Annotated in this window: 47 protein-coding genes and 2 pseudogenes; 25 read left to right on the top strand and 24 right to left on the bottom strand. The window is 60.9% G+C overall.

Annotated elements, in window-relative coordinates; translation table 11 throughout:
* Positions 1 to 114: 114 nt before the first annotated feature.
* The 8 genes from pdxJ to lptF all read right to left on the bottom strand — a co-directional run bounded on the left by pdxJ (position 115) and on the right by lptF (position 8,573).
* Positions 115 to 900 (bottom strand): pyridoxine 5'-phosphate synthase, encoded by a 786-nt coding sequence (gene pdxJ, locus J7E36_RS15060; RefSeq protein WP_251030637.1) that lies wholly within the window; start codon positions 898 to 900, stop codon positions 115 to 117.
* Positions 901 to 909: 9 nt separating this feature from the next.
* A complete protein-coding gene (recO, locus tag J7E36_RS15055) occupies positions 910 to 1,599 on the bottom strand; it encodes a DNA repair protein RecO (protein WP_215004209.1) in 690 nt (229 codons plus the stop codon).
* Between the two features lie 171 nt (positions 1,600 to 1,770).
* Positions 1,771 to 2,673 carry a GTPase Era gene (era, locus tag J7E36_RS15050; protein WP_215004208.1) on the bottom strand — a complete coding sequence of 301 codons (903 nt, stop codon included), beginning with the start codon at positions 2,671 to 2,673 and terminating at the stop codon, positions 1,771 to 1,773.
* A complete protein-coding gene (gene rnc / locus J7E36_RS15045; protein WP_186705175.1) occupies positions 2,666 to 3,355 on the bottom strand; it encodes a ribonuclease III in 690 nt (229 codons plus the stop codon). The genes era and rnc overlap by 8 nt, the downstream gene beginning before the upstream one ends.
* Positions 3,356 to 3,539: 184 nt before the next feature.
* Positions 3,540 to 4,394 (bottom strand): signal peptidase I, encoded by an 855-nt coding sequence (gene lepB / locus J7E36_RS15040; RefSeq protein ID WP_215004207.1) that lies wholly within the window; start codon positions 4,392 to 4,394, stop codon positions 3,540 to 3,542.
* A 5-nt stretch (positions 4,395 to 4,399) separates the two neighbouring features.
* Positions 4,400 to 6,199 (bottom strand): translation elongation factor 4, encoded by a 1,800-nt coding sequence (gene lepA, locus J7E36_RS15035; RefSeq protein WP_215004206.1) that lies wholly within the window; start codon positions 6,197 to 6,199, stop codon positions 4,400 to 4,402.
* 198 nt (positions 6,200 to 6,397) lie between these two features.
* Positions 6,398 to 7,459 carry an LPS export ABC transporter permease LptG gene (gene lptG, locus J7E36_RS15030; RefSeq protein WP_215004205.1) on the bottom strand — a complete coding sequence of 354 codons (1,062 nt, stop codon included), beginning with the start codon at positions 7,457 to 7,459 and terminating at the stop codon, positions 6,398 to 6,400.
* Positions 7,452 to 8,573, bottom strand: coding sequence for an LPS export ABC transporter permease LptF (gene lptF, locus J7E36_RS15025; protein ID WP_215004204.1), 1,122 nt, complete (start codon positions 8,571 to 8,573; stop codon positions 7,452 to 7,454). Before lptF ends, lptG begins: the two co-directional genes overlap by 8 nt.
* Positions 8,574 to 8,866: 293 nt before the next feature.
* On the opposite strand from lptF, the gene J7E36_RS15020 reads away from it, so the two are divergent.
* The 5 genes from J7E36_RS15020 (at position 8,867) to rlmF (ending at position 15,584) form a co-directional block, all read left to right on the top strand.
* Positions 8,867 to 10,357, top strand: a complete 1,491-nt coding sequence (locus tag J7E36_RS15020; RefSeq protein ID WP_215004202.1) for a leucyl aminopeptidase — start codon at positions 8,867 to 8,869, stop codon at positions 10,355 to 10,357.
* Between the two features lie 60 nt (positions 10,358 to 10,417).
* Positions 10,418 to 10,846 (top strand): DNA polymerase III subunit chi, encoded by a 429-nt coding sequence (locus J7E36_RS15015; RefSeq protein WP_215004200.1) that lies wholly within the window; start codon positions 10,418 to 10,420, stop codon positions 10,844 to 10,846.
* Positions 10,847 to 10,853: 7 nt separating this feature from the next.
* Positions 10,854 to 11,219: a DNA polymerase III subunit chi gene (locus J7E36_RS15010; RefSeq protein WP_215004198.1), complete on the top strand. Its 366-nt coding sequence runs from the start codon at positions 10,854 to 10,856 to the stop codon at positions 11,217 to 11,219.
* Positions 11,220 to 11,450: 231 nt separating this feature from the next.
* Entirely contained in the window at positions 11,451 to 14,297 is a 2,847-nt protein-coding gene (locus tag J7E36_RS15005; protein WP_215004196.1) for a valine--tRNA ligase, read from the top strand.
* A gap of 261 nt (positions 14,298 to 14,558) precedes the next feature.
* A complete protein-coding gene (rlmF, locus tag J7E36_RS15000; RefSeq protein ID WP_215004194.1) occupies positions 14,559 to 15,584 on the top strand; it encodes a 23S rRNA (adenine(1618)-N(6))-methyltransferase RlmF in 1,026 nt (341 codons plus the stop codon).
* Between the two features lie 201 nt (positions 15,585 to 15,785).
* Here rlmF and J7E36_RS14995 read toward each other — a convergent pair whose 3' ends face one another.
* Positions 15,786 to 16,067 (bottom strand): HU family DNA-binding protein, encoded by a 282-nt coding sequence (locus tag J7E36_RS14995; RefSeq protein WP_215004192.1) that lies wholly within the window; start codon positions 16,065 to 16,067, stop codon positions 15,786 to 15,788.
* 394 nt (positions 16,068 to 16,461) lie between these two features.
* Here J7E36_RS14995 and yejK point away from each other — a divergent pair, with 394 nt between their 5' ends.
* Positions 16,462 to 17,466 carry a nucleoid-associated protein YejK gene (yejK, locus tag J7E36_RS14990; RefSeq protein ID WP_215004190.1) on the top strand — a complete coding sequence of 335 codons (1,005 nt, stop codon included), beginning with the start codon at positions 16,462 to 16,464 and terminating at the stop codon, positions 17,464 to 17,466.
* Between the two features lie 168 nt (positions 17,467 to 17,634).
* A complete protein-coding gene (locus tag J7E36_RS14985; protein ID WP_215004187.1) occupies positions 17,635 to 17,928 on the top strand; it encodes an Ig-like domain-containing protein in 294 nt (97 codons plus the stop codon).
* A gap of 47 nt (positions 17,929 to 17,975) precedes the next feature.
* Here J7E36_RS14985 and J7E36_RS14980 read toward each other — a convergent pair whose 3' ends face one another.
* The 4 genes from J7E36_RS14980 to J7E36_RS14965 all read right to left on the bottom strand — a co-directional run bounded on the left by J7E36_RS14980 (position 17,976) and on the right by J7E36_RS14965 (position 21,256).
* Positions 17,976 to 18,926, bottom strand: coding sequence for a glutathione S-transferase family protein (locus tag J7E36_RS14980; RefSeq protein ID WP_215004185.1), 951 nt, complete (start codon positions 18,924 to 18,926; stop codon positions 17,976 to 17,978).
* A 79-nt stretch (positions 18,927 to 19,005) separates the two neighbouring features.
* Complete coding sequence (locus J7E36_RS14975; protein WP_215004183.1) at positions 19,006 to 19,329, bottom strand: GIY-YIG nuclease family protein; 324 nt, start codon at positions 19,327 to 19,329, stop codon at positions 19,006 to 19,008.
* A 40-nt stretch (positions 19,330 to 19,369) separates the two neighbouring features.
* On the bottom strand, positions 19,370 to 19,840 hold the full coding sequence (locus tag J7E36_RS14970; RefSeq protein WP_053124854.1) for a nuclear transport factor 2 family protein: 471 nt from the start codon (positions 19,838 to 19,840) through the stop codon (positions 19,370 to 19,372).
* Between the two features lie 87 nt (positions 19,841 to 19,927).
* Complete coding sequence (locus tag J7E36_RS14965; RefSeq protein ID WP_215004181.1) at positions 19,928 to 21,256, bottom strand: CynX/NimT family MFS transporter; 1,329 nt, start codon at positions 21,254 to 21,256, stop codon at positions 19,928 to 19,930.
* A gap of 298 nt (positions 21,257 to 21,554) precedes the next feature.
* On the opposite strand from J7E36_RS14965, the pseudogene J7E36_RS14960 reads away from it, so the two are divergent.
* Positions 21,555 to 21,865: pseudogene (locus J7E36_RS14960) on the top strand (type II toxin-antitoxin system MqsR family toxin).
* Entirely contained in the window at positions 21,862 to 22,344 is a 483-nt protein-coding gene (locus J7E36_RS14955; RefSeq protein ID WP_215004179.1) for a type II TA system antitoxin MqsA family protein, read from the top strand. The pseudogene J7E36_RS14960 and the gene J7E36_RS14955 overlap by 4 nt, the downstream one beginning before the upstream one ends.
* Before the next feature lie 64 nt (positions 22,345 to 22,408).
* Here the strand turns inward: J7E36_RS14955 and J7E36_RS14950 are convergent, their stop codons facing one another.
* From J7E36_RS14950 to J7E36_RS14935, 4 genes are all read right to left on the bottom strand, one after another.
* Complete coding sequence (locus J7E36_RS14950) at positions 22,409 to 23,173, bottom strand: amino acid ABC transporter ATP-binding protein (protein ID WP_003178331.1); 765 nt, start codon at positions 23,171 to 23,173, stop codon at positions 22,409 to 22,411.
* A gap of 10 nt (positions 23,174 to 23,183) precedes the next feature.
* On the bottom strand, positions 23,184 to 24,281 hold the full coding sequence (locus tag J7E36_RS14945; protein WP_215004177.1) for an amino acid ABC transporter permease: 1,098 nt from the start codon (positions 24,279 to 24,281) through the stop codon (positions 23,184 to 23,186).
* A 10-nt stretch (positions 24,282 to 24,291) separates the two neighbouring features.
* Positions 24,292 to 25,473 carry an amino acid ABC transporter permease gene (locus tag J7E36_RS14940; RefSeq protein ID WP_215004175.1) on the bottom strand — a complete coding sequence of 394 codons (1,182 nt, stop codon included), beginning with the start codon at positions 25,471 to 25,473 and terminating at the stop codon, positions 24,292 to 24,294.
* Between the two features lie 65 nt (positions 25,474 to 25,538).
* A complete protein-coding gene (locus tag J7E36_RS14935; protein ID WP_215004173.1) occupies positions 25,539 to 26,570 on the bottom strand; it encodes an amino acid ABC transporter substrate-binding protein in 1,032 nt (343 codons plus the stop codon).
* A 474-nt stretch (positions 26,571 to 27,044) separates the two neighbouring features.
* On the opposite strand from J7E36_RS14935, the gene J7E36_RS14930 reads away from it, so the two are divergent.
* Together J7E36_RS14930 and rhlB are read left to right on the top strand one after the other, a co-directional pair.
* Positions 27,045 to 27,701, top strand: coding sequence for an alpha/beta hydrolase (locus J7E36_RS14930; RefSeq protein ID WP_215004171.1), 657 nt, complete (start codon positions 27,045 to 27,047; stop codon positions 27,699 to 27,701).
* 98 nt (positions 27,702 to 27,799) lie between these two features.
* On the top strand, positions 27,800 to 29,272 hold the full coding sequence (gene rhlB, locus J7E36_RS14925) for an ATP-dependent RNA helicase RhlB (RefSeq protein ID WP_215004169.1): 1,473 nt from the start codon (positions 27,800 to 27,802) through the stop codon (positions 29,270 to 29,272).
* Between the two features lie 188 nt (positions 29,273 to 29,460).
* Here the strand turns inward: rhlB and moaE are convergent, their stop codons facing one another.
* From moaE to J7E36_RS14900, 5 genes are all read right to left on the bottom strand, one after another.
* Complete coding sequence (gene moaE, locus J7E36_RS14920) at positions 29,461 to 29,913, bottom strand: molybdopterin synthase catalytic subunit MoaE (RefSeq protein WP_215004167.1); 453 nt, start codon at positions 29,911 to 29,913, stop codon at positions 29,461 to 29,463.
* A 3-nt stretch (positions 29,914 to 29,916) separates the two neighbouring features.
* Complete coding sequence (gene moaD / locus J7E36_RS14915) at positions 29,917 to 30,159, bottom strand: molybdopterin converting factor subunit 1 (RefSeq protein ID WP_215004165.1); 243 nt, start codon at positions 30,157 to 30,159, stop codon at positions 29,917 to 29,919.
* On the bottom strand, positions 30,156 to 30,629 hold the full coding sequence (moaC, locus tag J7E36_RS14910; protein WP_215004163.1) for a cyclic pyranopterin monophosphate synthase MoaC: 474 nt from the start codon (positions 30,627 to 30,629) through the stop codon (positions 30,156 to 30,158). Before moaC ends, moaD begins: the two co-directional genes overlap by 4 nt.
* Before the next feature lie 188 nt (positions 30,630 to 30,817).
* A complete protein-coding gene (locus tag J7E36_RS14905; protein WP_215004161.1) occupies positions 30,818 to 32,212 on the bottom strand; it encodes a PhoH family protein in 1,395 nt (464 codons plus the stop codon).
* Positions 32,213 to 32,547: 335 nt separating this feature from the next.
* Positions 32,548 to 33,672 carry a polysaccharide deacetylase family protein gene (locus tag J7E36_RS14900; RefSeq protein ID WP_215004159.1) on the bottom strand — a complete coding sequence of 375 codons (1,125 nt, stop codon included), beginning with the start codon at positions 33,670 to 33,672 and terminating at the stop codon, positions 32,548 to 32,550.
* Between the two features lie 177 nt (positions 33,673 to 33,849).
* Between J7E36_RS14900 and yaaA the strand changes: the two genes are divergently transcribed.
* Positions 33,850 to 34,629, top strand: coding sequence for a peroxide stress protein YaaA (gene yaaA / locus J7E36_RS14895; protein WP_215004157.1), 780 nt, complete (start codon positions 33,850 to 33,852; stop codon positions 34,627 to 34,629).
* A gap of 84 nt (positions 34,630 to 34,713) precedes the next feature.
* Here yaaA and J7E36_RS14890 read toward each other — a convergent pair whose 3' ends face one another.
* Complete coding sequence (locus J7E36_RS14890) at positions 34,714 to 34,968, bottom strand: hypothetical protein (RefSeq protein ID WP_215004155.1); 255 nt, start codon at positions 34,966 to 34,968, stop codon at positions 34,714 to 34,716.
* 471 nt (positions 34,969 to 35,439) lie between these two features.
* On the opposite strand from J7E36_RS14890, the gene J7E36_RS14885 reads away from it, so the two are divergent.
* The 13 genes and pseudogenes from J7E36_RS14885 to J7E36_RS14825 all read left to right on the top strand — a co-directional run.
* Positions 35,440 to 36,756: a nucleotide sugar dehydrogenase gene (locus J7E36_RS14885; RefSeq protein ID WP_215004153.1), complete on the top strand. Its 1,317-nt coding sequence runs from the start codon at positions 35,440 to 35,442 to the stop codon at positions 36,754 to 36,756.
* Between the two features lie 93 nt (positions 36,757 to 36,849).
* Positions 36,850 to 38,331, top strand: coding sequence for a mannuronan synthase (alg8, locus tag J7E36_RS14880; protein WP_435304177.1), 1,482 nt, complete (start codon positions 36,850 to 36,852; stop codon positions 38,329 to 38,331).
* A 35-nt stretch (positions 38,332 to 38,366) separates the two neighbouring features.
* Positions 38,367 to 39,536, top strand: a complete 1,170-nt coding sequence (locus J7E36_RS14875) for an alginate biosynthesis protein Alg44 (RefSeq protein ID WP_215004151.1) — start codon at positions 38,367 to 38,369, stop codon at positions 39,534 to 39,536.
* A 9-nt stretch (positions 39,537 to 39,545) separates the two neighbouring features.
* A complete protein-coding gene (gene algK, locus J7E36_RS14870) occupies positions 39,546 to 41,054 on the top strand; it encodes an alginate biosynthesis TPR repeat lipoprotein AlgK (protein WP_215004149.1) in 1,509 nt (502 codons plus the stop codon).
* Positions 41,055 to 41,059: 5 nt separating this feature from the next.
* Positions 41,060 to 42,544, top strand: a complete 1,485-nt coding sequence (locus J7E36_RS14865) for an alginate export family protein (RefSeq protein ID WP_215004212.1) — start codon at positions 41,060 to 41,062, stop codon at positions 42,542 to 42,544.
* A gap of 26 nt (positions 42,545 to 42,570) precedes the next feature.
* On the top strand, positions 42,571 to 44,160 hold the full coding sequence (algG, locus tag J7E36_RS14860; protein ID WP_215004147.1) for a mannuronan 5-epimerase AlgG: 1,590 nt from the start codon (positions 42,571 to 42,573) through the stop codon (positions 44,158 to 44,160).
* Between the two features lie 11 nt (positions 44,161 to 44,171).
* Positions 44,172 to 45,620, top strand: a complete 1,449-nt coding sequence (locus J7E36_RS14855) for an alginate O-acetyltransferase (RefSeq protein WP_215004145.1) — start codon at positions 44,172 to 44,174, stop codon at positions 45,618 to 45,620.
* A gap of 23 nt (positions 45,621 to 45,643) precedes the next feature.
* Positions 45,644 to 46,768: a mannuronate-specific alginate lyase gene (locus J7E36_RS14850; protein WP_215004211.1), complete on the top strand. Its 1,125-nt coding sequence runs from the start codon at positions 45,644 to 45,646 to the stop codon at positions 46,766 to 46,768.
* A gap of 194 nt (positions 46,769 to 46,962) precedes the next feature.
* Complete coding sequence (locus J7E36_RS14845) at positions 46,963 to 48,528, top strand: MBOAT family O-acyltransferase (protein ID WP_215004143.1); 1,566 nt, start codon at positions 46,963 to 46,965, stop codon at positions 48,526 to 48,528.
* A gap of 11 nt (positions 48,529 to 48,539) precedes the next feature.
* On the top strand, positions 48,540 to 49,715 hold the full coding sequence (locus tag J7E36_RS14840; protein WP_215004141.1) for an alginate O-acetyltransferase: 1,176 nt from the start codon (positions 48,540 to 48,542) through the stop codon (positions 49,713 to 49,715).
* Positions 49,716 to 49,729: 14 nt separating this feature from the next.
* Positions 49,730 to 50,395 (top strand): alginate O-acetyltransferase AlgF, encoded by a 666-nt coding sequence (locus tag J7E36_RS14835; protein ID WP_215004139.1) that lies wholly within the window; start codon positions 49,730 to 49,732, stop codon positions 50,393 to 50,395.
* Positions 50,396 to 50,607: 212 nt separating this feature from the next.
* Positions 50,608 to 52,059: a mannose-1-phosphate guanylyltransferase/mannose-6-phosphate isomerase gene (locus J7E36_RS14830; RefSeq protein ID WP_215004137.1), complete on the top strand. Its 1,452-nt coding sequence runs from the start codon at positions 50,608 to 50,610 to the stop codon at positions 52,057 to 52,059.
* Positions 52,060 to 52,201: 142 nt separating this feature from the next.
* A pseudogene (locus tag J7E36_RS14825) lies at positions 52,202 to 53,020 on the top strand (SDR family oxidoreductase); the annotation flags it as partial.
* A 101-nt stretch (positions 53,021 to 53,121) separates the two neighbouring features.
* Here J7E36_RS14825 and J7E36_RS14820 read toward each other — a convergent pair.
* A partial coding sequence (locus tag J7E36_RS14820; RefSeq protein WP_215004135.1) for an RsmE family RNA methyltransferase occupies positions 53,122 to 53,313 on the bottom strand: 192 nt, incomplete at its 5' end.

The raw sequence follows: 53,313 nt of genomic DNA, 5'->3' as shown, positions 1-53,313 counted from the left end.
CAAGCCAATGTGGGAGCGAGCCTGCTCGCGATAGCGGCGGTACAGTCAACATCATCGTTGACTGTACCGCCGCTATCGCGAGCAGGCTCGCTCCCACAAGGGATAGTGTCTGGATCAGGGTTTCGCGGCCGCCAGGATCAACGCTTTCATCTCCGCCACCGCCGACTTGAACCCGACGAACAACGCATGGGCCACCAGTGCATGACCGATGTTCAGTTCGTTGATGCCCTTGATGGCCGCGATGGCCGCGACGTTGTGATAGTGCAGGCCGTGGCCGGCGTTGACGATCAGACCCTGGGCCAGGCCGAAGGCGACGCCATCGGCGACCCGCTGCAACTCGTCAGCCACGTCAGTAGGCGTCTCGGCATCGGCATAACGGCCGGTGTGCAGCTCGATGGCCGGGGCACCGACCCGCTTGGAGGCTTCGATCTGCCGTTCGTCGGCATCAATGAACAGCGATATCTCGGCACCGGTCTTCGACAGGCGCTCCACCGCCAGGCTGATCCGCGACTCTTGCCCCGCTACGTCCAGGCCGCCCTCGGTGGTCAGTTCCTGGCGCGTTTCCGGCACCAGGCAGATGTGCGCAGGGCGGATGCGCTCGGCGAACGCCATCATTTCTTCGGTCAGGCCCATCTCGAAATTCATGCGGGTTTGCAGCACATCCTTGAGCAGCAGCACGTCGCGCTCCTGGATGTGGCGACGGTCTTCACGCAGGTGCACGGTGATGCCGTCGGCGCCCGCCTCTTCGGCGTCCAGTGCGGCCTTGACCGGATCCGGGTAGCGCGTACCCCGGGCCTGGCGGAGGGTGGCGACGTGGTCGATGTTCACGCCGAGAAGAATGCGTTGGCTGGTGCTCACGAAAAAGCGCTCCTGAATGGGCAAATAGTCGGCCCACAGCATACGGGTTGCTCAGGGCTTGCGAAACAGCTCGCGACTGACCAGCGGCCTGCCGCCCAGGTGAACCGCCAGGGCTTGGCGCATCAGGCGCTTGGCCGCCGACAGCGCGCCCGGCGCACTCCAGTCGGCCTCGGCCATGGCCAACAGCTCGGCGCCGTTGAACAGACCCGGTTGCAGCAGGTAGACCTGCTCCAGGCCAGCATCCACTTGCAAGCGGTACAGACCGTCCGCCGCGATGGGCGCACCGTGCAGGTCGGTGTCCAGGGCAAAACCATAGCCGAGGTCGTCCAGCAGCCGCCATTCGAACGAGCGCAACAACGGCTCCAGCGGACGGACTTCGGCCAAGGCCAGCAGTGTCGCGGCGTAGTGATCGAAGACGGCGGGATGGGGATCTTCGGCGGGCAGCAGGCGGATCAGCAGTTCATTGAGGTACAAGCCGCTGAACAACGCCTCACCGTTGAGCCAGGCCGCGACGCCCGAGCTTTCCATGCGCCCGACATTCTTCAGCTCGCCTCGGCCGCGGAACTCGACTTCCAACGGCACGAATGGCCGCGCCAGCGTCCCGGCCTTGCCCCGCGCCCCACGCAACACCGCCCGCAAACGCCCCTGAGGCGTGAGGAAGTCCACCAGGGCGCTGCTTTCGCGGTAGGCGCGCGAATGCAGGACGTAGGCGGCTTGGGCGATGGGTTGGGTGGGGGACATGTGGGTGCGTTTCTCAATGACTGGACACAGTACGACTGGACACCAAAAAACCACTGTGGGAGCGAGCCTGCTCGCGATGAGGGACTGATATTCAACACAGATGTTGACTGACAGACCGCTATCGCGAGCAGGCTCGCTCCCACAGTAGTGGAACTCATGTATGCAGAAAGATCAGAGGTCGCCGTAACCCAACGAACGCAACGCCCGCTCGTCGTCCGACCAGCCGCCTTTCACCTTGACCCACAGGTTGAGCATGATCTTGGAGTCGAACAGCAGCTCCATGTCCTTGCGTGCCTCGGTGCCGATGCGCTTGATGCGCTCGCCCTTGTCGCCAATGATGATCTTCTTCTGGCCGTCACGTTCGACGAGGATCAAGGCGTGGATGTGCAGGGTCTTGCCCTGCTGCTTGAATTCTTCGATCTCGACGGTGATCTGGTACGGCAGCTCGGCGCCCAGTTGACGCATGATTTTCTCGCGCACCAGCTCCGCGGCGAGGAAACGGCTGCTGCGGTCGGTGATCTGGTCTTCAGGGAAGAAATGATCGTTTTCCGGCAGGTGGTCGGCAATCACCCGCTCCAGCGCGTCGAGGTTATGGCCATGCTGGGCAGAGATCGGGATGATCTGGGCGTTGGGCAGCTGTTCCTGCAACCAGGTCAGGTGCGGCATCAGCTCGGCCTTGTCCTCGATGCGGTCGGTCTTGTTCAGCGCCACGATCAACGGGCCGGTCACGTACTGGACGCGCTCGAGGACCATCTGGTCTTCCTCGGTCCATTTGGTGCGGTCGACCACGAAGATCACCACGTCGACGTCTTTCAACGCCGCCGAGGCAGTCTTGTTCATGTAGCGGTTCAAGGCCTTCTCGCCACCCTTGTGCATGCCCGGGGTGTCGACGTAGATCGCCTGGACGGCGCCTTCGGTCTTGATGCCCAGCATGTTGTGGCGGGTGGTCTGGGGTTTGCGCGAGGTGATCGCCAGTTTCTGCCCGAGGATGTGGTTGAGCAATGTGGACTTGCCCACGTTCGGCCGGCCAACGATGGCGACATAGCCGCAGCGGGTAACGTTTGTATCAGTCATTGCCATTCTCCACGCCCAGGGCAATCAGTGCTGCGGCGGCCGCTACCTGTTCGGCAATACGACGGCTCACACCCTGACCCCGGCTTTTTTCATTCAGTAAGACGACTTCGCATTCGACGAAGAAGGTTCGACAATGCGGCTCACCCTGGATATCCACGACTTCGTAGCGCGGCAGCTCGCAGCTGCGTGATTGCAGGAATTCCTGCAAACGGGTCTTCGGGTCCTTGTTGGTGTCCACCAGCGTCAGGCTGTCGATCTCGGACGTCAGCCAGGCCAGCACACGCTCGCGGGCCATTTCCATGCCCGAATCCAGATAGATCGCGCCGATCAGCGCTTCCAGGGCGTCGGCCAGGATCGATTCGCGGCGAAAACCACCGCTTTTCAACTCGCCGGAGCCCAGGCGCAGGTAGTCGCCCAGGTCGAAACCACGGGCCAGTACGGCCAGGGTCTCACCTTTCACCAATCGCGCGCGCAAACGCGACAACTGGCCTTCGCGGGCCAGCGGGAAGCGCTCGAACAGCGCCTCACCGGCGACGAAGTTGAGAATCGCATCCCCGAGGAATTCCAGGCGCTCGTTGTTGCGCCCGGCAAAACTGCGGTGAGTAAGGGCCAGGAGCATCAGGTCCGGGTCCTTGAAGGTGTAGCCGAGCTGGCGCTCGAGACGGCTTAGAGAAACGCTCACGGTTTACCCACGTTGAGTTCGTGGCTGGGGTCCACTGCCACGCCGGCAAGGCGCGGTTGGCTTGGGACAATTAACGCTGTGTTCAAAAATAACGTCCTGAGTATCGGTGGCTTCATGCATTCGGGCGACCTTATGCGGGCTCCAGAAATGCATTCGGCGCTGTGTTCAACAGCGCCGTGTGTGATTACTTGATCAGGCCAACCCGCGAGAAATTCGGCAGGTGACTGAGTTTGGGTTCCGGCCAACTCATCCAGACTGCAAAGGCCTTGCCGACGATATTCCGGTCGGGGACCATGCCCAGCAGGTCCTTGGGAATGTTCGGATCATCCCAGTAGCGGCTGTCGTTCGAGTTGTCGCGATTATCGCCCATCATGAAATAGTGCCCCGCCGGCACGGTCCACGAATGGTCCGGCGTTGCGCGGTAGCGGCTCATTTCCTTGCGGATCAGGTGCTCGACCTCGCCGAGTTTTTCCTTGTAGAGCTCGGCGCTGCCCAGTGTACCCGGCTCGGAACCGAGCAACTGTTCAGCCACCGACTCGCCATTGACGAACAGGCGCTTGTCGGCGGTGTAGCGGATCGTGTCGCCCGGCAGGCCAACCACCCGCTTGATGTAGTTGACGTTCGGATCGCTCGGGAAGCGGAACACCATCACATCGCCGCGCTGCGGGTCACCCACCTCGATGACTTTCTTGTCGATCACCGGCAGGCGGATCCCGTAGGAGAATTTGTTCACCAGGATGAAATCGCCGACATCCAGGGTCGGCTTCATCGAGCCGGACGGGATCTGGAACGGTTCCACCAGGAACGAACGCAGCACCAGCACGATGAACAGCACCGGGAAGAACGACTTGCCGTATTCGACCAGCAGCGGTTCCTTGTTGAGTTTCTCGACCACTACGCCATCAGGCTGGCTGACGCTGCCCTGATAGGAGGCGATGGCCGCCCGGCGCCGCGGCGCCAGGAACAACAGATCAAGCAACGCCAACAAGCCGCAGACAAACACGGCGATCACCAGCAACAGCGGGAAATTTAGCGACATAGGACCTAACTATCCAACCTGAGCACCGCAAGGAAGGCTTCCTGTGGAATTTCCACATTACCGACCTGCTTCATGCGTTTTTTACCGGCCTTCTGCTTTTCCAACAGCTTGCGCTTACGGCTGACGTCGCCGCCATAGCACTTGGCCAATACGTTCTTTCTGAGCGCCTTGACGGTTGTACGCGCCACAATCTGCCCACCAATAGCGGCCTGGATTGCCACGTCGAACATCTGCCGAGGAATCAGTTCCTTCATCTTCTCGGTCAACGCACGACCTTTGTAGTGCGCGTTGTCACGGTGCACGATCAATGCCAGGGCATCGACCTTCTCACCGTTGATCAGCACATCCAGCTTGACCAGATTAGCCGATTGGTAACGATCGAAATGATAGTCCAGCGAAGCATAGCCGCGACTGGTGGATTTCAGGCGATCGAAGAAATCCAGTACCACTTCGTTCATCGGCAGGTCGTAGGTCACCTGGACCTGCGAGCCGAGGAACAGCATGTCGTGCTGTACGCCGCGCTTTTCGATGCACAGGGTAATAACGTTACCCAGGTGCTCCTGAGGCACAAGGATATTCGCCCGCACGATCGGTTCGCGCATGTCCTCGATGGCCGACAGGTCCGGAAGCTTGGACGGGTTGTCGACGTAGATGGTTTCACCATTCTTGAGCAACAGCTCGAAGATAACCGTCGGCGCCGTGGTGATCAGGTCCAGGTCGTACTCGCGCTCCAGGCGCTCCTGGATGATTTCCATGTGCAGCATGCCCAGGAACCCGCAACGGAAGCCGAAGCCCAGGGCGTCGGAGCTTTCCGGGGTATATTGCAGGGACGAGTCGTTCAGGGTCAGCTTTTGCAGGGCTTCGCGGAAATCCTCGAAGTCGTCGGAGCTGACCGGGAACAGGCCGGCGTAGACCTGGGGCTGGATACGCTTGAAACCAGGCAGCACATCGACGTCTGGGGTGGAGCTCAAGGTCAGGGTGTCGCCGACCGGCGCCCCATGAATGTCCTTGATGCCGGCGATGATGAAACCGACTTCACCGGCCTTGAGGTCGACGGTGGCGCTGTGTTTCGGATTGAACACACCGACGCTGTCCACCAGGTGGATCTTGCCGGTGGACTTGACCAGGATCTTGTCGCCCTTCTTCACGCGGCCATGGCGCACGCGAACCAGGGAGACCACGCCCAGGTAGTTGTCGAACCAGGAGTCGATGATCAACGCTTGCAGCGGATCTTCGATATTGCCGGTCGGCGCGGGAATGGTGGTCACCAGGCGCTCGAGCACTTCGTCCACGCCCAGGCCGGTCTTGGCGCTGCACGTGACCGCGTCGGTGGCGTCGATGCCGATGATTTTCTCGATTTCTTCTTTCACGCGGTCCGGATCGGCCTGGGGCAGGTCGATCTTGTTCAGCACCGGCATGACTTCCAGGCCCTGCTCGATGGCCGTGTAGCAGTTGGCTACCGACTGCGCCTCGACGCCCTGGCCGGCATCGACCACCAGCAACGCACCTTCACAGGCCGCCAGCGACCGGCTGACTTCGTAAGTGAAGTCAACGTGGCCTGGGGTATCAATGAAGTTCAATTGATAGGTGATGCCGTCGCGGGCCTTGTAATAGAGGGTGACGCTGTGGGCCTTGATGGTGATCCCGCGTTCACGCTCGAGATCCATGGAGTCCAGGACCTGGGCTTCCATCTCGCGCTCGGCCAGGCCGCCGCACATCTGGATGAAGCGATCGGCCAGCGTCGACTTGCCATGGTCAATGTGGGCGATGATGGAGAAATTGCGGATATGACTCAAATCACTCACGGATCAACACTCAAAAAGGCTGCAGGCATGGCCCGCCGAAAAATAGCCGGCAATTGTACCTGATAGACCGCGCAAGTGGGAGCAAAGCTTGCTCGCGAAACAGCCACCTCGATTTCCGAAGGACCGCATCGCCTGTGTCGCGAGCAAGCTTTGCTCCCACACCGCCTTGCTTCCACAACCCTCTCGCTACACGTGAGATCAACCCGCCCGGCGCAACAGCCAGAGCCCGGCCAACGCACAGACGCCCGCCGGCACCAGCACCGCAAGCAGCGGCGAGAACCCGAACACCAGGCTCGATGGCCCGAGCAGATCCTGAGCGATACGGAAGGTGAAGCCCACCAGCACACCGGTAAACACCCGCTGACCCAGGGTCACCGAGCGCAGCGGGCCGAAGATGAAGGAAATCGCCATCAACACCAGGGCGGCGGTCACCAGCGGCTGCAACACCTTGACCCAAAAAGCCAGCCAGTAGCGGCCGTTGTTCAGGCCCTGGTCGGCCAGGTAATGGATATAACCCCACAACCCGGTGATCGACAGGGACTCCGGTGCCATCACCACGGTGCTCAGCAACTGCGGGCTGATCGTCACTTCCCAACGCTCCTCGGGGGCAGCGACCACCTCGGTACCCTTGTCATGGAACAGGGTGGTGGTGACATCGGTCAGTTGCCAGTGGTCCTCGGCAAAATTGGCGCGCTTGGCGAAGCTCGACGAGAGCATGTGCCGCTGGTCGTCGAAGCGATACCGGGTCACACCATAGAGGACGCCGTTGGGCTGGACCGAGTTGATGTGGATGAACTCATCACCCTGGCGGTGCCACAGGCCATGCTTGGCGCTTTGCGCGTCGCCGCCGCCCTGGGCCAGGGAGCGATTGGCCTGGGCAGTATTCTCGGTGGCCGGGGCGATGTACTCGCCGATCAGCACGCCCACCAGCATCAGCACCAGCATCGGCTTCATGACCGCCCAGACGATCCGACCAATGGACACACCGGCGGCGCGCATGATGGTCAGTTCACTGTTGCTCGCCAGGCTGCCCAGACCGATCAGGCAGCCGATCAGCGCAGCCATCGGCAACATGTCGTAGAGCCGGCGCGGCGCGGTCAACAGCACATAGCTGGCCACGTCCGTCAGGGTATAGGTGTCGCTGACGTCGCTCATTTCATCGATGAAGGCAAACAGGGTCGCCAGGCCGAGAATGATCCCCAGCACCGCCAGGATCGCGACGAACACGCTGCTGCCGATGTAGCGATCGAGTTTAACCACGGGCCACCTCCAGCGCGCTGCGACGGCTGGCCAGCTTCAGGCGCAGCGGTTCCCAATAGAGCAGCCCCAGGCCGATGGCCAGGAAAATCCCATGCACCCACCACAGACCCAGCGCTGGCGGGATCTTGCCTTTTTCCAGGGCACTGCGGGCGGAAATCAGGATGGTCAGGTAAGCCATATACAGAAGAATCGCCGGTAGCAACTTGAGGAAACGACCCTGGCGTGGGTTGACCCGCGCCAGCGGGACCGCCATCAGGGTCACGATGAACACCAGCAGCGGCAACGACAGGCGCCATTGCAGTTCGGTGCGGGCACGGATGTCTTCACTGCCCAGCAGGCTGGCCGTGGGCATCGCGTCGCGATCGGTGACTTCTTCACTGACTTCAGGCTTAGGCAGCAACACGCCATAAGTGTCGTATTTGATGGCGCGATAATCAGCCTGCCCTGGATTGCCGTCGTAGCGGTAGCCGTTATTGAGGATAAGGTAGCGATTGCCTTCGGGACTGATTTCCTGCCGGCCTTTTTCAGCCACCAGCACGGAAATGCCGCGATCCTTGCCACCATCGGACGACAGGTTCTTTTGTGTGATGAAGACGCCGCCCAGGTTGATCCGGTCTTCCGAGAGCTGCTCGGTGTAGGTCACGCGCGTACCGTCGCGCAGGGCCTGGAAGCGACCCGGCACCAGGGTGTCGAACTCGGTCATCGCATCCTGCTGGTTGATCAGCAACTGAAACTGATTGGCGCCCTGGGGGGCCAGGCTCAGGCTCAGCCATGCCACCAGCAGCGCGACCAGCGTGGCCGGGAAGAGCGTCATGCGAAACAGGCGTTGCTGGCTCATGCCAGTGGCCGACAGCACGGTCATTTCGCTGTCCAGGTACAAACGGCCGTAGGCCAGCAGAATGCCGAGGAACAACCCCAGCGGCAGGATCAGTTGCAGGAAGCCCGGCAGGCGGAACCCCATTATCAGGAACAGGGAGCCCGGGTCCAGGGCACCGGAAGCCGCCTGGGCGAGGTATTTGATGAAGCGCCCGCTCATGATGATGACCAGCAGCACGGCACTGACCGCACTCAGGGTCAGCAGGACTTCGCGGGATAGATAACGGAAGACGATCAAACCAGACACTCCAGGGTTGTCAGGCTAAGGCGGCCAAACAAGCAAACAGATCGAGCCGGCCCGCCACAGCGCGCCGCCGAAAAAAGAGCCGCATTATCCTGTGATTGGAGGCGCCTGTCACTTCGCACGCTTTGACCCCGTGGCTAAACGCACAAAGTCGCGCTGACAGCGGGGTTGTCAGGCTCGGCCGCCGGGGTTCAAACTGCGGCCTTTGTCGCCGGCGCGATACCGTGATTGCTTCACTCGCCACAGTCAGCGCCTGGCATCTAGACCATTCATTCAGGGATCCGGACATGGAACTGGTTGTAAAAAGCGTCAGCCCAGAAACGTTGAAAACCGCCACGCTGGTGGTTGCCATTGGCGAAAACCGCATGCTCGGCGTCGTCGCCAGCCAACTCGATGCCCTGAGCGGCGGTGCGATCACGGCCGTGCTCAAGCGCGGCGACCTGGCCGGCAAGGTCGGCCAGAGCCTGTTGCTGCACAGCCTGCCCAACCTCAAGGCCGAGCGTGTGCTGCTGGTGGGCGTGGGCAAGGACACCGAACTGGGCGACCGGCCGTTCCGCAAAATCATCGCCGGCGTGCTGGGCACCCTCAAGGGACTGGGCGGCGCCGAGGCCACCCTGGCCCTGGATGAACTCGTGGTCAAGGGTCGCGACAGCTACGGCAAGAACCGCCTGTTGGCCGAAACCCTGGTGGACGGCGAATACCAGTTCGACCGCTTCAAGAGCCAGAAAGCCGAACCCCGGGCCCTGAAAAAAATCACCCTGCTGACCATCAAGGCCGCCCAGGCGGAAGTCCAGCGCGCCGTGACCCACGCCACCGCGATCGCCAACGGCATGGCGTTCACCCGCGACCTGGGCAACCTGCCGCCGAACATCTGCCACCCGACGTTCCTCGGCGAACAGGCCAAGGCGCTCGGCAAGGAGTTCAAGGGCCTGAAGGTCGAAGTCTTCGACGAGAAGAAAATCAAGGACCTGGGCATGGGTTCGTTCTACGCCGTCGGCCAGGGCAGCGCCCAGCCGCCGCGCCTGATCGTCATGCAGTACAACGGCGGCAAGAAATCCGAGAAACCGTATGCCCTGGTTGGCAAGGGCATCACCTTTGACACCGGTGGCATCAGCCTCAAACCGGGCGCCGGCATGGACGAGATGAAGTACGACATGGGCGGCGCCGCCAGCGTGTTCGGGACCCTGCGTGCCGTGCTCGAACTGAAATTGCCGATCAACCTGGTGTGTATCCTGGCCTGCGCCGAGAACATGCCGAGCGGCACGGCCTCGCGCCCTGGCGACATCGTCACCACGATGAGCGGCCAGACCGTGGAAATCCTCAACACCGACGCCGAAGGCCGCCTGGTGCTGTGTGACGCCCTCACCTACTCCGAGCGCTTCAAGCCGCAGGCGGTGATCGACATCGCGACCCTCACCGGCGCCTGCGTCGTCGCCCTCGGCGCCCACACCTCGGGCCTTCTGGGCAACAACGACGAACTGATCGGCCAATTGCTCAGCGCCGGCCAGCAAGCCGACGACCGCGCCTGGCAACTGCCGTTGTTCGATGAGTACCAGGAACAATTGGACAGCCCGTTCGCCGACATCGCCAACATCGGTGGCCCGAAAGCCGGGACCATCACGGCGGCGTGCTTCCTGTCGCGCTTCACCAAGAACCTGAACTGGGCGCACCTGGATATCGCCGGCACGGCCTGGACCAGCGGTGGCAAGGACAAGGGCGCCACCGGTCGTCCGGTTCCCCTGCTGACCCAATACCTGCTGGACCGCGCCAAGGCCTGACATCAATGACCGCCGCTGGCGTCGCCTGCGGGTGACGACAGCGGCGGCTCAGGAACCGCAATGACCAAAGTCGATTTCTACATCCTGCCCAGCGCCGATCCGTCGGCGCGGCTGGATTTCGCCTGCAAGCTCACGGAAAAGGCCTGGCGCATGGGCCACCGCATCTACCTGCATTGCAGCGATGCCGCCCAGCGCGAAGACCTGGATGCGCGCCTGTGGGCATTCAAGGGCGAAAGTTTCGTGCCCCATGGCCCGGCCGAGAGCGAACCCGACGGGCTGATCGTGCTGGGACTGGGGGATGATTGCGGCCTGCACCAGGACCTGCTGGTCAACCTCGACCTGAAAGTACCGGCCTTTGCCCAGCGTTTCGCCCGCGTGGCGGAAGTGGTGGTGGAAGACCCGGCCATCCGCCAAGCCGCGCGGGAGAGTTTCCGTTTCTACCGCGAACAGGGCTATCCTCTGCAAGACCACCGTTTACAGCGACTCTGAGCCTACGATGGACACGCCAAAACCGCCGCAAAAGCCCGCGCACCTGCTGGACGACCTCGAGTCGATCCGCCAATTGCTCGGCGACGACAACCTGCAACCACCGCTGCTGACCGACACGGTCGTGCATGAACCTGTGCACGAAGAACAGATTCCGCTGCTGTTCGATTCGATCAACGGCCACCCCGAACCCAAGCCCGCCGCCAAGGCCGAGCCGAAAGGACCCGACGCCCTGCTACACCTGGACGCGGAATTGCGCGCCGCCGCGCAGTTGATCATGCAGGACGTCATCGACGACTTCGCCCCGCACATCGAAACCGAGATCAAGCGCCGGCTGGATGCACGGATGGAACGGCTGCTGAGTCAGTACGAGTAACCCGTTACCTGAACTGACCTCCTGTGGGAGCGGCCTTGCTCGCGAAAGCGGTCTGATATTCAACATCGATGTCGACTGATACACCGCATTCGCGAGCAAGCCCGCTCCCACAAGGGTCCGGTTGTGTCCACAATCTCCGCGCCCGACGCTTGCCGCCTGTGGCTTGCATCTGCCCCGCCCGCTATACTTCCCGGCTTTTCCTGAATAAATGCCAATAGGGTCCCGCCGCGCATGGATAAGACCTACCAGCCGCACGCCATTGAAACTTCCTGGTACAACACCTGGGAGTCCGAGAATTATTTCGCTCCGCAAGGCGCGGGCGATTCCTACACCATCATGATCCCGCCGCCGAACGTCACCGGCAGCCTGCACATGGGCCACGGCTTCAACAACGCGATCATGGACGCCCTGATCCGTTTCCGCCGCATGCAGGGTCGTAACACCCTGTGGCAGCCAGGCACCGACCACGCCGGTATCGCCACGCAGATGCTGGTGGAGCGTCGCCTCGAAGCCCAGGGCCAGAACCGCCACGACCTGGGCCGGGAGAAATTCCTCGAGAAAGTCTGGGAATGGAAAGACGAGTCCGGTGGCAACATCAGCCGCCAAATCCGTCGCCTCGGCTCGTCCGTGGACTGGAGCCGCGAACGCTTCACCATGGACGACGGCCTCTCGGAAGCGGTGAAGGAAGCCTTCGTGCGCCTGCACGAAGACGGGCTGATCTACCGCGGCAAGCGCCTGGTCAACTGGGACACCAAGTTGCACACGGCTATTTCCGACCTCGAAGTGGAAAACCACGACGAGAAAGGTTTCCTCTGGAACCTCAAGTACCCGCTGGCCGACGGCGCCAAGACCGCTGAAGGCAAGGATTACCTGATCGTCGCCACCACCCGGCCGGAAACCATGCTCGGTGACTCCGCCGTGGCGGTGAACCCGAACGACGAACGCTACAAGGCCCTGATCGGCAAGTTCGTGGAACTGCCCCTGGTCGGCCGTCGTATCCCGATCATCGGTGACGACTACTGCGATCCGGAATTTGGCACCGGCTGCGTGAAGATCACCCCGGCCCACGATTTCAACGACTATGAAGTCGGCAAGCGCCACAACCTGCCGCTGCTGAACATCTTCGACAAGAACGCCAATGTCTTGCCGGCCGCCCAGGTGTTCAACCTCGACGGTACGCTGAACGAGAGCATCGACGGCCAGATCCCGGCCGAATACGCCGGCCTCGACCGCTTCGAAGCGCGCAAGCAGATCGTCGCGGCCTTCGATGCCGCCGGCCTGCTGGTGAGCGTCGACGATCACGGCCTGAAGGTCCCGAAAGGCGACCGCTCCGGCACCATCATCGAACCGTGGCTGACCGACCAATGGTACGTGTCCACCAAGCCGTTGGCCGAGCCGGCGATTGCCGCGGTGGAAGACGGTCGTATCCAGTTCGTGCCCAAGCAATACGAGAACATGTACTTCTCCTGGATGCGCGACATCCAGGATTGGTGCATCAGCCGTCAGCTCTGGTGGGGCCATCGCATTCCGGCTTGGTACGACGAGTCGGGCAAGGTCTATGTCGGCCGCGATGAAGCCGAAGTCCGCGCCAAGCACAACCTTGGCCCGGACGTTGCGCTGCAACAGGACAACGACGTCCTCGACACCTGGTTCAGCTCGGGCCTGTGGACGTTCTCGACCCTGGGCTGGCCGCAGCAGACCGAGTTCCTGAAGACCTTCCACTCCACCGACGTGCTGGTCACCGGTTTCGACATCATTTTCTTCTGGGTCGCCCGGATGATCATGATGACCATGCATTTGATGAAGAACGAAGACGGCACGCCGCAGGTGCCGTTCAAGACCGTCTACGTCCACGGCCTGGTGCGCGATGGCCAGGGCCAGAAGATGTCCAAGTCCAAGGGCAACGTCCTTGACCCGCTGGACATCATCGACGGCATCGACCTGGAAGCCCTGGTGCAGAAACGCACTTCCGGCCTGATGCAGCCAAAACTGGCGAAGAAGATCGAGAAGGCCACCCGCGAGGAATTCGCCGAGGGCATCGCCAGCTACGGCACCGACGCCCTGCGTTTCACCTTCTGCTCGCTGGCGTCCACCGGCCGTGACATCAAGTTCGACATGGGCCGCGTCGAAGGCTACCGCAACTTCTGCAACAAGATCTGGAACGCGGCGCGCTATGTGCTGGACAAAGGCGAAGACTGCGGCCAGAACGGCGAAGCCTTCGAACTGACCCTGGCCGATCGCTGGATCATTTCGCAGCTGCAACGCACCGAGGCCGAAGTCACTCGCCAACTGGACCAGTTCCGCTTCGACCTGGCCGCACAGGCCTTGTACGAGTTCATCTGGAACCAGTATTGCGACTGGTACCTGGAACTGTCCAAGCCGGTGCTGTGGGATGAGAACGCCCCGGTCGAACGCCAGCGCGGCACCCGCCGCACCCTGGTGCGCGTGCTCGAAGTGGCCCTGCGCCTGGCGCACCCGTTCATGCCGTTCATCACCGAGGAAATCTGGCAGCGCGTCGCACCGCTGGCAGGCGCCCAAGGCAAGACGATCATGCTGCAGCCTTGGCCGGTGGCCAATGAAACCCGCATCGATCCGGCCGCCGAAGACGACATCGAGTGGCTCAAGACCTTCATGCTGGGCCTGCGTAACATCCGCGCCGAAATGAACATCGGCCCGGGCAAGCCGCTGACCCTGTTCCTGAAGAACGCCAACGCCGAAGACTTGCGCCGCCTCGACGAAAACGACGCGTTGCTGAAGAAACTGGCGAAGCTCGAATCGGTGACCGTCCTGGCTGCGGGCGAAGAAGCACCGCTGTCGGCTACCGCGCTGGTCGGCGAGATGGAAGTGCTGGTGCCGATGGCCGGCCTGATCGACAAGGCCGCCGAACTGGCGCGCCTGGACAAGGAAATCCTGCGTCTCAAGGGTGAAGTGCAGCGGGTCGGCGGCAAGCTGTCCAACGCCGGCTTCGTCGACAAGGCCCCAGCCGACGTCATCGAGAAGGAACGGACCAAACTGGCCGAGGCTGAACAGGCCTTGGGCAAGCTGGCTGAGCAACATGCGCGGATTGCCAGTCTGTAACGGCTGTTCGTAACGGAAGAAGGAGGCCCTGGTGGCCTCCTTTTTTCTGCCCGCCCGTTTCTTGCAAGCACTGAGCCCCTGTGGGAGCGAGCCTGCTCGCGATGACGGCGGTAAATTCGCCAACGATGCAAGCTGACCCACCGCCATCGCGAGCAGGCTCGCTCCCACATTGGATCGCGCTGAAAGTGCAATTGGGTTCGCAAGGGCTGGATATGGGACAATACCCGCCACTTTCTGAGCCACCCCCGAATCGACCCGCCCATGACCGCCCCCCGCACGCCCAAACCTGCACGCCAAAAGCCCAAGCCTGCCGCCGATACCAAGGCCGCCGAGCCGCGGGAGAAGGCCAGCCTGCATCCTCGCAATCGCCATCAGGGCCGTTACGACTTCCCGGCACTGATCAAGTCCACGCCAGAACTGGCCAGGTTCGTGATCATCAACCCCTACGGCAAGGAAAGCATCGACTTTGCCAGCCCTGAAGCCGTGCGGGTGTTCAACCGGGCGCTGCTCAAATCCTTCTATGGGATTGCCCATTGGGACATTCCGGCCGATTACCTGTGCCCGCCGGTACCAGGCCGGGCGGACTATGTGCACTTCCTGGCCGACCTGCTCGCTCGCCATAACGAGGGGGAAATTCCTCGCGGTGCGGCGGTCAAGGTCCTGGACATCGGCACCGGCGCCAACTGCGTCTACCCATTGATTGGTTACAGCGACTACCGCTGGCACTTCCTGGGTTCGGAGATCGACCCGACGGCCATCGCCTCGGCCAAGGCCATCGTGCAATCCAACGGATTGAACAAAGCCATCCAATTGCGTCAGCAAGCCGACCGCAAGCAGATTTTACTCGGCCTGCTGGACGACGCCGAGCGGTTCGACCTGACGATGTGTAACCCGCCCTTCCACGCCTCCCTGGAGGAAGCCACCAAGGGCAGCCAGCGCAAGTGGCGGGCATTGGGCAAGGCCGATCCGAAACGCAAGCTGCCGGTGCTGAACTTCGGTGGCCAGGCCGCCGAGCTATGGTGCGAAGGTGGGGAAGCGCGGTTCGTGACCCAACTGATCAGCGAAAGCGTCCAGGTGGCCCGCCAGGTGCTGTGGTTCAGCACGCTGGTGTCGAAGGCCTCGAACCTGCCGGCGATTCAGGCTGCGTTGAAAAAGGCCGGTGCGCTGCACAGCCAGGTGGTGGAAATGTCCCAAGGGCAGAAGCAGAGCCGCTTTGTGGCCTGGACCTTTCAGACACAAGCGCAGCAGCAAGCCTGGCGCCACGCGCGCTGGGTCAGTAAGCAATGAAAGCCTCTGATGTAAAAACACCTCTGTGGGAGCGAGCCTGCTCGCGATAGCGGTGGATCAGCTTGTATCAATGGTGGATGTACCGCCGTCATCGCGAGCAGGCTCGCTCCCACAGCGGGCCATGCCAGGCTGACCCGCTTTCGCAGGGCAATAAAAAACCGTGCTCGGATCGCTCCGTAGCACGGTTTTCTTACAGCGGTCTTACTTGTTGACCGCGTCGGTCAGGCCTTTGGCCACAACCAGCTTGATCACTTTCTTGGCAGCGATTTCGATGGCAGCGCCAGTCGAAGGGTTGCGGCCAGTGCGGGCAGGACGCTCGGTGACTTTCAGCTTGCCAACACCTGGCAGGGTGAATTCGCTGCCGTTTTCCAGCTGATCGGCAACGATTTGGCCCAGTTGGTCCAGCAGTGCACGCACGGTGGTTTTCGGCGTGTCTACAGCTTCAGCCAAATCAGCGATCAGTTGGTCTTTAGTAAGAGCCATGTAGTGTTCCTTCCCTATCAAATTCATATGGATTGCAGAGTGCAGTGTCAGCCATCGAGCCCGATCCATCTTGGTCAGGCACCCTCGGCAATCACCGCGACGGATCGGGGTAATAGATGCCGAAAACCGGGTTTGGTTCGACCTGACAAATGCTGAATGCACGCTTAACGCAGTGAGTTAGCGTAAGACCGGGCAAAACTAGCACAACCCCTGTGAAATATCCGCTTCTAGCTACCCATTTGGTCAGCTTTCTTGCGCTAAAACGGTAAAAAAATGCATATAGGCTGTCGGACGGGTCTGAAAGGGGCTTTGCCGGGTTCCCAAACCAGTGATTGCGGTACACTGGGCCCTTTTCGGGGAGGCCGCCTCCTCTCTTTCATCAGCCGAGAAATCCATGCCGATCCGTCATTGCATCGTCCACCTGATCGACAAGAAACCCGACGGCACCCCCGCCGTGCTCCATGCCCGCGACTCCGAACTGAGCGAGTCCACGGCCATCGAGAACATGCTCGCCGACCTCAACGAGAGCTACAACGCCAAACAAGGCAAGGCCTGGGGCTTCTTCCATGCCGAGTCCGGGGCGCACCCGTTCAGCGGCTGGTTGAAGGAATACCTGGAGGGCGGCAAGGATTTCACCGCCTTCAGTCGCGTGGCGGTGGAACACCTGCAAAAACTGATGGAGGAATCCAACCTGTCGGTGGGCGGCCACGTGTTGTTTGCCCATTACCAACAGGGCATGACCGACTACCTGGCGATTGCCCTGCTGCACCACAGCGAAGGCGTGGCGGTGACCGACGAGCTGGACGTGACCCCGTCCCGTCACCTGGACCTGGGCCAGTTGCACCTGGCAGCGCGGATCAACGTGTCGGAGTGGCAAAACAACAAGCAATCCAAACAATACATTTCCTTCATCAAGGGCAAGAACGGCAAGAAGGTCTCGGAGTACTTCCGCGACTTCATCGGCTGCCAGGAAGGCGTCGACGGCCCCGGCGAGACCCGCACCCTGCTCAAGGCCTTCAGTGACTTCGTCGAAAGCGAAGACCTGCCGGAAGACGATGCCCGGAAAAAAACCAAGACCCTGGTGGACTACGCCAGCAGCCAGGCCAAGATCGGCGAGCCGATGGGCTTGGAGGAATTGTCCGGGCTGATCGACGAAGAGCGCCCGAAAGCCTTCTACGATCATATCCGCAACAAGGACTACGGCCTGTCGCCGGAGATCCCGGCGGATAAACGCACCCTCAACCAGTTCCGCCGCTTCACCGGCCGCGCCGAAGGGTTGTCCATCAGCTTCGAAGCGCACTTGCTCGGCTCCAAGATCGAGTATGACGAAGAAGCCGGCACGTTGATCATCAAGGGGCTGCCGACTTCACTGACGGATCAGCTCAAGCGGCGTAATTGAGCGTTTTTGCCAACGCAGTGCGAGGCACCTGAGAAATTTAATCGCGAACCATTATAAAAAACTGTCAGCTCTGACAGTCCTCATTCTCCAAGCGACTGCATAACCTAATATCAAGAGGACTTCCAGCCCTCTTGATATTTAAAATCCAGAGCAACCGGAGAAAAAATAATGACTCTTCAAGCCCCCGTTTTTACTAGCCCCGCGCCACACAGTACAGGAAATAACCCTCCTTACGTCACTGGTACGGCTCACCCGAACAGTGCAGTAACCATTTGGGAAACCAACCACCAAACCGCCATTCTTGGAACCGCTATTTGCGATGCCAATGGAAATTTTGCCACCACATTAAATCTCAGCCAAGCAAGTCACCAGAATTCTGGGGCGGTGTTAATAATAGGCGGTATTTGCTCGAATCCCACGGACTCATCTGGTTATGCCCAAGACCTGATGTTTTACCTTTGAACCGTAAAATATCCATGGGTGCCCTTAGAAACAAGGGCCCCCGTGATTTAACCAACATTTACGTTTTCGCAAAAAATTCGAAACCCGATCCTCGGAAAGTGCACATGCACCACCCCGCCGCGTGCGTCTTCGCGGCGCAGGATCAGTTCTTCACGTCCAGCAAACAGCAACTCTCCGGCCACCGGATCGACGCCATAGTCCGTCGCAGCGATGGTCACCTGCTGCCCTTTGGCAAACCCGTTCGGCTCCTCGAAGGCTTCTTCCGGCAACGCTGCCGGGGTGGCGTTTCGGGCGACTTCCAAGGCTTCTTCAGCACTCATCGCGCTCGACGTACCATGGCCGAAACCCAATACCCGCGCCAGCCAGGCGGACACCGCCGGGTACGCGTCCACCAGCGGCGAGGTCACCACAGTGCCCTTGAGGAACCACAACGGATGGGCCATGGCGAAGTCGGCAATCGAGGGATCGCCCAGCAAGAAGTCACCTTCCTCGCGCTGCAACTGTTGCTCCAGGCGCGCCATGATCGTTGGCCATTGGTGCTTGGCCTGCTCGGCGGACAAACGGGTTGCGCTGCCTCCACTGAACAACCCGGCGCGGTCGGTGATGAAGGCCTTGATCGCTTCGGGCGCTAGCTTGGCAAAACGCACGGCCACCGATTCGGGCTGGAACACCAGGCTTACCGCATGCTGGAACACCACCGAATCGGCCCAGGCAGCAAACGACGCCGCGATCATTTCCCGGCCTTCGGGGAACAGCGCCGGCGAAGCTTTCTCCTGCTCCAGCCGGCGCGCCATCAGCGAGGTGTCGCAATAGATGTCTGCTCCTATCTGCAAGACCGGCGTCTTGCGGTAACCGCCCGTCAGGGCCGTCAGGTCAGGCTTGGGCATCATCGGCGGGATGTGCACCGAACGCCAGGACAGGCCCTTGAACCCCAGTAACAACCGGGCTTTTTCCGCAAAAGGAGACGTCGGGTAATGATGAAGGATCAACTCGGACATGGTATTCGCCACTGCAGGAATGAAGGCTTGCAGCTTAGCGCGCCACGCGCAGCCAGCCTACCGGCCTGATGAAGCTGTATCAGTGCGGTTGATGAGGCGACGCTGCACTGGCCACCAGGCACTCCTTGGCGCTTTTCCTGAGCTTTTTGATCAGCCGCTCCTGGCGCAGGGCTTCGCCCTTGTCGCGACAGGCTTCGGTATACACCAGGGCCACGGCCGGGCTGGACAGGAAGAAACGCGCACCTTTGCCGCTTTGATGCTTGGCGAAGCGCCGTACCGGGTCATCGCTGATGCCGCAGTACAGCGAGCCGTTGGCAGCCCGCACCAGATAGACGAACCAGGGCTTGCCCGGTTCGGCTGGAGTGTGAGCAGGCAGATCGGAAGATTCGTGGGTGATCGTCACAAGCTGTTCAACAGGTGCGCAGAAACAAGCTGCGATCTTATCAGCGACTGGCCTGGAAGGCTCGCAGCCCTTTGAGCGCCTGGGCCCGCACGGCGTTGCGCACCAGCGGCGTCCAGCCCAGCAGCAGGCCCTTGGTGCCCAGCGCCTGACGGGACCAGCGCCACAGGTCGAAGCTGTCGTGGTGCTCGCAGATCTTGCCATCGCGAAAAACGAAGCGTGCCTGGATGTCGTTGATCACGATATTGCCGGTCTGGCTGAACAGGTAAGTCGCGACCCAATGGGCACCGCCGGTGCGCTCGTCACTGCGCACGTTATCGAAGGTCAGGGAGAAATCCTTGGCCCGGGTGGTGAGCATGCGCCACATGTCACCGGCATCACGGCCACGCAGTTCGCCAAAGGCCGGGTCGCTGAACACCACGTCGTCGGTGTAGCAGGCGCTCATGGCTTCGGCGTCCAGGCGCTGGAAGGCCTGGTAGAAGCGGGTGATCAGGGCGTTGTGGGCATCACTCATGGACAGGCTCCGAAAATCATTTCAGTAAGGCTGCACGATAATCTGCCGACGCGCGGAAGACTATCGTCATTCGCCATGAAAATGATATCAGCGAAGAGGACCGACCCTTTCGCTGCTGACCCCCACGTACCGCGCCCGACCGGCGCCGATGCCGGCGATGATCGCGCCCAGGCCAACCAGGCCAAAGATCCAACCCAAAGCATTCCAGCCGCCGGTCAAGTCATGGACCACGCCCACCGCGAACGGCCCCAGCGATGCCAGCGTATAGCCGAAGCCCTGGGCCATGCTCGACAGGTTCGCGGCCACATGGGCGTCCCGTGAGCGCAGCACGATCAGCGTCAGCGCCAGGCTGAAGGTCGCGCCCTGCCCCAGGCCCAGCAGGATCGCCCAGCCCCACAGGCCGTCGATCGGCGCATAGAGGCAACCGAACAACCCGCCAAGGGTCATGGTCATGACGATCACGATGGCCAGCCGCTGGTCCTTGCCGCGCGTCGCCAACCAAGGCGCGGCCAGGGAGCTGATCAATTGGACGATGACCGAACCGGACAACACCAGCCCGGCCTGGATCGGGCTCAAGCCGCGACCGATGAGGATCGACGGCAGCCAGCCGAACACGATGTAGGCCAGGGACGATTGCAACCCCATGTACAGCGTCACCTGCCAGGCCAGGGGATCACGCAACAGGCCGCGAACCCGATACGCCACCTGATGCGCCCCGTGTTTGCGGCCCACTTGCGGCAACCAGAACACTGCTGCCAACAGCGCCGGTACCACCCAAAAACCCAGGCCCAACGTCCAGGCGTGACCCAACTGCTCACTCAACGGTACCGTCGCCCCGGCCGCCATCGCTGCCCCCAGGCACAGGGCCATGGTGTAGACACCCGTCATGGCGCCGGCCTGTTTGGCAAAGTCACGCTTGACGATCCCTGGCAGCAGCACGCCGATCACGCCGATGCTGGCGCCCGCCAGGATGCTGCCGGCGAACAGCCCGACCTGGCCGAACGAGCTGCGCAGAACAATCCCGCCGGCCAGCGTCAGCAAAATCCCCAACACCACCCGCTCGGCCCCGAAGCGCCGCGCCAGCACCGGCGCCAGCGGCGCGAACAGGCCCAGGCAAAGCACGGGCAGTGTGGTCAGCAGACCGGCCTGGGCCGCCGAAAGACCGAGGCTCCTGGATACTTCGCTGAGCAGCGGCGCCATGCTCGACAGCGCCGGACGCAGGTTCAGCGCTACCAGGATCAACCCGAGCAGCAACAACCAGGGCCGGCGCACCAGCGGATGGCTCGACTGCGCCTGCTCGTCGTCGGCTTCGGCGTCGATCAGCAGTTCTTCAAGGTCGCCGGTGCGTTTGGGCATCGTCGAGGGGTTGGGGTCATGCGGGTGACGAGACATGGAAAGCTCTGCTTCAGGGTTCATTGATCAACTGCCGACAGGGACTTGGCCCGTTGCGGAACAAGTCGAACACAGATGGATGACGAGGAACGATATTGGGGCGCTGGCGCAATGCGCACTGATCACGCTGGAAATAGCGGTACGGCCCGCTGAGCGCCGACCAGGCGGCGGTGAAATCACAAACCGAATTTTCTGACATGTTAGTCAGCTTCACGTAGGACGGCAACCGCCTACGGTCAATGGGAGGCAAACGAAGCAACATTTTCGATTGGTCAAAACTACCCTATTAGGGTAGTTTCAATGGCAGGGTTAGAAGCTTCTTATGGACAAGAACACACCTCATTACGACCTGGCGGTGATCCAGGCAGATGTCCGGCGGCTCAAAGGAAACCCGTTCACCAGCACCGCCAAAATACCGCACGGGCGCTCGGCTTGACACTCGCCGACATGCAGGCGGTGGTGGCCGGGCTCCAGCGCAGCCAGTTCTACAAGTCGATGACCACCTATGACGATCATCGGGTCTGGCACGACGTCTATCACCTCCACTCACATGATTTGCAGCTTTACATCAAGGTGACGTATCGCCCGAGCGGCGGCCCACCGGTGGTTTCCTTCAAGGAGAAGAACCCATGAAAACCCAGCAGTGTTTCAGCTGTGGTGCCCCCCAGGGCATGTCGCATTTCGAAGGCCGTGGCGAAACCCTGGCCGTCAAGGGACTGGAACGTCGGGTCGACGATCTATCTGGCTGGGAGTGCCAGATGTGCGGGGAAGTCGAGTACGACGCCGACTGTTCGCAACGTCATGACCGCGTGGGCGATGAGCTGGTCAACGCCGCCAGGAAAATGATCGGCGAAGAATTGAAACGTGTTCGACGCAAACTGCATCTGTCGCAAAAGGAGGCGGTGGCGTTGTTGTCCGGCGGTGGTCACAACGCGTTTTCCCGCTATGAGCGCGGTGAGGTACTGCCACCCAAGGCATTGATGCTGCTGATGCGCCTGCTCGACCGCTACCCGCATCTGCTTGCCGATGCGAAGACATTGGCGGAAGACGCCGACTTGAGGCAATTCAAGACAACGGTGCACAAGGAGCACGAAACCCTCACGGTGCCCTGAGCATCCGCTGCACATAAAACAAACCCGGAACAACGTCCGGGTTTATTTCACTGCCCAAGGTCGATCAATGCAGGATCTGGCTCAGGAACAGTTTGGTACGGTCGTTCTGCGGGTTGTCGAAGAAGTCGTTCGGCGCGGCCTGTTCGACGATTTCACCCTTGTCCATGAAAATCACGCGGTTGGCCACGGTACGGGCGAAGCCCATTTCGTGGGTCACGCAGAGCATGGTCATGCCGTCTTCGGCCAGGCCGATCATGGTGTCGAGTACTTCCTTCACCATTTCCGGATCGAGTGCCGAAGTCGGCTCGTCGAACAGCATGATCTTCGGTTTCATGCACAGGGCACGGGCGATGGCGACACGCTGCTGCTGACCGCCGGAGAGCTGGCCCGGGTACTTGTGCGCCTGTTCTGGAATGCGCACGCGCTCCAGGTAGTGCATGGCGATTTCCTCGGCCTTGCGCTTGGGCATCTTGCGTACCCACATCGGCGCCAGGGTGCAGTTCTGCAGGATGGTCAGGTGCGGGAACAGGTTGAAGTGCTGGAACACCATGCCGACTTCACGGCGGATCGCTTCGATCTGCTTGAGGTCGTTGGTCAGTTCCACGCCGTCGACCACGATGCGGCCCTGCTGGTGCTCTTCCAGACGGTTGAGGCAGCGGATGGTGGTGGACTTGCCGGAGCCCGACGGGCCGCACAGCACGATGCGCTCGCCTTGCTTGACGTTCAGGTTGATGTCTTTCAACACGTGGAACTGGCCGTACCACTTGTTGACGCCCTGCATCTGAATAATGCCTTCAGGGCTCACAGGCTGTTTGATTGCTTCGCTCATTACAGAACTCCTAACGCTTGTGGCCAGTGTCGAGCTTGCGTTCCAGATGCATGGAATAGCGCGACATACCAAAACAGAAAATCCAGAACACCAGGGCGGCGAACACGTAGCCTTCAGTGGCCATGCCCAACCATTTCGGGTCGGCGGCAGCTTGTTTCACGCTGTTGAGCAAGTCGAACAAGCCGATGATGATCACCAGGCTCGTGTCCTTGAACAATGCGATGAAGGTATTGACGATGCCAGGGATCACCAGCTTCAGGGCTTGCGGCAGAATCACCAGGCCCATGCTGCGCCAGTAGCCCAGGCCCATCGCCGCGGCCGCTTCGTATTGCCCCTTGGGAATGGCTTGCAGGCCGCCACGCACCACCTCGGCCACATAGGCCGACTGGAACAGGATCACCCCGATCAGCGCCCGCAGCAGCTTGTCGAAGTTCATGCCTTCAGGCAGGAACAGTGGCAGCATCACCGACGACATGAACAGCACCGTAATCAACGGCACGCCACGCCAGAACTCGATGAAGGTCACGCAGACCACGCGGATCGCCGGCATGTTCGAACGCCGACCCAAGGCCAGGACGATACCCAGCGGCAGCGCACCGGCAATACCGACGGTGGCGATCACCAGGGTCAGCATCAGGCCGCCCCATTGGCTGGTCGCCACGGCGACCAGGCCGAACACGCCACCGTGCAGCAGGCACCAGGCAACGATTGGGTACACCACCAGGAAGCTCAGGCCGTAGATCGCCTTGCGCGGGAAGCGCGAGATGAACAACGGCGCCGCGCCGATCACTGCCAGCCATACGGTCAGGTCCACGCGCCAGCGCAGGTCCGCCGGGTAGTAGCCGTACATGAACTGACCAAAACGCTGTTGGATGAACACCCAGCAGGCGCCTTCCTTGGTGCAGTCGGCGCGGGTGGTGCCGACCCAGTTGGCGTCCAGGATCGCCCAGTGCAGCAGCGGCGGGATGATCAGGTAGATCAGGTAGAACGCAAACAGGGTCAGCAGCGTATTGATCCAGCTGGAGAACATGTTGGCGCGCATCCACGCCACCACGCCGATGCTACTGCTCGGTGGGGGCATGTCAGGTTTGAAAGTATGAGTCGTCATGCGCGTTTCCTCACCGCTCGATCAGCGCAATGCGCTTGTTGTACCAGTTCATCAGCAGGGAAATGCTGATACTGATCGCCAGGTACACACTCATGGTGATCGCGATCACCTCGATGGCCTGGCCGGTCTGGTTCAACACCGTACCGGCAAACAACGACACCATTTCCGGGTAACCGATACCGGCCGCCAGGGAAGAGTTCTTCGCCAGGTTCAGGTATTGGCTGGTCAACGGCGGAATGATCACGCGCAGGGCTTGCGGGATGATCACCTTGCTCAGGGTCGGAGCATTGCGCAGGCCCAGGGAACGAGCCGCTTCGGTCTGGCCGTGGCTGACCGACTTGATGCCCGAGCGCACAATCTCGGCGATGAACGCCGCGGTGTACACGGTCAAGGCCAGGGTCAAGGCCAGCAGCTCCGGGATCAACACCCAGCCGCCGACGAAGTTGAAGCCCTTGAGTTCCGGCATTTCCCAATGCACCGGCGCACCAAACAGCAGCGCGCTCAACGCCGGGATCACCAGGAACAGCGCCAGGCCGACCCAGAACTTGTGAAACGGCTCGCCGGTCGCTTCGAAGCGCTTGTTGGCCCAGCGGGTCATCAGCACGATGGCGACAATCGCCAGCACGACGCTGATCACGAATGGCCAGAACCCGTCCGCCACCAGCGCGGCCGGCATGTTCAAGCCTCGGCTGCTGACAAAGAAGGTGTCGCCGAAGTTATGGGCGGCACGCGGTCCCGGCATGCTCAGGAAAACCGCGAAGTACCAGAACAGGATTTGCAGCAGCGGCGGGATGTTACGGAAAACCTCCACATAAACGGTCGCCAGCTTGGAGATGATCCAGTTCTGCGACAAGCGCGCGACACCGACGATGAAGCCGAGGATGGTCGCCAGGATCACCCCGATAAAGGTCACCAGCAACGTGTTGAGCAGACCGATGACAAAGACACGGGCATAGCTGTCCGCTTCGGTGTAGTCGATCAGGTGTTGGGCAATACCGAACCCGGCACTGCGTTCCAGGAAGCCGAAACCGGACGTGATGCCCCGGTGCGCAAGGTTGGTCTGCGTGTTGTCGAACAGGAACCAACCCAGCGTGATAACCGCCACGACAGTGACGATCTGAAATACCCACGCACGCACTTTTGGATCGCTGAGGCTGAGCCTCTGCTTTGGTGCGCCGATTGAATTTTGCATGAAGTGCCCCGCAAAGAATGGAACAGAACATCACCCGGTGGTTGGCCCACCGGGTGATAGAACCATCAGCGCACTGGTGGTGCGTATTGGATGCCGCCAGCGTTCCACAGCGCGTTCAGGCCGCGGTCGATTTCAAGCGGAGTACCCTTGCCGAGGTTGCGCTCGAACATTTCACCGTAGTTGCCGACTTGCTTGACGATCTGCACGACCCAGTCTTTCGGCAGTTTCAGGTCCTTGCCGTATTCACCGTCAGCGCCCAGCATACGAGCGACGTCCGGGTTCTTGGTGGACTTGGCTTCGGCCTCGACGTTCTTCGAGGTCACGCCCGCTTCTTCAGCGTTGAGCAGTGCGTAGCCAGTCCAGCGCACGATTGCCAGCCACTCGTCATCGCCGTTACGCACGACCGGGCCCAGTGGTTCCTTGGAGATGGTTTCCGGCAGAACCACGTAGTCCTTCGGCGAAGCCAGCTTGCTGCGCTGGGCGAACAGCTGGGATTTGTCGGAGGTCAGCACGTCGCAACGACCGGACTCCAGCGACTTGGCGCTTTCATCGGAGGTGTCGAAAGTGATCGGGGTGTACTTCAGGCCGTTGGCGCGGAAGTAGTCGGACACGTTCAGCTCGGTGGTGGTACCGGCCTGGATGCAGATGGTTGCACCGTCCAGTTCCTTGGCGCTCTTGACGCCCAGCTTGTTGTTCGACAGGAAGCCGATGCCATCGTAGTAGGTGATGAAGCCTGGAAACTTGAGGCCCATGCCCGCGTCACGGGAGCTGGTCATGGTGGAGTTGCGCGAGAGCACATCGATTTCGCCGGACTGCAGCGCGGTGAAGCGCTCCTTGGCGTTCAACTGGCTGAACTTGACCTTGCTTGCATCGCCGAATACGGCAGCCGCAACGGCGCGGCAAAAGTCAGCGTCGATACCGACGATCTTGCCGGTCGAATCAGGCACCGAGAAACCCGGCAGGCCATCACTCACACCGCACTGTACAAAACCTTTCTTCTGCACTGCGTCCAGGGTTGCACCCGCCTGCGCGAACCCGCTGACACCGAGCACAGCTGCTGCGGTCACGACAGCCAGGGTGGATTTCAGTAACTTCATTCAAACCTCCAGTTTTGCTCTTGTTGTGTCGGAGCTTGAGTCCTGTCGCACCCTTTTGAGGCATTGCCGACCCTTGTTGGCTTTTTTTAGGGTCAACCGACGTCTGGACCTTCGCTATGAGTCTATTAATGAGAATGTCCACGAATCAGTGGGCATGCCCACTTCTCACCAATCGGCCGAACGGGCTGTAGCCCTTCACGTTCGCGAAGCCCGTAGCGGCTATTGGCGAACATCCATCACCGGATTTCTGATATCCCATGCGTCGCGTCGAGCTGATAGTGTTACCGCGCAGCGTAAGATTCATCACTCAGGCATCCTCATAGCAAAGCCCGTACCAGACAGCTTCGCTTGGCCCCAGAGAAATACGTCAAGACAAAAAGTTGTAATTTTGCGACATCTAATTAACTGAGGCACCGGGCTCGCACCGTAATCACGCACTGATTGAGCGCGCCCGCACAGATTTGGAGCACAACCATGACCGACCCCCTGATTATCGAGCCCGCCAGCACGGCCGACGCCTGTGTTATCTGGCTTCACGGCCTGGGCGCCGATCGTTTTGATTTCCTGCCGGTCGCCGAAATGCTGCAGCAAAGCCTGCTCACCACGCGTTTCGTTCTGCCCCAGGCGCCGACCCAGCCCGTCACGATCAACGGCGGCTACGCGATGCCCAGCTGGTACGACATTCGTGCGCTGAGCCCGGCGCGAGCCATCGACGAGGCGCAACTGGAAGTCTCCGCGCAACGGGTCATCGACCTCATCGAAACCCAGCGAGCCGGCGGAATAGACGCTTCGCGGATTTTCCTCGCGGGTTTTTCCCAAGGCGGCGCGGTGGTCTATCACACGGCATTCGTGAAGTGGCAGGGCCCACTGGGGGGCGTCATTGCCCTGTCCACTTACGCCCCGACATTCGGTGACGAACTGCAATTGTCGGCCAGCCAGCAACGCATCCCGGTGCTGGCGCTGCACGGGCAATACGACGAAGTGGTGCTCAACCCGATGGGCCGGACCGCGAAGGAGTATTTAAAGCAGCATGGTGTCACCGTGACATGGCAGGAATACCCAATGGGCCACGAAGTGTTACCCGAAGAGATTCGCGACATCGGCACCTGGTTGACCGAACGGTTGCGCTGAAGGGCAATTCGCCACGCCCGGCTGTTGATGAACACACTACGCCGCGCCCGTTTCTTGCATTACACTGGCCGGCGTACATTCCTTAACCAATCGATGAGATGACCGTGCTCAAAGCACTCAAGAAAATGTTCGGTAAAAGCGAGGCCGAACAGCTCGCGCCTGTCGCCAGCGCACCTGTCCACAGCCCGAGCCGTACCGATGCGCCACAGCCGCGCCGGGCAGCCCCTGTGGCAGACGCCAAAAAAGAGCCGGCGACCCCAGCCGCCCAACCCACCGCCGCCCCGGCGCCGGAAAAGCCACGCAACGAAGCCCCCCGGCCACGCCGCGAACGCGCGCCGAAACCGCCTGTCGTCGCCTGGAAGCTCGAAGACTTCGCCGTAGCCCCCCAGGAAGGCAAGACCCGCTTCCACGACTTCAACCTTGCGCCTGAACTGATGCATGCCATCCAGGACCTGGGTTTCCCGTACTGCACGCCCATCCAGGCACAGGTCCTGGGTTATACCCTCGCCGGCAAGGACGCCATCGGCCGCGCCCAGACCGGCACCGGTAAGACCGCCGCGTTCCTGATTTCCATCATTACCCAGTTGCTCCAGACCCCGCCGCCCAAGGAACGCTACATGGGTGAGCCGCGGGCGCTGATCATTGCCCCGACCCGTGAGCTGGTGGTGCAGATCGCCAAGGACGCCGCCGACCTGACCAGGTACACCGGCCTGAACGTCATGACATTTGTCGGCGGCATGGACCTCGACAAGCAGCTCAAGCACCTCGAAGCCCGCCATTGCGACATCCTGGTGGCAACGCCGGGCCGCCTGCTGGATTTCAACCAGCGCGGCGACGTGCACCTGGACATGGTCGAAGTGATGGTCCTCGACGAAGCCGACCGTATGCTCGACATGGGCTTCATCCCGCAAGTGCGCCAGATCATTCGCCAGACCCCACCCAAAAGCGAACGCCAGACCCTGCTGTTCTCCGCCACGTTCACCGAAGACGTGATGAACCTCGCCAAGCAGTGGACCACCGACCCGGCCATCGTCGAGATCGAAGCCGAGAACGTCGCCAGTGAAAACGTCGAGCAACACATCTATGCGGTGGCCGGCGCCGACAAGTACAAACTGCTCTACAACCTGATCAACGATAACGGTTGGGAGCGGGTGATGGTGTTCGCCAATCGCAAGGACGAAGTGCGCCGTATCGAAGAGCGCCTGGTGCGCGATGGTGTCAATGCCGCACAGCTGTCGGGCGACGTGCCGCAGCACAAGCGCATCAAGACACTCGAAGGCTTTCGCGAGGGCAAGATCCGCGTGCTGGTGGCGACCGATGTCGCAGGCCGCGGGATCCATATCGACGGCATCAGCCACGTGATCAACTTCACCCTGCCGGAGATGCCCGACGACTACGTGCACCGGATCGGCCGCACCGGGCGCGCTGGCGCCGAGGGTGTGTCCATCAGTTTCGCCGGGGAAGACGACTCCTACCAGTTGCCGTCCATCGAGGCGCTGCTGGGGCGCAAGATCAGTTGCGAAACCCCGCCGACCCACCTGCTGCGACCGGTTGAACGCAAGCACTCCTGACCATCGATTGCCGCAACGAAAAAAGCGCAGCCGACCAGGACTGCGCTTTTTTTTTGGTCCGGGATATTTAGATCAAGCCCCATCGCGAGCAAGCTCGCTCCCACAGGGTCCGGTGTGGCACAGATCCAATGTGGGAGCGACTTGCTCACGATGGCGGACTATCGATCAATGAATAGACAGCAGGTTGTTTACAGCTTCCAGCGATCCGCCGCCGCATGATCACTGTCCCGCCCTTCGACCCAGCGTGGGCCATCAGCGGTGTTTTCCTTTTTCCAGAACGGCGCGCGGGTCTTGAGGTAGTCCATGACAAAGGCGCAGGCGTCGAACGCCGCCTGACGATGGGCGCTGGCGGCCGCGACGAAGACAATCGGCTCGCCCGGTTCCAGCGCACCGATGCGGTGCAGCACTTCCAGCTTGAGCAGCGGCCAGCGCTGCCCGGCCTCGGTGGCGATCTTGCCCAGGGCCTTTTCGGTCATGCCCGGGTAGTGTTCCAGAAACATCCCCGACACATCGAGGCCGTCATTGAAGTCACGCACGTAGCCGACAAAACTCACCACCGCGCCCACGCCGACGTTGGCCGCGTGCATTGCGTTGACTTCGGCCCCCGGGTCGAACGGCTCGGCCTGCACACGAATCGCCATGGCTCAGCCCCCGGTCACGGTGGGGAAAAAAGCCACTTCATCACCGTCCGCCAGCGGCTCGTCGAGCTGGCACAGGTCTTCGTTGCGCGCGCACATCAGGTTCTGCTCGGTCAGCACTTGTGCCCCGTCACGTCGAGCGAGCAATGCACGCACATCGTCGACCGTGGCGAAATCGCCGTCCACCGTGATCGCGTCCACGCCCAGCGCTTCACGGTAACGGGCAAAGAATTTCACGTTGATCTTCATAGGGCATCCGCCTGGAAGTGGCCGCTCTTGCCGCCAAGTTTTTCCAGCACCCGTACGCCTTCGATAACCATGCCCCGGTCAACGGCCTTGCACATGTCATAGATCGTCAGCGCCGCAACACTGGCGGCGGTGAGGGCTTCCATTTCCACCCCGGTCTGCCCCGACAATTTACAACGGGCAACGATGCGCACCCGATCATCGCCTTCGGCATTGAGCTCGACCTTGACGCTGGTGAGCATCAGCGGATGGCAGAGCGGAATCAGGTCGCTGGTTTTTTTCGCCGCCTGGATACCGGCGATGCGCGCCACGGCAAACACGTCGCCCTTGGGGTGACCGCCGCTGACGATCATCTGCAACGTGTCGGGCAGCATGCGCACAAAGGCTTCGGCCGTGGCTTCACGGAACGTCACGGCCTTGTCGGTCACGTCGACCATATTGGCGCGACCTTGGGAGTCGAGATGAGTCAGCACAGGAGCCTCCTTGAGGCAGCTACAAGCTATAAGCTGCAAGCCGCAAGCAAGAAAGCGCGGTCCGACTGCAGGCCTGGAAGCAGGTATTTAATCAGCGCAAAGCTGCAAGCTGCAAGCTGCCGGTGAAATCACTCGGTTCGCTTGCAGCTTGCAGCTTGAAACTTGCAGCTTGAAACTTGCAGCTGCTCCTAGAGATGCGATTCGGCGTATTCGGCCAGGATCGAGCGCGGTACGCCCTGCAGGGTGATGTGGACCCCGTTGGGGAAGTCCTTGAAGCGTTCGGTCAGGTAGGTCAGCCCGGAGCTGGTCGCGGACAGGTAAGGGGTATCGATCTGCGCCAGGTTGCCCAGGCACACCACTTTGGAACCGGCGCCGGCACGGGTGATGATGGTTTTCATCTGGTGCGGGGTCAGGTTCTGGCATTCGTCGATCAGGATCAGGCTCTGCTGGAAGCTGCGGCCCCGGATGTAGTTGAGGGATTTGAACTGCAACGGCACTTTGCTGAGGATGTAGTCGACGCTGCCATGGGTGCTTTCATCATCCATGTGCAAGGCTTCGAGGTTGTCGGTGATGGCCCCCAGCCAAGGCTCCATTTTCTCCGCTTCGGTGCCGGGCAGGAAACCGATCTCCTGGTCCAGGCCCTGCACGCTACGGGTGGCGATGATGCGCCGGTAGCGCTTGCTGACCATGGTCTGCTCGATGGCGGCGGCCAGGGCCAGGATGGTCTTGCCTGAACCGGCGGCCCCGGACAGGTTGACCAGGTGGATATCCGGGTCGAGCAAGGCGAACAGGGCCAGGCTCTGGTAGATGTCACGGGGTTTGAGGCCCCAGGCCTCCTGGTGCAGCAGGGGTTCCTGGTGCAGGTCGAGAATCAGCAGCTTGTCGACCTGGATTTCCTTGATCCAGCCGACGAATCCTTGTTCGTCGATGATGAATTCGTTGATGTGCACCGCCGGCAGATTGTCGATCAGTTGCACCTGGTGCCAGGTGCGACCATGGTCCTGGCGGGTTTCGACCTTGCTCACCCGGTCCCAGAAGGAGCCGGTCATGGTGTGGTAGCCATTGGGCAACAGCGACACGTCGTCGACCAACTGGTCGGTGCTGTAGTCCTCCGCCGCGATCCCGCAGGCGCGGGCCTTGAGGCGCATGTTGATGTCTTTGGTCACCAGCACCACGGCCTGATCCTTGTTACGCGCGTGCAGGTCAATCAACTGGTTGATGATGATGTTGTCGTTCAGGTGTTCGGGGAGCACCAGGTTGGGTTCGGTGCGCTTGTTCATCAGGATCGACAGCAGCCCCTTGGGACCGCTCTTGCCACGCTGGATCGGCACGCCGAGTTCGACGTCTTCAGGGGAAGCATCGCCCAGGGTCTTGTCGATCAGGCGGATCGCCTGGCGGCATTCGGCCGCAACGCTGTGGTGCCCGCTCTTGAGTTTGTCCAGTTCCTCAAGCACGGTCATCGGGATGGCAACGTGGTGTTCTTCGAAGTTCAGGAGCGCGTTTGGATCGTGGATCAATACGTTGGTATCGAGTACATACAGGATTGGCTGGTTGGAGGAAGGGCTACGTCCGTGGTCATCCATACTCGGTCACCTTTGTGGGGGCCATTCGACGCAATACCGTGACAGTGCTGCGCCTCGAAGTAGCCACCGAATTCACCCGGGAGGTTCAGGTGAACTGCACACAATCTGGGTCTTGGAAGACGCCACCTGTGTTGCAGGTTTCGGCGGTCTGACTTCTTGATACTCCAAAAACCATGACAGGAAAAAGCACTTTGACGCTTTTTTGAAGTTTATTTTTCAGAATGACGAATAACCCTTGGCGTCCCGCCCGGGCACCGTTAAAGTCGGAAGTCCGGTCGCCATGAATGTGCGCCGAAATTCCAGCCTCCCCCAATGTTTCCGGGCCTTTTCAGGTTTCAGCGAAACGCCTCCTGGCAGTCCTCCCAACCGATCCCGCTTTGCGCCGTCTGTGTCATGAGCCAAGGCAGCGCCGTTTTCACCCCGTCCTGCTTGGCATTGAAGTTGATTACCCCATGACGCCACAGCAGCATCAGCGTCAACGCACGCTGGGCGCTTTGCTCGGGCTTGAGTCGACCGGTGCTGTCCTGGGGGTCGATGTCCCACAACGCCACTTGCAAGCCCTGCTGCCTGAAGAATGCTTCGGCATCACTGCGACGCTGGCCTTGGGGCGGGCGGAACAGCGGGACGTAATTCTCCGGCAGTTTGCCCTTGACCAGGTCGACGCTGCGCCGCACCGAGTCCTGCCAGTCCTGCCAATAGCTGTGGGAACGGAACTCCCACCCCTGCACGCCCACGCATTGCCCCGAATACAAGGTCTGGAGACTGTTCACGGATTGCTCCACAAGTCGCGCCTGGATGTCCTTGCCCAACACGAAGAAGGTACCGTTCAGGTTCGACTTGCGCAGGTAATCCGTCAGCCACGGGGTGTTGTCAGGTGCAACGTTGGCACCGCTGTCGAAGCTCAACAGAAACAGCCGGTCGTGCATGCCCTCGCCGTTTCGCTCGTAGTCGCCAAAGCGTTCTATTTCACTGCTGGCTTGTGGAAAAAGCGCGGCTTTTCGCAGCAATTCATCGCGGTACTGGGTGTGAAAAACCTGACTCGGTCCGGCCCACTTGATGTAGAACGAGCTGTCATCGAGATGGAATCGACGCGCCTCGTCGCGCAGGTTTGCCATGCTCTCGACCAGGTAACAGAAGGAGGCATCCTGATCGCAGCTCTGCTGGGCGAAGGTGTAGTTGCTCAGCAACCGCTGCCACAGCCGGGCGCGAAGCGCGTCGACCGCGGCCATGTTGACCGTGCGCAGCCCCAGGTACTGCTTGAGCGCGATTTCATCCATGGCGTCGGTGTCCAGCAGGACTCGCGCGAACATCAGGATCTCGGCTCGCGAGGCCACGTCAAACAGCGTCGCGCTGGTGAGCTGTTCCGGCCAGGTGCTGCGGTCGAGGGTGGCGACGTCGTTGGGTGCGGCCATAGCGCCAAGACTCAAGAGCCAGGCCGATAACAGAAGGGCGATGCGCAAAGGGGATGTCTCCATAACGAAACCCGCGCGGCATCATAGCTGATCCGGATGGGGGCCATGCCACAGCAGTGTTTTCCGGGGGATTGCCTCCCCCCCTCCGATCGCCTATCACCGCGATAGCTGGAGTCCACCCCGCCAACCTCCTAGAATCGCCGCAACCTTAAAGGAGACGACTGCATGCTGATGGTGATTTCCCCTGCCAAGACCCTCGATTACGAAACACCGCCGGCCACCGAGCGTTTTACCCTGCCGCAGTACCTGGACCACTCCCAGGAACTGATCGAGCAACTGCGTGAGCTTTCCCCGGCACAGATCAGCGAACTGATGCACGTCTCCGACAAGATCGGTGGCCTCAATGCAGCGCGGTTCGGCAGCTGGACGCCGGCGTTCACCCCGGCCAATGCCAAGCAGGCACTGCTGGCCTTCAAGGGGGATGTGTACACCGGTCTCGATGCACAAAGCTTCGCCGAAGCTGATTTCGATTACGCCCAACAGCACCTGCGCATGCTCTCCGGCCTGTATGGCCTGTTGCGCCCGCTGGACTTGATGCAACCCTATCGCCTGGAAATGGGCACGAAGCTGGTCAATGCCCGGGGCAAGGACCTTTATGCGTTCTGGAGTACGCGCATCAGCGAATGGCTGAATGAAGCCCTGGCCGAACAGGGTGACGACATCCTGTTGAACCTGGCGTCGAATGAATACTTCTCGGCGGTCAAACGCAGTGCACTGAAGGCGCGCGTTATCGATACCGAATTCAAGGACCTGAAAAACGGCCAGTACAAGATCATCAGTTTCTATGCCAAGAAGGCCCGGGGCCTGATGAGTCGCTTCGTGATCAAGGAACGGATCAACGACCCTGCGGCGCTCAAGCAATTTGATGTGCAGGGCTATCGTTTTAATGCCGAACAGTCGAGCCCGGACAAACTGGTTTTCCTGCGCGAACATGCCCCCGAATAAAGCGCACCGTTATATAGGCCCCTGATTGGGGGCCTCGATCAACTTGCAACTTGTCATCTTGCTTCCCCTCACACTTCGCCAGTTTCATGGCGCCAACAAATCGACCACCTTCCTCACTAACTTTTGTTTCACTCGACACTCGTCAGTTTTTTGCGTAGTGGCACACATTTTTTTATTCAGTAGTGGCACAAAACTATCTACCCCTGCCAACTCCCGATTATTAAAGGCCGAAACGACAAGTGCCATCATAATGAGGTCAGTGCCATCTTCGATAATATTTCGAAAAATTTCGAAAATCGCGATGAGCGGATCGGAACTATGTGATTTTGCACGGCTCATACCACCGGTAGCGATTATCGCCGAACGTGTAAGCGATAACTTACAGACACGCCGAGCTGAGTAACCAAGTTGTCACAGCAACTTAGCGAAACGGTCGTTGAATTGGATCCACCCTTGAAGGACGGGAGATAACGCGACACTGCGATCCCCAAAAAGGCCAAGGCTGCGCCCCTACAACGTGCTCACCCGAGCACACAAGCTTTTGATTTTGTGGGCTTTTTGCCAGAGGTCAGAAGTGAAACACCTTTGCACGAGCGTTCCCGAAACCGAGGACTGGCTGCATAACAGGGCAGGTCATAACAAGAAGGCCGCTTTGCGCACAACTTGAGTGCAATTATTTAGGCACTCGGAACTTAATATGCCTGCACGACGGCATGGTGGTGCCTGCACGCCACACTTCCGAGTGCACGTTGACCGCTGAACACTATTAACTCCGGCCATTTAATGGCGTGAAAAACAGAGGTAAATGCGATGCGCATTAGCATATTTGGTTTGGGTTACGTCGGTGCAGTATGTGCCGGTTGCCTGTCTGCTCGGGGCCATGATGTCGTTGGCGTAGATGTCGCCAAAGACAAAATCGACATGATCAACGCGGGCAAATCGCCGATCGTCGAACCCGGTCTTGGTGAACTGTTGGCACAAGGGATTGAAACAGGTCGACTGCGCGGCACTACCAACTTCGCCGAAGCGATTCGCGATACTGATCTGTCGATGATTTGCGTCGGTACTCCGAGCAAAAAGAACGGCGACCTGGAACTGAACTACATCGAAGCCGTGTGCCGCGAGATCGGTTTTGTCCTGCGTGACAAGACCACCCGCCACACCATCGTGGTCCGCAGCACCGTCTTGCCGGGCACCGTCGCCAACGTGGTCATCCCGATTCTCGAAGACTGCTCCGGCAAGAAGGCCGGCGTTGATTTCGGCGTCGCGGTCAACCCTGAGTTCCTGCGCGAAAGCACCGCGATCAAAGATTACGATCAACCGCCTATGACCGTCATCGGTGAGTTCGACAAAGCCTCTGGCGACGTCCTGCAATCGCTGTACGAAGAACTCGATGCGCCGATCATCCGCAAGGACATCGCCGTTGCCGAAATGATCAAGTACACCTGCAACGTCTGGCACGCTACCAAAGTGACCTTCGCCAACGAGATCGGCAACATCGCCAAGGCCGTCGGCGTCGATGGCCGTGAAGTGATGGACGTGGTCTGCCAGGACAAGACCCTGAACCTGTCCCAGTACTACATGCGCCCAGGCTTCGCCTTCGGCGGCTCGTGCCTGCCCAAGGACGTTCGCGCCCTGACCTACCGCGCCAGCTCCCTGGACGTGGAAGCGCCACTGCTCAACTCGCTGATGCGCAGTAACGAATCCCAGGTGCAGAACGCCTTCGACATCGTTTCCAGCCACGACAAGCGCAAGGTCGCCCTGCTGGGCCTGAGCTTCAAGGCCGGCACCGATGACCTGCGTGAAAGCCCACTGGTTGATCTGGCGGAAATGCTGATCGGCAAGGGCTACGACCTGCGCATCTACGACAGCAACGTCGAGTACGCCCGCGTCCACGGCGCGAACAAGGATTACATCGAGTCGAAGATTCCTCACGTCTCGTCCTTGCTCAACGCCGATTTTGACTCGGTCATCGACAACGCCGACATCATCATCCTGGGCAACCGCGACGAGAAGTTCCGCGCGCTGACCGAGAACGTACCGGAAGGCAAGCAGGTCATCGACCTGGTCGGCTTCATGTCCAAGGCCACCAGCCCGAGTGGCCGGACTGAAGGCATCTGCTGGTAAGGCAGCCGCAAGCTGCAAGCTTCGAGCTTCAAGCTGAAGGCCCTCTCGCGGCTTGCAGCTTGAAGCTTGCAACTGATTCTGGGAATGAAAATTATGCACAGGCTAAAGCACGGCCTGCTTCAGGCCGCCGGTTGGCTGTTTTACTTGAGTTTATTGATGGGCATCGCCTTGGCGTTGCCCACGTCCACGTTCGACTCCGAATCCAAGGACTTCATCTTCCTGATCGGCGCCGTGGGCATCTGGCGTTACTCCATGGGCGCGACGCATTTCGTGCGCGGCATGATTTTCCTGTACATCGTCTACCCGCACTTGCGCCGCAAGGTTCACAAGCTGGGCAAGGCTGCGGATCCGTCCCACGTATTCCTGATGGTCACCAGTTTCCGGATCGATGCGCTGACCACCGCCCAGGTCTACAGCTCGGTGATTCGCGAAGCCATCGATTGCGAACTGCCCACCACCGTGGTCTGCTCCATCGTGGAAATGTCCGACGAACTGCTGGTCAAGAGCCTCTGGGCCCGCATGAACCCGCCGGAGCGGGTCAAGCTGGACTTCGTGCGCATCCCGGGCACCGGCAAGCGTGACGGCCTGGCCTTCGGTTTCCGCGCGATTTCCCGCCACTTGCCGGACGACCGCGCAGTGGTCGCCGTGATCGATGGCGACACCGTGCTCGCCGAAGGCGTCGTGCGCAAGACCGTGCCGTGGTTCCAGCTGTTCGGCAACGTCGGCGGCCTGACCACCAACGAGTTCTGCGAAGTACGCGGCGGCTACATCATGGCCGAATGGCACAAGCTGCGCTTCGCCCAGCGTCACATCAACATGTGCTCCATGGCCCTGTCCAAGCGCGTGCTGACCATGACCGGCCGCATGTCGGTGTTCCGCGCCTCCGTGGTGACCAACCCGGAGTTCATCGCCGACGTGGAAAGCGACTCGCTGCAACACTGGCGCCTGGGCCGCTTCAAGTTCCTCACCGGTGACGACAAGTCGAGCTGGTTCAGCCTGATGCGCCTGGGCTACGACACCTTCTACGTACCCGATGCGGCGATCAACACCGTTGAGCACCCGCCGGAAAAAAGCTTCATCAAGGCCAGTCGCAAGCTGATGTTCCGTTGGTACGGCAACAACCTGCGGCAGAACTCCCGGGCACTGGGCCTGGGCCTGCGACGCCTGGGCCTGTTCACCTCGGTGGTGCTGTTCGACCAGCGCGTATCGATGTGGACCTCGCTGCTGGGTTTGACCGTGGCGCTGATCGCCAGCTTCAAGTACGGCACCGCGTTCATCCTGGTGTACCTGCTGTGGATCGGCATCACCCGGCTGATCCTGACCCTGTTGCTGTCGTGTTCCGGACACCGGATCGGCCCCGCCTACCCGATGATTCTCTATTACAACCAGATCGTTGGCGCGATGGTAAAGATCTACGTGTTCTTCCGCCTCGATCAACAATCCTGGACCCGCCAGCCCACCGCACTGACCCGTGATCTCGCCAGCTTTCAACGTTGGTTCAACACTTGGTCGTCTCGGACCATGACCTTCTCCGCCGGCAGCATTTTTGTCGCCGTGCTGCTGACGATGGTCTGACCGGACTTGAATGAATTAACAAGGAAATCGCCCCTATGAACACCGCCGTGAACGTCAACGTAGTGCATGAATCCGAAGCCCAGCGCCAGCACGCCCGAGTGAAAATCCCGGCCAAGCTGCGCTTTTTCGGTCCCGACCGTACGCCAATGGAAGTCAAGGTCCTGGACCTGTCCGCTGGCGGCCTTTGCTTCAACGCCGGCCAGACGCCGCTCAAGGTGGGCGAAACCTACAAGGCTCGCCTGCAGTTCGTGATCGACAACCTGGGCCTGGCCATGGACGTGGAACTGCAGATCCGCTCCCACGACCGCCAGACCGGCCGCACCGGTTGCCAGTTCCAGAACCTCGAACCGCGGGACATCGCCACGCTGCGTCACATCATCACCTCGCACCTGGCCGGCGACATCGTCGGTGTCGGCGACGTGCTGGCGACCCTGCAGCGCGACAACTTCACCAAGGCCCGCAAGCAAAAAGACGAAAACGGCGGCATGACCGCCATGGGTCGCCTGCGCGCCGTGACGTTCAGCCTGGGGGTCTTCATCGTCGGCCTGGCTGCGTTCGGCTTCATCCTCAAGTCGGTGTACGGCATGTACTTTGTCAGCCACGCCCAGGCGGGCCTGGTGAACGTACCGGGCATGGCAATCACCATGCCGCGCGACGGCACCGTGCAGAGCCTGGTCAAGGCTGATGGCGCGGCCGCCAAAGGCGCCCCGCTGGCGACCTTCAGCACCAGCATGCTCGATGTGCTCAAGGGTCATCTGGACGATAACCAGCTGCAGCCGGCCAAGGTCGAGGAACTGTTCGGCAAGCAGATGACCGGCACCCTGACTTCGCCTTGCGACTGCATCGTCGCCCAGCAACTGGTCGCCAATGGTCAGTACGCCAACAAGGGCGACGTGATCTTCCAACTGGTTCCGCGCGGCACCGAAGCCAACGTCGAAGCACGCTTCTCCTATCGTCAGTTCGGCGACGTGCGCCCAGGTACCCCGGTGAGCTTCCAGGTTGCCGGCGAAGACGCCACCCGCACCGGCAAGATCGTCAGCAGCACCAGCCTGAAAAGTGAAGACCTGTCCTCCGATATCCGCGTTCAGATCAAACCTGACGAACCTCTGGACAGCTCGCTGGCCGGCCGCCCGGTCGAAGTTCACAGCGACCGTGGTCCGAACCTGAACTGGCTGATCGACAAAGCCATGGCTGTCGGTCTTTAAGTCGAGGATATGCCCGTGACGACTCCACAGAACAACAAGACAGCACATACCCTGTGGGAGCGAGCCTGCTCGCGATGGGGTCAATGCGCTGTGTCTGATGTACCGAGCCGCCTGCATCGCGAGCAGGCTCGCTCCCACAGAGGGACACTGTGTGCCGTTGCTTTGGCAGTCAGCCTGGCTGGCTGCGCCGGTCTGCCCGACCAGCGCCTGGCCAACGAAGCTCTCAAGCGCGGCGACACGGCGCTGGCGCAGCAGAACTATCAGCAACTGGCGGACCTGGGCTACAGCGAAGCCCAGGTAGGCCTGGCCGATATTCAGGTCGACAGCCATGATCCGGAGCAAATGAGAAAAGCCGAGGCGACGTACCGCGCCGCTGCCGATATCTCGCCACGGGCCCAGGCGCGCCTGGGCCGCCTGCTGGTGGCCAAGCCTGGCTCTACCGAGGCTGAAAAACACGAAGCCGAAGGTCTGTTGAAGAAAGCCTTCGCCAACGGTGAAGGCAACACCCTCATTCCGCTGGCGATGCTGTACCTGCAATACCCGCACAGCTTCCCGAACGTCAACGCCCAGCAGCAGATCAGCCAATGGCGCACCGCCGGTTATCCGGAAGCGGGCCTGGCGCAGATTCTGCTGTATCGCACCCAGGGCACTTACGACCAGCACCTGGATGAAGTGGAAAAAGTCTGCAAGGCCGCGTTGGCGACCACGGACATCTGCTACGTCGAGCTGGCCACGGTCTATCAGAAGCGCGGCCAGCCGGAACAGCAAGCCGAATTGCTCAAGCAGATGCAGGCCGGTCACAGCCGCGGCGTCGTGTCCGCCCAGCGTGTGGACAGCGTCGCCCGCGTGCTGGCCGATGCCAGCCTGGGCAAGACGGACGAGAAGACCGCCCAGTCGCTGCTCGAAGGCATTGCCCCCGGTTACCCTGCTGCCTGGGTCAGTCTGGCGCAATTGCTCTACGACTTCCCCGAACTGGGTGATGTCGACAAGATGATGCAGTACCTGGAAAACGGTCGCGCCGCCGACCAGCCGCGTGCCGAGCTGTTGCTGGGCAAGCTGTACTACGAAGGCAAGTGGGTTCCGGCCGACGCCAAGGCCGCCGAGGCGCATTTCCAGAAAGCCGTTGGCCGCGAAGTGGCCGCCGATTACTACCTCGGCCAGATCTATCGCCGTGGTTACCTCGGCCAGGTGTACTCGCAAAAAGCCCTGGACCACCTGCTCAAGGCCGCTCGCAGCGGCCAGAACAGTGCCGACTTCGCCATTGCCCAGTTGTTCTCCCAGGGCAAGGGCACCAAGCCCAACCCGGTCAACGCTTATGTGTTCAGCCAGTTGGCCAAGGTGCAGAACACCCCGCAAGCGACCGAGCTTGCCCAGACCCTCGAAGCAAATTTACCGCCGGAACAGCTTGCACAAGCCCAACGCCTGCTAAAACAAGAGCAGGCCATTCGCGGTGCCATGAGCCCCGATACGCTTGAACTGCAAGCCCTGAAAGAAGATGACGGCGAGGAAAAACCATGAAGTCTTTGAAGCTCAATCCTTTTGTGCAGGCCGGAATTGGCCTGACGTGCGCCCTGCTCTGGTCCTGCCCGACGCTGGCGGCACTGACTGAAACCAAGAACTTCGGCCTGGAAGTGAAAATCACCGGCCAGTCCGAAGACGACCGTGACCTCGGCACCCAGAAAGGTGGCGACGTCAACGGCATCGGCCTGGACCTGCGTCCCTGGGTCTACGGCGAAAGCGGCAACTGGAGCGCCTATGCCATGGCCCAGGCCGTGACGTCGACCGACATCATCGAGACCGACACGCTGCAACAGTCCGACAGCGCCAACCAGCAAACCGACAGCGGCGACCGTGAAGCCAAGAAAAGCTACCTGGCGATGCGCGAGTTCTGGGTTGGCTACAGCGGCTTCACCCCGTACCCGGGCGAGCTGTTGAAGTTCGGCCGCCAGCGCCTGCGCAACGACGATGGCCAATGGCGTGACACCAACATCGAAGCCCTGAACTGGACCTTCGACACCACGTTGCTGCGGGCCAATGTCGGCGTCGCCGAACGCTTCAGCGAATACCGCACCGACCTCAAGGAACTGTCGCCCAAGGACAAGGATCGCCTGCACGTCTATGGCGACGTGAGCTATCAATGGACGCCAGGCCAGTGGGCCGGCATCCGCGCTCATCACACCCATGACAGCGGCAGCCTTGATTACCCGACCCCGGGCGAACCCACCGACACCCTGGACAAGACCCAGAACGGTGACATCTCCTGGCTGGGCCTGGAAGCCAACAGCGACGCCTACAACTGGCGCAACACCAACACCGTCAACTACTGGGCGAGCCTGACCGGCATGAGCGGCGACCGCGACACCGTCAACCCGCTCAACGCCGACGGCACGCGCCCGGCGCAAGCCAAGCGCAGCGAAGACCTGAACGGCTGGGCCACTGACCTGGGTATCCGCCTGCGCCTCGACCCGCAATGGCAGGTCGGTGCGGCCTATGCCCGCGCCAGCGATGAATACCAACAGAACGGCCTGCAGAGCAACCGCTCGAACTACACCGGCACCCGTTCGCGGGTCCACCGTTTCGGCGAAGCGTTCCGTGGCGAAATGGCCAACACCCAGAGCGCCAGCCTGTTCGGCTCCTGGCAGTTGCGCGATGAATACGACGCCAGCCTGGTGTACCACAAGTTCTGGCGCGTGGACGGCAACAAACCGGTGGGCAGCAACGGCATCAACGCCGTGGAAAACAACACCGACGACGTGACCGGCGCGATCCTGTCCACCTCGACCTTGCCGCTGCGCGACGGCGACAAGGACCTGGGCCAGGAAGTCGACCTCGTCGTCACCAAGTACTTCAAGCAAGGTCTGTTGCCCGCGGCGCTGAGCCAGTCCATCGATGAGCCGTCGGCGCTGGTGCGCTTTCGTGGCGGCGTGTTCAAGCCAGGCGACGCCTACGGCAAAGAGGTCGATTCGTACATGCATCGCGCCTTTGTCGACGTGATCTGGCGCTTCTGATGCGAATGGCCATGGGAGTGCCCGAAATGAACCGCTACCTCAGGAACAGCCAGGCGATGAAAGGTTCGATCAGCCTGTTGGTCGCAGCGATGCTGCTGGCCGGCTCGCCGGCGTTCGCCAACGTTGAACCGGTGGTCAAGCCGGGCAACGTGGTCAAGGAACTGCAACGAGCCAAGACCTACACCGTCAGCAGTGCGCCAACCGCGCCACTGGAGCTGGCCGCGCCGACCCTGCCCGATCTCAAGGGCTACACCGCCGAAGCGGTGGCTGCCAAGATCGTGCGGACCAAGCCCGGTAAAGTCAGCGTGCGCCGGATGATGCAGGAAAACGCCTTGAAGGACTTCATCGGCGGAGACAACAAGATGGCCGAATGGGTGGTGCGTCAGCACGGCATCCCACAGGCCATCTTCCTCGACGATGGCTACATGAACTTCAAGGATCTGGCCAAGAAACAGCCCAAGTACATCATCGAAACCTCGCCAGGCGTTTACCTGGCGAAGATTCCGATCGTGGTCGGCCAGAAAGGCATCCTGGAAATCGACAAACAGACCCAGGAGCTGCGCCTGTCCGAAGAAGGCGGCTCGTTCCTGGTCAACGATGGCAAGATGTTCATCCGCGACACCAAGGTCACCGGCTGGCGCGAAAAGGAAAATGGCCCCGCCACGTTCCGCTCGCCCAAGAGCTTCCGTCCGTTCCTGTTGTCGTGGGGCGGCACCGAGACCTACATCGTCAATACCAAGATGGCCAGCTTCGGCTACTCCAACAGTAAGTCGTACGGGGTGAGTATTTCCCAGTACACGCCAAACATGGCCAAGGTGCTCAAGCGCCCGGAACCGACCGGCTGGATCATCGGTTCCGAGTTCTCGGACATGTGGTACGGCTTCTACTGCTACGAGACGCGCGACTTCGTGGTCAAGAGCAACACCTACAAAGACAACGTCATCTATGGCATTGACCCCCACGACCGTTCCCATCGGCTGATCATTGCCGACAACACCGTCTACGGGACCAAGAAGAAGCACGGGATCATTATTTCCCGTGAGGTCAACGACAGCTTCATCTTCAACAATCGCAGCTACGACAACAAACTCTCGGGCCTGGTGATCGACCGTAACAGCGTGAACAACCTGATCGCCTACAACGAGATCTACAAGAACCACACCGACGGCATCACGCTCTACGAGAGTGCCGACAACCTGTTGTGGGGCAACAAAGTGATCAGTAACCAGCGCCACGGCATCCGGGTTCGTAACAGCGTGAACATCCGCCTCTACGAAAACGTGTCCATGGCCAACGGCTTGACCGGCCTGTACGGCCACATCAAGGACCTGTCGAACACCGACCGTGACATCAAGCTCGACCCGTTCGACGCCGAGGTCTCGCTGATTGTGGTGGGCGGTGAACTGGCCGGCAACGGCAGCGGCCCGCTGTCCATCGATTCGCCGTTGAGCGTCGAGCTGTACCGCGTGTCCATGCTCGCGCCGACCAAATCCAGCGGCATCAGCTTCACGGGAGTCCTGGGCGAACGCCAGGATGAAATTCTCGACCTGCTGGTGCGCCAGCAGAAAGCCGTGCTGATCGACCCTGTCGAACGCCAGACCGAATTGCGGGACTGAGGATGACCTTTATGAACCCACAGATGATCAAGCTTTTGGGCCTGTCTGCCCTGACCGTCGGCATGCTTGCCGCGACCAGCGGTGCGCGCGCCGACGAAACCCAGGCGCCGACCTTTACCGCCGAACCGTGCTGCAACCTCTGCCCTGCCGCCCACGATGCGAAGAACTACACCACGCGTTACCAGCAGAACTTCACCACGCTGGTGCAGGCCCAGGGCGACTGGCTGTTCCGGACCCAGGAAGACCTGCGGACCGAATTCAATACCACCCCGGCCGGCTACCAGCGCCTGCAACAGTTGCATGATGCGTTCAAGAAGAAAGGCGTCGAACTGGTGCTCGTCTATCAGCCAACCCGTGGCCTGGTGAACCGCAACAAGCTCAATCCGCAGGAAAAGGCCGCGTTCGACTATGAGAAGGCCCTGGGCAACTACAAGACCATGCTGGGTCGCTTCGCCCAGATGGGTTATGTGGTGCCGGACCTGTCGCCGCTGACCAACGAAAACCTGCCCGATACCCTGCCGGCCCATGATTTCTACTTCCGTGGCGACCAACACTGGACGCCTTACGGTGCCCAGCGCACCGCGAAGATCGTGGCCGAGAAGGTCAAGCAACTCCCGGCCTTCGCCGACATCCCCAAGCGTGAGTTCGAAACCAAGAAGTCCGGCCGCATGGGCAAGACCGGCACCCTGCACAACATGGCCGGGCAGCTGTGCGGCACCAGCTACGCGGTCCAGTACATGGACCAGTTCACCACCGAGCCCAAGGGCGAGGCGGGTGACGGCGACTTGTTCGGCGACTCCGGCAACCCGCAGATCACCCTCGTCGGCACCAGTCACAGCGGCAAGAACTACAACTTCGCCGGTTTCCTGGAAGAAGCCATCGGCGCCGACATCCTCAACGTGGCCTTCCCTGGCGGCGGTTTCGAGGGCGCGATGATCCAGTACCTGGGCAGCGAAGAATTCCAGAAGAACCCGCCGAAGATTCTGATCTGGGAATTCTCGCCGCTGTACCGCCTGGACCAGGAAACCATCTACCGCCAGATGTTTGCCCTGCTGGACAACAACGGCTGTGAAGGCAAGCCGGCGCTGATGAGCAGCAAGACCGCCCTCAAGCCGGGCAAGAACGAATTGATGGTCAACAGCAAGAACATGGACCTGCGTAACAGCAGTCACCAAGTCGACATCCGCTTCGCCGACACGTCGGTGAAAACCTTGCACGCAACCCTCTGGTACATGAATGGGCGCCACGAGGATATCAAGATCGAGAAACCGGATACCTCCGACACCGACGGGCGTTTCGCCTTCCAACTGCGCACCGACGACGACTGGGCCTCGCAAAACCTGCTGGCTGTCGAAGTCGAAGGTCCCGAAGCGGGTGCAGCGCCACAACAGGTGGAAGCGAAAGTCTGCAAACGAAACGCATCTGCGCCGACCGAACAAACGGCTCAGATCGGACAATGAGGTCTCGTCTCATGACCAGCACCATGCACACCCGAACGTTGAAAAAGCTGCTGGCGCCGTCCCTGCTGACCCTGGCGATGTTCGCCGGGGCCACCCAGGCCGCCGCTCCACTGCGCCCGCCACAGGGCTACTTCGCACCGATCGAAAAGGCCAAGGCCGGCGAAGGCGGCCAAGGCTGCGACGCCGTACCGACGCCGTACACCGGCTCCCTGCAGTTTCGCAGCAAGTACGAGGGCTCCGACAAGGCCCGTGCGACCTTGAACGTGCAGTCGGAAAAGGCGTTTCGCGACAGCACCGCCGACATCACCAGAATCGAACGTGGCGTCAGCAAGCAAGTGATGCAGTTCATGCGTGACGGCCGTCCTGAACAATTGGAATGCACCTTGAACTGGTTGACCACCTGGGCCCAGGCCGATGCGCTGATGTCCAAGGACTTCAACCACACCGGCAAGTCGATGCGCAAATGGGCCCTGGGCAGCATGGCGTCGGCCTATGTGCGCCTGAAGTTCTCCGACTCTCACCCACTGGCGAACCATCAGGAACAAGCGCAACTGATTGAAAGCTGGTTCAGCAAGATGGCCGATCAGGTGGTCAGCGATTGGGACAATCTGCCGCTGGACAAGACCAACAACCATTCCTACTGGGCCGCCTGGTCGGTGATGGCCACCTCCGTGGCAACCAACCGTCGCGACCTGTTCGACTGGGCCGTCAAGGAATACAAGGTCGGCGTCAACCAGGTCGATGCCGACGGCTTCCTGCCCAATGAACTCAAGCGCAAACAACGGGCCCTGTCCTATCACAACTATGCCCTGCCGCCGCTGGCGATGATCGCCAGTTTCGCCCAGGTCAACGGTGTGGACCTGCGCCAGGAAAACAACGGCGCCCTCAAGCGCCTGGGTGATCGGGTGCTGGCCGGGGTGAAAGACCCGGACATCTTCGAGAAGAAGAATGGCGACGAACAGGACATGAAGGATTTGAAGATCGACTCGAAATTCGCCTGGCTCGAACCGTTCTGCAGCCTCTACACCTGCCCCCCGGACGTGCTGGAACGCAAGCATGAAATGCAACCGTTCAAGACCTTCCGCCTCGGTGGTGACCTGACCAAGGTGTATGACCCGGCTAACGAAAAAGGCAACAAAGGAAGCTGATTCACCGCTGATCGTTCCCACGCTCTGCGTGGGAATGCAGCCGGGGACGCTCTGCGTTCCGAAAAGCCGAACGCGGAGCGTCCGTAGAGGCATTCCCACGCAGAGCGTGGGAACGATCATCACCGCCCTTTTTCATTGGGGGGGTTTGGGGGGGCTCTGGCCCTTGACTGTTGATTCAACATGGAGAGATCGGGATGGTATTTTCATCCAATGTGTTCCTGTTTCTGTTCTTGCCGATCTTTCTCGGCTTGTACTACTTGAGCGGGCAACGCTATCGCAACCTGCTGCTGCTGATTGCCAGCTATGTGTTCTATGCCTGGTGGCGAGTGGACTTCCTGGCGCTGTTCGCCGCCGTCACCCTGTGGAACTACTGGATCGGCCTGAAAGTCGGCGCCGCCGGCGTGCGGACCAAACCGGCCCAGCGCTGGCTGTTGCTCGGCGTGGCAGTGGACTTGTGCATCCTGGGCTACTTCAAGTACGCCAACTTCGGCGTGGACAGCCTCAACGCGATCATGACCAGCTTCGGTCTCGAGCCGTTCATCCTGACTCACGTGTTGTTGCCGATCGGTATCTCGTTCTACATCTTCGAGTCCATCAGCTACATCATCGACGTCTATCGCGGTGACACCCCGGCGACCCGCAACCTGATCGACTTCGCGGCATTCGTGGCGATCTTCCCGCACCTGATCGCCGGCCCCGTGTTGCGTTTCCGCGACCTGGCCGACCAGTTCAACAATCGCACTCACACCCTGGACAAGTTCTCCGAAGGCTGCACCCGCTTCATGCAGGGCTTCATCAAGAAAGTGTTCATCGCCGACACCCTGGCCGTGGTGGCCGATCACTGTTTCGCCCTGCAGAATCCGACCACCGGCGATGCCTGGCTGGGCGCCCTGGCCTATACCGCGCAGCTGTATTTCGACTTCTCCGGCTACAGCGACATGGCCATCGGCCTGGGCCTGATGATGGGTTTCCGCTTCATGGAAAACTTCAAGCAGCCTTACATCAGCCAATCGATCACCGAGTTCTGGCGGCGCTGGCACATCAGCCTGTCCACCTGGCTGCGTGACTACCTCTACATCACCCTGGGCGGTAATCGCAAAGGCACGCTGATGACCTATCGCAACCTGTTCCTGACCATGTTGCTCGGTGGTCTGTGGCATGGCGCGAACATCACCTACGTGATCTGGGGTGCCTGGCACGGTATCTGGCTGGCGATTGAAAAAGCCGTGGGCATCAACACCACCCCACGCAGCATCAACCCGATCCGCTGGGCGCTGACCTTCCTGCTGGTGGTCATGGGCTGGGTGATTTTCCGCTCCGAAAACCTGCACGTGGCCGGTCGCATGTACGGTGCCATGTTCAGTTTCGGCGACTGGTCGCTGTCGGAACTGACCCGCGCCAACCTCACCGGCCTGCAGATCGCCACGCTGGTGGTGGCCTACATCACCCTCGCCTTCTTCGGCCTGCGGGACTTCTACACCAACCGTCCGCCGGTCAAGACCAAGCCTTTGGTGAACACTGAGGCCAACGGCCCGGCCACCGCGCAACCAGGTCTGATCAAGGCCGTGCCGGGTGACAACCCGTCGACTATTCACGAACCGGGCTACACCGTGGGTGTCGAAGCGCAGGTGCAACCGGCCTACTGGACCGTGGACTGGTCGCGCTACGTGATGCGCGCCCTGGTACTGCTGCTGTTCATCGCCTCGATTCTCAAACTCTCGGCGCAAAGCTTCTCGCCGTTTCTTTACTTCCAGTTCTGAGGGATCTGAACATGACCCGCTCATTACGCATCTTTTACGTCGCACTGTTCATGCTGATCCTGACAGCATTGGGCCTGTGGTCGATGCGCAGTTTCTTCGGCTTCAGCACCAACCCGGACGCGACCGTGCTCAATGGTCGCTGGACCAAGGCCGTGGAAACTCACTACGACGACCAGTTCCCGATCAAGCGCCTGGGCACCAATATCTGGGCTGCGCTGGACTACAAGCTGTTCAACGAAGGTCGCAAAGGCGTGGTCCTGGGCCGCGACCAGTGGCTGTACAGCGACGAAGAGTTCAACCCGATCGTCAACGAAGAGCTGAACCTGCAAGGCAACTACGCGCTGGTCGAAGGCGTACGCCAGAAGCTCAAGGAACAAGGCGTGACCCTGGTCATGGCAATCGTGCCGGCCAAGGCGCGGCTGTATCCCGAGCACCTGGGTGACGTGAAGCCGTCGAGCATCCACGCCAACCTCTACCAGGATTTCCATGCCCGCGTGGCGGCCGACAAGATCCTTGCCCCTGACCTGCTCGGCCCGTTGCAACAGGCCAAGCAAAGCGGCCAGCAAGTGTTCCTGCGCACCGACACCCACTGGACCCCGGAAGGCGCCCAGGTCGCGGCCGAAAACATTGCCAAGGCGATTGCCGAGCGCACGCCGCTGGAAGGCCAGCCACAACGCTTCGTCACCGAGCCTGCGGAAAAAATCATCCACAAGGGCGACCTGCGTCAGTTCCTGCCGCTGGATCCCTTGTTCGAAAACCTGATGCCAGCCCAGGAGCCCCTGGTCAAACGCAACACCCGCGAAGCCGACGACCAGCCGGCCGAAGGCGACGCGCTGTTTGCCGACGCCCAGGTGCCCGTGGCCCTGATCGGCACCAGCTACAGCGCCAACCCTAACTGGAACTTCGTCGGCGCCCTCAAGCAAGCCCTGCACAGCGACGTCGTGAACTACGCCGAAGACGGCCACGGTCCGATTCTGCCGATGCTCAGCTACCTCAAGAGCGACGCCTTCAAGAACAGCCCGCCGCAGGTACTGATCTGGGAGTTCCCTGAACGCTATCTGCCCGTGAACAACGAAATCGGCGACGCCGACCCGCAGTGGGTCGCAGCGCTCAAACAAGCCGGTGCGCGCCAACAGAACGTTGCCGCCAACACCCAATCCGAGACGCCCGACCGGGCGCAAAACTGAAAGAGAGGTCCACCATGACTTTCAACACTACTCCTCGCCGTCTCGCCGCTCGCTCCTTCAAGGCCGTTGCCCTCGTCGCCAGCATGAGCGCGCTTTCACTGTCCGCCTTTGCCGGCGACTCGGCCCTGTACGGTCCGGTCGCGCCAAAAGGCTCGAGCTTCGTACGCATCTACAACGCCAGCAACGCTGAAGTCAGCGCCACCGTCGGCAGCACCAACTTGAGCGACGTGGCTCCGTTGGCCAGCAGCGACTTCAGCTTCATGCCTGGCGGCGATTACAGCGCCAAGGTCGGCAGCCAGACCGTCCCGGTCAAACTGGCTCCGGATCACTATTACACCCTGGTCAACAACGCCAGCGGCCAGCCTCAACTGATCGAGGAGCCGCCGTTCAAGAACAAGCAGAAATCCCTGGTTCGCGTGCAGAACCTCACCGACAAGGCACTGACCCTGAAGACTGCCGACGGCAAGACCGAAGTGGTACCGAACGTCGCGGCCAAGGGCCGTGGCGAACGTGAAATCAACCCGGTGAAAGTGAGCCTGGCGCTGTTTGAGGGCGACAAGAAAGTCGGCGACCTCAAGCCCGTGGCCCTGGAGCGCGGCGAAGCGGCCGTGCTGTATGTCACCGGCTCCGGAAGCAGCTTGTCGCCGGTCTGGGTAAAGCGTCCAGTGTCAACCCGCTGACGGATTCGCTTGACTGACACCTCCCCCTGTGGGAGCGAGCCTGCTCGCGATTGCGGTATGACATTCAGCATGAATGTCGACTGACACTCAGCCTTCGAGCAAGCCCGCTCCCACCCTGAACCGAGGCGTCATTCAGGCACGAAACAAAAACAAGAGTGAAACGACAGAACGCAGTAGCTCTATAACCATTACGCTTCAAAGGAGTAACACACATGATTCCGGTGATCTTGTCAGGTGGTAGCGGCTCACGTCTTTGGCCGCTTTCGCGCAAGCAGTTCCCTAAACAGTTCCTGGCCCTGACCGGCGAACACACCCTGTTCCAACAGACCCTCGAACGCCTGGTGTTCGAAGGCATGGACACGCCGATCGTGGTCTGCAACAAAGACCACCGGTTCATCGTCAACGAGCAGTTGGCCAACCGCAACCTGGAAGCCCAGCGCATCCTGATGGAACCGTTCGGCCGTAACACCGCGCCGGCCGTGGCGCTGACCGCGATGATGCTGGTCAACGAAGGCCGCGACGAACTGATGCTGGTGCTGCCAGCCGACCACGTGATCGAAGATCAGAAAGCCCTGCAACGCGCCCTGGCCCTGGCCACCGTGGCCGCCGAGCGTGGCGAGATGGTGCTGTTCGGCGTACCGGCGACCAAACCGGAAACCGGCTACGGCTACATCAAGTCGACCAACGATGCGCTGCTGCCGGAAGGCGTCAGCCGTGTGTCGCACTTCGTCGAGAAACCCGACGTCAAGCGCGCCACCGAATTCGTCGAGGCCGGCGGTTATTTCTGGAACAGCGGCATGTTCCTGTTCCGCGCCAGCCGTTTCCTCGAAGAGCTGAAAAAGCACGATCCGGACATCTACGACACCTGCCTGCTGACCCTGGAGCGCAGCGAGCAGACCCCGGACACCATCACCTTCGACGAAGCCACCTTCGCCTGCTGCCCGGACAACTCCATCGACTACGCCGTGATGGAAAAAACCCAGCGCGCCTGCGTGGTGCCGTTGTCGGCTGGCTGGAGCGATGTCGGCTGCTGGGCGTCGCTGTGGGAAGTCAATCCCAAGGATGCCAACGGCAACGTCACCAAGGGCGACGTGGTGGTCCAGGACAGCCGCAACTGCATGATCCATGGCAACGGCAAACTGGTGTCGGTGATCGGCCTGGAAAACATCGTGGTGGTCGAAACCAAGGACGCCATGATGATCGCCCACAAGGACAAGGTCCAAGACGTCAAGAAGATGGTCAACACCCTCAATGCCCAGGGTCGCACCGAAACCCAGAACCACTGCGAAGTCTATCGTCCGTGGGGCTCGTATGATTCGGTGGACATGGGCGGACGCTTCCAGGTCAAGCACATCTCGGTCAAGCCGGGCGCGTGCCTGTCGCTGCAGATGCACCACCACCGCGCCGAACACTGGATCGTGGTCAGCGGCACCGCCGAGGTGACCTGCGACGAGAACGTGTTCCTGCTCTGCGAAAACCAGTCGACCTACATCCCGATCGCGTCGGTTCACCGCCTGCGCAACCCGGGCAAGATCCCGCTGGAAATCATCGAAGTGCAGTCCGGTAGCTACCTGGGCGAAGATGACATCGAACGCTTCGAAGACATCTACGGCCGCTCCACCCCGGTCGAACGCGGCGTGTCGGTGAAAACCATCGCGCAGTAAACCCGCAAGACTAGAAGCCCTCATCCAGGCCATTGCGTCCCCTATCCGCAGTGGCCTGGGTGGGGGCTTTTTTTTGTCTATTGGGGCGATGATTGCTTATGATCGCAGCCCTCCCCCCTCACTTCTGCACAAGGAATGCGCCATGCCCGTTGCGTTGATCACCGGATGTTCCAGCGGCATCGGCCGCGCCCTCGCCGATGCCTTCAAGGCAGCCGGTTATCAGGTCTGGGCCACTGCGCGCAAAGTCGAGGATGTGGCGCTGCTCGACGCTGCCGGGTTTACCGCCGTACCGCTGGATGTGAACGACGGGCTGGCGCTGGAGCAATTGAGCGAACGGATCAACCAGCAGCACGGTGGCCTCGACGTGCTGATCAACAACGCCGGTTATGGCGCCATGGGCCCGCTGCTGGACGGCGGCGTCCCGGCCATGCAACGCCAGTTCGAAACCAACGTGTTCGCCATCGTCGGAGTGACCCGCGCGCTGTTCCCGGTACTGCGTCGGGCCAGGGGATTGGTGGTGAACATCGGCAGTGTTTCCGGTGTGCTGGTCACCCCGTTCGCCGGCGCCTATTGCGCTTCGAAAGCGGCAGTCCATGCCTTGAGCGATGCGTTGCGCATGGAACTGGCGCCGTTCGGCATCCGCGTGATGGAAGTCCAGCCTGGCGCCATCGCCTCCAGCTTCGCCAGGAACGCCGGCCATGAAGCCGAACAACTGATCAACGAACAATCCCCCTGGTGGCCCCTGCGCGACGGCATACGCGCCCGCGCCAAAGCCTCCCAGGACAACCCGACCCCCGCCCACGAATTCGCCGCCGGCCTGCTCAAGGCCACCCAACAACCCAAGCCACCCCGGCTGCTGCGCCTGGGCAATGGCAGCCGGGCATTGCCACTGATGGCCGGTTTACTGCCCAAGGGGTTGCTGGAGAAGGGATTGATGAAGCGGTTTGGACTCGGGGGGCGCTTTAATCGAAACAGCGCGACTGTATGGAGGCAACATTCATCTGCAACTGACCCACCGCCATCGCGAGCAGGCTCGCTCCCACAAGGGTTTTTCATGGTGGTTTAGAAATCCCCCCACAACTGCTGTGCTACCGCCAGCGCCACCACGGGCGCGGTTTCGGTGCGCAGCACCCGGGGGCCGAGGCGGGCGGCGTGGTAGCCGGCGGTCCTGGCCTGTTCGACTTCCGCGTCGGACAAACCACCCTCGGGTCCGATCAGGAAAGCCAGGGACGCTGGCCGGGCAAGGCTGAGCAA

The organism is Pseudomonas fluorescens, assembly GCF_018614775.1.
Taxonomy (GTDB): domain Bacteria; phylum Pseudomonadota; class Gammaproteobacteria; order Pseudomonadales; family Pseudomonadaceae; genus Aquipseudomonas; species Aquipseudomonas fluorescens_BY.
Note: the sequence above shows the minus strand (reverse complement) of the source record. Positions and strands in the feature narration are given on the sequence as shown.

Coding starts and splice junctions, on each gene's coding strand:
- yejK (WP_215004190.1), top strand. CDS start 16,462: ATGCCGATCCGTCATTGCATCGTCCACCTGATCGACAAGAAACCCGAC.
- yaaA (WP_215004157.1), top strand. CDS start 33,850: ATGCTGATGGTGATTTCCCCTGCCAAGACCCTCGATTACGAAACACCG.
- J7E36_RS14855 (WP_215004145.1), top strand. CDS start 44,172: ATGAACCCACAGATGATCAAGCTTTTGGGCCTGTCTGCCCTGACCGTC.
- J7E36_RS14970 (WP_053124854.1), bottom strand. CDS start 19,840: ATGAGTGATGCCCACAACGCCCTGATCACCCGCTTCTACCAGGCCTTC.
- J7E36_RS14835 (WP_215004139.1), top strand. CDS start 49,730: ATGACTTTCAACACTACTCCTCGCCGTCTCGCCGCTCGCTCCTTCAAG.
- J7E36_RS14830 (WP_215004137.1), top strand. CDS start 50,608: ATGATTCCGGTGATCTTGTCAGGTGGTAGCGGCTCACGTCTTTGGCCG.
- J7E36_RS15010 (WP_215004198.1), top strand. CDS start 10,854: ATGGACACGCCAAAACCGCCGCAAAAGCCCGCGCACCTGCTGGACGAC.
- J7E36_RS14980 (WP_215004185.1), bottom strand. CDS start 18,926: ATGTCCGAGTTGATCCTTCATCATTACCCGACGTCTCCTTTTGCGGAA.
- J7E36_RS15005 (WP_215004196.1), top strand. CDS start 11,451: ATGGATAAGACCTACCAGCCGCACGCCATTGAAACTTCCTGGTACAAC.
- J7E36_RS15020 (WP_215004202.1), top strand. CDS start 8,867: ATGGAACTGGTTGTAAAAAGCGTCAGCCCAGAAACGTTGAAAACCGCC.
- J7E36_RS14930 (WP_215004171.1), top strand. CDS start 27,045: ATGACCGACCCCCTGATTATCGAGCCCGCCAGCACGGCCGACGCCTGT.
- J7E36_RS14935 (WP_215004173.1), bottom strand. CDS start 26,570: ATGAAGTTACTGAAATCCACCCTGGCTGTCGTGACCGCAGCAGCTGTG.
- J7E36_RS14965 (WP_215004181.1), bottom strand. CDS start 21,256: ATGAACCCTGAAGCAGAGCTTTCCATGTCTCGTCACCCGCATGACCCC.
- recO (WP_215004209.1), bottom strand. CDS start 1,599: ATGTCCCCCACCCAACCCATCGCCCAAGCCGCCTACGTCCTGCATTCG.
- J7E36_RS14885 (WP_215004153.1), top strand. CDS start 35,440: ATGCGCATTAGCATATTTGGTTTGGGTTACGTCGGTGCAGTATGTGCC.
- rlmF (WP_215004194.1), top strand. CDS start 14,559: ATGACCGCCCCCCGCACGCCCAAACCTGCACGCCAAAAGCCCAAGCCT.
- J7E36_RS14950 (WP_003178331.1), bottom strand. CDS start 23,173: ATGAGCGAAGCAATCAAACAGCCTGTGAGCCCTGAAGGCATTATTCAG.
- J7E36_RS14845 (WP_215004143.1), top strand. CDS start 46,963: ATGGTATTTTCATCCAATGTGTTCCTGTTTCTGTTCTTGCCGATCTTT.
- J7E36_RS14905 (WP_215004161.1), bottom strand. CDS start 32,212: ATGGATGACCACGGACGTAGCCCTTCCTCCAACCAGCCAATCCTGTAT.
- J7E36_RS14955 (WP_215004179.1), top strand. CDS start 21,862: ATGAAAACCCAGCAGTGTTTCAGCTGTGGTGCCCCCCAGGGCATGTCG.
- moaE (WP_215004167.1), bottom strand. CDS start 29,913: ATGGCGATTCGTGTGCAGGCCGAGCCGTTCGACCCGGGGGCCGAAGTC.
- algG (WP_215004147.1), top strand. CDS start 42,571: ATGAACCGCTACCTCAGGAACAGCCAGGCGATGAAAGGTTCGATCAGC.
- alg8 (WP_435304177.1), top strand. CDS start 36,850: ATGCACAGGCTAAAGCACGGCCTGCTTCAGGCCGCCGGTTGGCTGTTT.
- J7E36_RS14890 (WP_215004155.1), bottom strand. CDS start 34,968: ATGAGCCGTGCAAAATCACATAGTTCCGATCCGCTCATCGCGATTTTC.
- pdxJ (WP_251030637.1), bottom strand. CDS start 900: ATGCTGTGGGCCGACTATTTGCCCATTCAGGAGCGCTTTTTCGTGAGC.
- J7E36_RS14850 (WP_215004211.1), top strand. CDS start 45,644: ATGCACACCCGAACGTTGAAAAAGCTGCTGGCGCCGTCCCTGCTGACC.
- J7E36_RS14875 (WP_215004151.1), top strand. CDS start 38,367: ATGAACACCGCCGTGAACGTCAACGTAGTGCATGAATCCGAAGCCCAG.
- moaD (WP_215004165.1), bottom strand. CDS start 30,159: ATGAAGATCAACGTGAAATTCTTTGCCCGTTACCGTGAAGCGCTGGGC.
- J7E36_RS14995 (WP_215004192.1), bottom strand. CDS start 16,067: ATGGCTCTTACTAAAGACCAACTGATCGCTGATTTGGCTGAAGCTGTA.
- J7E36_RS14940 (WP_215004175.1), bottom strand. CDS start 25,473: ATGCAAAATTCAATCGGCGCACCAAAGCAGAGGCTCAGCCTCAGCGAT.
- J7E36_RS14945 (WP_215004177.1), bottom strand. CDS start 24,281: ATGACGACTCATACTTTCAAACCTGACATGCCCCCACCGAGCAGTAGC.
- J7E36_RS14840 (WP_215004141.1), top strand. CDS start 48,540: ATGACCCGCTCATTACGCATCTTTTACGTCGCACTGTTCATGCTGATC.
- J7E36_RS15015 (WP_215004200.1), top strand. CDS start 10,418: ATGACCAAAGTCGATTTCTACATCCTGCCCAGCGCCGATCCGTCGGCG.
- algK (WP_215004149.1), top strand. CDS start 39,546: ATGCCCGTGACGACTCCACAGAACAACAAGACAGCACATACCCTGTGG.
- J7E36_RS14985 (WP_215004187.1), top strand. CDS start 17,635: ATGACTCTTCAAGCCCCCGTTTTTACTAGCCCCGCGCCACACAGTACA.
- lepB (WP_215004207.1), bottom strand. CDS start 4,394: ATGTCGCTAAATTTCCCGCTGTTGCTGGTGATCGCCGTGTTTGTCTGC.
- era (WP_215004208.1), bottom strand. CDS start 2,673: ATGACTGATACAAACGTTACCCGCTGCGGCTATGTCGCCATCGTTGGC.
- rhlB (WP_215004169.1), top strand. CDS start 27,800: ATGACCGTGCTCAAAGCACTCAAGAAAATGTTCGGTAAAAGCGAGGCC.